This window comes from Streptomyces radiopugnans (genome assembly GCF_900110735.1).
GTDB lineage: Bacteria > Actinomycetota > Actinomycetes > Streptomycetales > Streptomycetaceae > Streptomyces > Streptomyces radiopugnans.
The window spans coordinates 56204-113114 of the sequence record NZ_FOET01000009.1 but is presented as its reverse complement, the minus strand read 5'-3'; the positions used below and the strand labels follow the sequence as shown (position 1 = coordinate 113114).

At 72.5% G+C, this 56911-nt stretch carries 52 protein-coding genes, 3 tRNA genes and 1 pseudogene (2 of these 56 cut by a window edge); 14 read left to right on the top strand and 42 right to left on the bottom strand.

Going from position 1 to position 56911, the window contains the following annotated elements:
* The 6 genes from BMY40_RS17290 to BMY40_RS17265 all read right to left on the bottom strand — a co-directional run.
* A protein-coding gene (locus BMY40_RS17290; RefSeq protein WP_281250788.1) for a UDP-N-acetylmuramate dehydrogenase crosses the window boundary here: on the bottom strand, positions 1-997 show its 5' portion. 137 nt of this gene lie to the left of the window's left edge; only the first 997 of its 1134 coding nucleotides appear in the window; it begins with the start codon at positions 995-997; the stop codon falls past the left edge of the window.
* Positions 998-1005: 8 nt separating this feature from the next.
* Positions 1006-1440: a MaoC family dehydratase gene (locus BMY40_RS17285; RefSeq protein ID WP_093660540.1), complete on the bottom strand. Its 435-nt coding sequence runs from the start codon at positions 1438-1440 to the stop codon at positions 1006-1008.
* A 5-nt stretch (positions 1441-1445) separates the two neighbouring features.
* The gene (locus BMY40_RS17280; RefSeq protein ID WP_093660538.1) at positions 1446-1928 is read right to left on the bottom strand and encodes a MaoC family dehydratase N-terminal domain-containing protein; all 483 of its coding nucleotides are present in this window, start codon (positions 1926-1928) and stop codon (positions 1446-1448) included.
* A 148-nt stretch (positions 1929-2076) separates the two neighbouring features.
* Complete coding sequence (gene rpmG / locus BMY40_RS17275) at positions 2077-2241, bottom strand: 50S ribosomal protein L33 (RefSeq protein WP_003948671.1); 165 nt, start codon at positions 2239-2241, stop codon at positions 2077-2079.
* An 85-nt stretch (positions 2242-2326) separates the two neighbouring features.
* Positions 2327-2402 (bottom strand) — tRNA-Met (locus tag BMY40_RS17270).
* A 47-nt stretch (positions 2403-2449) separates the two neighbouring features.
* Positions 2450-2522 (bottom strand) — tRNA-Thr (locus BMY40_RS17265).
* A gap of 223 nt (positions 2523-2745) precedes the next feature.
* On the opposite strand from BMY40_RS17265, the gene BMY40_RS17260 reads away from it, so the two are divergent.
* Both BMY40_RS17260 and BMY40_RS17255 read left to right on the top strand, forming a co-directional pair.
* Positions 2746-4152, top strand: coding sequence for an amidohydrolase family protein (locus BMY40_RS17260; RefSeq protein ID WP_245770149.1), 1407 nt, complete (start codon positions 2746-2748; stop codon positions 4150-4152).
* A 72-nt stretch (positions 4153-4224) separates the two neighbouring features.
* Entirely contained in the window at positions 4225-4905 is a 681-nt protein-coding gene (locus BMY40_RS17255; RefSeq protein WP_093660536.1) for an NAD(P)H-binding protein, read from the top strand.
* Between the two features lie 519 nt (positions 4906-5424).
* On the opposite strand, the gene BMY40_RS17250 is transcribed toward BMY40_RS17255, so the two are convergent.
* From BMY40_RS17250 to BMY40_RS17225, 6 genes and pseudogenes are all read right to left on the bottom strand, one after another.
* Positions 5425-6942: a sensor histidine kinase gene (locus tag BMY40_RS17250; RefSeq protein ID WP_218158306.1), complete on the bottom strand. Its 1518-nt coding sequence runs from the start codon at positions 6940-6942 to the stop codon at positions 5425-5427.
* Positions 6939-7676, bottom strand: a complete 738-nt coding sequence (locus tag BMY40_RS17245) for a response regulator transcription factor (protein WP_093660534.1) — start codon at positions 7674-7676, stop codon at positions 6939-6941. Before BMY40_RS17245 ends, BMY40_RS17250 begins: the two co-directional genes overlap by 4 nt.
* A gap of 163 nt (positions 7677-7839) precedes the next feature.
* A complete protein-coding gene (locus tag BMY40_RS17240; protein ID WP_093660532.1) occupies positions 7840-8508 on the bottom strand; it encodes an ABC transporter ATP-binding protein in 669 nt (222 codons plus the stop codon).
* Between the two features lie 36 nt (positions 8509-8544).
* Entirely contained in the window at positions 8545-10005 is a 1461-nt protein-coding gene (locus BMY40_RS17235; RefSeq protein WP_093660530.1) for an ABC transporter permease, read from the bottom strand.
* Positions 10006-10117: 112 nt separating this feature from the next.
* Positions 10118-10754, bottom strand: a pseudogene (locus BMY40_RS17230) (IS5 family transposase); the annotation flags it as partial.
* Between the two features lie 222 nt (positions 10755-10976).
* A tRNA-Tyr gene (locus BMY40_RS17225) sits at positions 10977-11058 on the bottom strand.
* Between the two features lie 180 nt (positions 11059-11238).
* Here BMY40_RS17225 and BMY40_RS17220 point away from each other — a divergent pair.
* From BMY40_RS17220 to BMY40_RS17210, 3 genes are all read left to right on the top strand, one after another.
* A complete protein-coding gene (locus BMY40_RS17220) occupies positions 11239-11727 on the top strand; it encodes a YajQ family cyclic di-GMP-binding protein (protein ID WP_093660526.1) in 489 nt (162 codons plus the stop codon).
* A 177-nt stretch (positions 11728-11904) separates the two neighbouring features.
* Positions 11905-12297, top strand: a complete 393-nt coding sequence (locus BMY40_RS17215; protein ID WP_093660524.1) for a hypothetical protein — start codon at positions 11905-11907, stop codon at positions 12295-12297.
* Positions 12298-12408: 111 nt separating this feature from the next.
* Positions 12409-13374, top strand: a complete 966-nt coding sequence (locus tag BMY40_RS17210; RefSeq protein ID WP_093660522.1) for a restriction endonuclease — start codon at positions 12409-12411, stop codon at positions 13372-13374.
* A 16-nt stretch (positions 13375-13390) separates the two neighbouring features.
* On the opposite strand, the gene BMY40_RS17205 is transcribed toward BMY40_RS17210, so the two are convergent.
* From BMY40_RS17205 to BMY40_RS17150, 12 genes are all read right to left on the bottom strand, one after another.
* Positions 13391-13804 (bottom strand): YccF domain-containing protein, encoded by a 414-nt coding sequence (locus BMY40_RS17205; RefSeq protein WP_093660520.1) that lies wholly within the window; start codon positions 13802-13804, stop codon positions 13391-13393.
* Positions 13801-14664 (bottom strand): zinc metalloprotease HtpX, encoded by an 864-nt coding sequence (gene htpX, locus BMY40_RS17200; protein ID WP_093660518.1) that lies wholly within the window; start codon positions 14662-14664, stop codon positions 13801-13803. Before htpX ends, BMY40_RS17205 begins: the two co-directional genes overlap by 4 nt.
* A 144-nt stretch (positions 14665-14808) precedes the next feature.
* The gene (locus tag BMY40_RS17195) at positions 14809-16344 is read right to left on the bottom strand and encodes an NADH-quinone oxidoreductase subunit N (protein WP_093660516.1); all 1536 of its coding nucleotides are present in this window, start codon (positions 16342-16344) and stop codon (positions 14809-14811) included.
* Positions 16341-17933 carry a complex I subunit 4 family protein gene (locus BMY40_RS17190; RefSeq protein ID WP_425443135.1) on the bottom strand — a complete coding sequence of 531 codons (1593 nt, stop codon included), beginning with the start codon at positions 17931-17933 and terminating at the stop codon, positions 16341-16343. The genes BMY40_RS17195 and BMY40_RS17190 overlap by 4 nt, the downstream gene beginning before the upstream one ends.
* 27 nt (positions 17934-17960) lie before the next feature.
* Positions 17961-20039, bottom strand: a complete 2079-nt coding sequence (locus BMY40_RS17185) for an NADH-quinone oxidoreductase subunit 5 family protein (RefSeq protein ID WP_093660512.1) — start codon at positions 20037-20039, stop codon at positions 17961-17963.
* On the bottom strand, positions 20036-20473 hold the full coding sequence (gene nuoK, locus BMY40_RS17180) for an NADH-quinone oxidoreductase subunit NuoK (RefSeq protein ID WP_245770148.1): 438 nt from the start codon (positions 20471-20473) through the stop codon (positions 20036-20038). The genes BMY40_RS17185 and nuoK (BMY40_RS17180) overlap by 4 nt, the downstream gene beginning before the upstream one ends.
* Entirely contained in the window at positions 20473-21123 is a 651-nt protein-coding gene (locus BMY40_RS17175; RefSeq protein WP_093660510.1) for an NADH-quinone oxidoreductase subunit J family protein, read from the bottom strand. The genes nuoK (BMY40_RS17180) and BMY40_RS17175 overlap by 1 nt, the downstream gene beginning before the upstream one ends.
* A complete protein-coding gene (locus tag BMY40_RS17170; protein ID WP_093660508.1) occupies positions 21120-21758 on the bottom strand; it encodes a NuoI/complex I 23 kDa subunit family protein in 639 nt (212 codons plus the stop codon). Before BMY40_RS17170 ends, BMY40_RS17175 begins: the two co-directional genes overlap by 4 nt.
* Entirely contained in the window at positions 21758-22720 is a 963-nt protein-coding gene (locus BMY40_RS17165; protein ID WP_093660506.1) for a complex I subunit 1/NuoH family protein, read from the bottom strand. The genes BMY40_RS17170 and BMY40_RS17165 overlap by 1 nt, the downstream gene beginning before the upstream one ends.
* Positions 22717-23811 (bottom strand): NADH-quinone oxidoreductase subunit C, encoded by a 1095-nt coding sequence (locus BMY40_RS17160; protein ID WP_093660504.1) that lies wholly within the window; start codon positions 23809-23811, stop codon positions 22717-22719. The genes BMY40_RS17165 and BMY40_RS17160 overlap by 4 nt, the downstream gene beginning before the upstream one ends.
* Positions 23808-24512, bottom strand: coding sequence for a NuoB/complex I 20 kDa subunit family protein (nuoB, locus tag BMY40_RS17155; protein ID WP_093660502.1), 705 nt, complete (start codon positions 24510-24512; stop codon positions 23808-23810). Before nuoB ends, BMY40_RS17160 begins: the two co-directional genes overlap by 4 nt.
* Positions 24503-24874 (bottom strand): NADH-quinone oxidoreductase subunit A, encoded by a 372-nt coding sequence (locus BMY40_RS17150; protein WP_093660500.1) that lies wholly within the window; start codon positions 24872-24874, stop codon positions 24503-24505. Before BMY40_RS17150 ends, nuoB begins: the two co-directional genes overlap by 10 nt.
* A 210-nt stretch (positions 24875-25084) precedes the next feature.
* Here BMY40_RS17150 and BMY40_RS17145 point away from each other — a divergent pair, with 210 nt between their 5' ends.
* The 6 genes from BMY40_RS17145 (at position 25085) to BMY40_RS17120 (ending at position 33304) form a co-directional block, all read left to right on the top strand.
* A complete protein-coding gene (locus BMY40_RS17145) occupies positions 25085-26425 on the top strand; it encodes a sensor histidine kinase (RefSeq protein ID WP_093660498.1) in 1341 nt (446 codons plus the stop codon).
* Between the two features lie 95 nt (positions 26426-26520).
* Complete coding sequence (locus BMY40_RS17140) at positions 26521-27192, top strand: response regulator transcription factor (RefSeq protein WP_093660725.1); 672 nt, start codon at positions 26521-26523, stop codon at positions 27190-27192.
* Between the two features lie 228 nt (positions 27193-27420).
* Positions 27421-29331 (top strand): 2-oxoacid:acceptor oxidoreductase subunit alpha, encoded by a 1911-nt coding sequence (locus BMY40_RS17135; RefSeq protein WP_093660496.1) that lies wholly within the window; start codon positions 27421-27423, stop codon positions 29329-29331.
* Entirely contained in the window at positions 29324-30430 is a 1107-nt protein-coding gene (locus BMY40_RS17130) for a 2-oxoacid:ferredoxin oxidoreductase subunit beta (protein WP_093660494.1), read from the top strand. The genes BMY40_RS17135 and BMY40_RS17130 overlap by 8 nt, the downstream gene beginning before the upstream one ends.
* 285 nt (positions 30431-30715) lie before the next feature.
* Positions 30716-31711, top strand: a complete 996-nt coding sequence (gene rarD, locus BMY40_RS17125; RefSeq protein ID WP_425443134.1) for an EamA family transporter RarD — start codon at positions 30716-30718, stop codon at positions 31709-31711.
* 231 nt (positions 31712-31942) lie between these two features.
* Positions 31943-33304: a M28 family metallopeptidase gene (locus BMY40_RS17120; RefSeq protein WP_093660490.1), complete on the top strand. Its 1362-nt coding sequence runs from the start codon at positions 31943-31945 to the stop codon at positions 33302-33304.
* A gap of 16 nt (positions 33305-33320) precedes the next feature.
* Here the strand turns inward: BMY40_RS17120 and BMY40_RS17115 are convergent, their stop codons facing one another.
* The gene (locus BMY40_RS17115) at positions 33321-33977 is read right to left on the bottom strand and encodes a CGNR zinc finger domain-containing protein (RefSeq protein WP_245770147.1); all 657 of its coding nucleotides are present in this window, start codon (positions 33975-33977) and stop codon (positions 33321-33323) included.
* Positions 33978-34035: 58 nt separating this feature from the next.
* On the opposite strand from BMY40_RS17115, the gene BMY40_RS17110 reads away from it, so the two are divergent.
* A complete protein-coding gene (locus BMY40_RS17110) occupies positions 34036-34548 on the top strand; it encodes a VOC family protein (protein ID WP_177214042.1) in 513 nt (170 codons plus the stop codon).
* Between the two features lie 44 nt (positions 34549-34592).
* Here the strand turns inward: BMY40_RS17110 and BMY40_RS17105 are convergent, their stop codons facing one another.
* The 4 genes from BMY40_RS17105 to BMY40_RS17090 all read right to left on the bottom strand — a co-directional run bounded on the left by BMY40_RS17105 (position 34593) and on the right by BMY40_RS17090 (position 39196).
* On the bottom strand, positions 34593-35609 hold the full coding sequence (locus tag BMY40_RS17105) for an ABC transporter permease (protein ID WP_093660488.1): 1017 nt from the start codon (positions 35607-35609) through the stop codon (positions 34593-34595).
* On the bottom strand, positions 35596-36555 hold the full coding sequence (locus BMY40_RS17100) for an ABC transporter ATP-binding protein (protein WP_093660486.1): 960 nt from the start codon (positions 36553-36555) through the stop codon (positions 35596-35598). Before BMY40_RS17100 ends, BMY40_RS17105 begins: the two co-directional genes overlap by 14 nt.
* 100 nt (positions 36556-36655) lie before the next feature.
* Entirely contained in the window at positions 36656-37909 is a 1254-nt protein-coding gene (locus BMY40_RS17095; RefSeq protein WP_093660484.1) for a LolA family protein, read from the bottom strand.
* Positions 37910-38185: 276 nt separating this feature from the next.
* Positions 38186-39196, bottom strand: coding sequence for a polyprenyl synthetase family protein (locus BMY40_RS17090; protein ID WP_093660482.1), 1011 nt, complete (start codon positions 39194-39196; stop codon positions 38186-38188).
* Positions 39197-39473: 277 nt separating this feature from the next.
* Between BMY40_RS17090 and fahA the strand changes: the two genes are divergently transcribed.
* Both fahA and BMY40_RS17080 read left to right on the top strand, forming a co-directional pair.
* A complete protein-coding gene (gene fahA / locus BMY40_RS17085; RefSeq protein WP_093660480.1) occupies positions 39474-40706 on the top strand; it encodes a fumarylacetoacetase in 1233 nt (410 codons plus the stop codon).
* A gap of 206 nt (positions 40707-40912) precedes the next feature.
* On the top strand, positions 40913-41404 hold the full coding sequence (locus tag BMY40_RS17080; RefSeq protein WP_143071786.1) for a hypothetical protein: 492 nt from the start codon (positions 40913-40915) through the stop codon (positions 41402-41404).
* A gap of 109 nt (positions 41405-41513) precedes the next feature.
* On the opposite strand, the gene nuoN is transcribed toward BMY40_RS17080, so the two are convergent.
* The 13 genes in view from nuoN to BMY40_RS17015 are tightly spaced (at most 35 nt apart) and all read right to left on the bottom strand, a layout consistent with a single transcriptional unit that may run on beyond the window.
* A complete protein-coding gene (nuoN, locus tag BMY40_RS17075) occupies positions 41514-43109 on the bottom strand; it encodes an NADH-quinone oxidoreductase subunit NuoN (protein ID WP_093660719.1) in 1596 nt (531 codons plus the stop codon).
* A gap of 35 nt (positions 43110-43144) precedes the next feature.
* Positions 43145-44740: an NADH-quinone oxidoreductase subunit M gene (locus BMY40_RS17070; RefSeq protein ID WP_093660476.1), complete on the bottom strand. Its 1596-nt coding sequence runs from the start codon at positions 44738-44740 to the stop codon at positions 43145-43147.
* A 4-nt stretch (positions 44741-44744) separates the two neighbouring features.
* Complete coding sequence (nuoL, locus tag BMY40_RS17065; protein WP_093660474.1) at positions 44745-46691, bottom strand: NADH-quinone oxidoreductase subunit L; 1947 nt, start codon at positions 46689-46691, stop codon at positions 44745-44747.
* 13 nt (positions 46692-46704) lie between these two features.
* A complete protein-coding gene (gene nuoK / locus BMY40_RS17060; RefSeq protein ID WP_093660472.1) occupies positions 46705-47004 on the bottom strand; it encodes an NADH-quinone oxidoreductase subunit NuoK in 300 nt (99 codons plus the stop codon).
* Entirely contained in the window at positions 47001-47948 is a 948-nt protein-coding gene (locus tag BMY40_RS17055) for an NADH-quinone oxidoreductase subunit J (protein WP_177214041.1), read from the bottom strand. The genes nuoK (BMY40_RS17060) and BMY40_RS17055 overlap by 4 nt, the downstream gene beginning before the upstream one ends.
* Positions 47945-48571, bottom strand: a complete 627-nt coding sequence (gene nuoI, locus BMY40_RS17050; RefSeq protein WP_093660470.1) for an NADH-quinone oxidoreductase subunit NuoI — start codon at positions 48569-48571, stop codon at positions 47945-47947. The genes BMY40_RS17055 and nuoI overlap by 4 nt, the downstream gene beginning before the upstream one ends.
* The gene (gene nuoH, locus BMY40_RS17045; protein ID WP_093660468.1) at positions 48564-49970 is read right to left on the bottom strand and encodes an NADH-quinone oxidoreductase subunit NuoH; all 1407 of its coding nucleotides are present in this window, start codon (positions 49968-49970) and stop codon (positions 48564-48566) included. Before nuoH ends, nuoI begins: the two co-directional genes overlap by 8 nt.
* Positions 49970-52504 (bottom strand): NADH-quinone oxidoreductase subunit G, encoded by a 2535-nt coding sequence (locus BMY40_RS17040; protein WP_093660466.1) that lies wholly within the window; start codon positions 52502-52504, stop codon positions 49970-49972. The genes nuoH and BMY40_RS17040 overlap by 1 nt, the downstream gene beginning before the upstream one ends.
* Entirely contained in the window at positions 52501-53841 is a 1341-nt protein-coding gene (nuoF, locus tag BMY40_RS17035) for an NADH-quinone oxidoreductase subunit NuoF (RefSeq protein ID WP_093660464.1), read from the bottom strand. The genes BMY40_RS17040 and nuoF overlap by 4 nt, the downstream gene beginning before the upstream one ends.
* The gene (gene nuoE, locus BMY40_RS17030; RefSeq protein WP_093660462.1) at positions 53841-54677 is read right to left on the bottom strand and encodes an NADH-quinone oxidoreductase subunit NuoE; all 837 of its coding nucleotides are present in this window, start codon (positions 54675-54677) and stop codon (positions 53841-53843) included. The genes nuoF and nuoE overlap by 1 nt, the downstream gene beginning before the upstream one ends.
* 17 nt (positions 54678-54694) lie before the next feature.
* The gene (locus BMY40_RS17025) at positions 54695-56053 is read right to left on the bottom strand and encodes an NADH-quinone oxidoreductase subunit D (RefSeq protein WP_093660460.1); all 1359 of its coding nucleotides are present in this window, start codon (positions 56051-56053) and stop codon (positions 54695-54697) included.
* The gene (locus BMY40_RS17020) at positions 56053-56778 is read right to left on the bottom strand and encodes an NADH-quinone oxidoreductase subunit C (RefSeq protein ID WP_093660458.1); all 726 of its coding nucleotides are present in this window, start codon (positions 56776-56778) and stop codon (positions 56053-56055) included. Before BMY40_RS17020 ends, BMY40_RS17025 begins: the two co-directional genes overlap by 1 nt.
* Positions 56775-56911, bottom strand: the end of a protein-coding gene (locus BMY40_RS17015; protein WP_093660456.1) for a NuoB/complex I 20 kDa subunit family protein. Its footprint extends 418 nt past the window's final position; only the last 137 of its 555 coding nucleotides appear in the window; the start codon falls outside the window, past its right edge — the gene reads right to left on this strand; the stop codon is at positions 56775-56777. The genes BMY40_RS17020 and BMY40_RS17015 overlap by 4 nt, the downstream gene beginning before the upstream one ends.

The following is a 56911-nucleotide window of genomic DNA, read 5'->3' as shown; positions in this document are numbered from 1 at the left end:
TGTGCTTGGTGGAGATCCGGGCCGGGCCGTCGCCGTAGCCCCTGGTGAAGCCGGCCCTGTCGATCAGCCAGGCGGCGGAGGTCTTCACCAGGCCGTCCCCGGCCGGATAGGCGGGCGGGGCGGCGTCCGGTCCCAGCCGTTCGGCGACGCGGGCGAGGAAGGCGGCGTGCTCGGCCTCGGTGAGGACGGGGTTGGTGAAGAAGGAGCCGGCCGACCAGGTGTCGTGGTCCTCCGGGTCGAGCACCATGCCCTTGCCCGCGCGCAGCTTCAGAACAGTCTCCCGGGCGCGCTCCACCGGCACCCGCTCGCCGGTCTCAACGCCCAGTGCCCGGGCGGTCTCGGCGTAGCGCAGGGGCGCCGAGAGGCCGCCGGCGTCCTCCAGTTCGAAGCGGACGCGCAGCACGACGAAGCGGGTGGGGTCGGCCTTGAAGCGGCTGTGGCGGTAGGAGAAGCCGCATTCGGCGGCGGGGACGGTGACGGTCCGGCCGGAGCGGCGGTCGTAGGCGACGACCTCGGTGATCGTGGAGGAGACCTCCTGGCCGTACGCGCCGACGTTCTGGATGGGGGTGGCGCCCGCCGATCCGGGAATGCCGGCCATGCACTCGACGCCCGCGAGCCCTGCCTCGACGGTGCGGGCGACGGCCTCGGACCAGTTCTCGCCCGCCGCCAGTTCCAGGCTGGTGCCCTCCAGGCGGAAACCGGTGGTGGCGATGCGCAGGGCGGTGCCGGCGAATCCCTCGTCGGCGATGACGAGGTTGCTGCCGCCGCCGACGACCAGCAGCGGGGTGCCGTCGGCGTCGGCGGCCCGTACCGCCTCGGTCACCTCCTCGTCGGTGGTGGCCGTGACCAGGCGGGTCGCGGGGCCGCCAAGGCGGAAGGTGGTCAGCGGGGCGAGGGGCGCGTCGTGGAGTTCCTGCACGCGCTCAAGAGTACGAGAGCGGCCGTACGCGCGGCCGTACGGCCGCTCCTCCCCGGCGTGTGCCCGCGGCGACGGCACGGCGGTGCTCAGGCGAGCCGGACCACCGCGCGGGACATGCCCAGCACCTTCTGCCCGGCACTGGTGACCGTGAGATCCACACGGACGGTGCGGGCCTCGTCGTCGAGCTTGGCGGCGACCTTGCCCGAGACCTCGATCACGGCGCCCTTGTCGTCGTCGGGGACGACGACGGGCCTGGTGAAGCGCACGCCGTACTCCACGAGCGCGCCGGGGTCGCCGGTCCAGTCGGTCACCACGCGGGCGGCCTCGGCCATGGTGAACATGCCGTGCGCGATGACGTCGGGGAGACCGACCTCACGTGCGAACCGCTCGTTCCAGTGAATCGGGTTGAAGTCGCCGGAGGCGCCCGCGTACCGCACGAGCGTGTCGCGGGTCACGGGGAAACTCCGCGCGGGCACCTCTGCGCCGACCTCTACGTCCGCGTACGCGATCCTCGCCGTCATCCGTCTCACTCCCCCTGCTTTCCGGCAGCGTCCCCGGCCGTGTCCTCGGCCGCGCGGGCCACCAGCTTGGTCCAGGCGGTCACCACGTGCTCGCCCGCCTCGTCGTGCACCTCACCGCGGATGTCCAGGACGTCGTTGCCCGCCAGGGACTTGACCGCCTCGATGGTGGAGGTCACCGTGAGCCGGTCGCCGGCGCGCACCGGCCGCGTGTAGGCGAACCTCTGGTCGCCGTGCACCACCCGGCTGTAGTCCAGCCCCAGCTTCGGGTCCGCGACGACCTGCCCGGCCGCCTTGAAGGTGATGGCGAAGACGAAGGTGGGCGGGGCGATCACGTCGGGATGGCCGAGCTCCCCGGCCGCCTCCGGGTCGGTGTACGCGGGGTGGGTGTCACCGATGGCCTCGGCGAACTCGCGGATCTTCTCCCGGCCGACCTCGTACGGCGCGGTGGGCGGATAGCTCCGCCCCACGAAGGACTGGTCGAGCGCCATGGCCCGGTACCTCCATACGGCTTGCTGGTGGTTGCTGATCGGACGGCTCGGACGGGCGCAAAGCCGTGAGGCCGCCCCCGCGAACGGGGACGGCCTCACGGCTTTGCGTGTCTGTGCGCGTGCGCGGCGGCCTGGCCGGTCGCGGCGTTTATCGCGTCTCGCGGTGCGCGGTGTGCGCGTTGCAGCGCGGGCAGTGCTTCTTCATCTCAAGACGGTCCGGGTTGTTGCGCCGGTTCTTCTTGGTGATGTAGTTCCGCTCCTTGCACTCCACGCAGGCCAGCGTGATCTTCGGGCGGACGTCGGTGGCAGCCACGTGAGTGCTCCTTGACGGCTGGGACGGGTTCAACGCAGAAAGAGTAGCCGATCGGAGGACCGACCCCGCAATCGGCTACTGGGTTTGGTAGCGGTGACCGGACTCGAACCGGTGACACAACGATTATGAGCCGTTTGCTCTACCGACTGAGCTACACCGCCGCGATGCGGGAACCCCCCGCCTCTCGACGGGGAGCATCACACATCAGAGCCCCAATACGGAATCGAACCGTAGACCTTCTCCTTACCATGGAGACGCTCTGCCGACTGAGCTATTGGGGCGAGCGATGAAGACATTACACGCTCCGGGCGCCGAACGTGAAATCCGTATCGGCCGCACCTCCGTACGGCGGTGCCGTCCGGGGGCTCCTGCCCTCCTTCCGGCGTAGCGGAGCGGCCACCGGTACGACTATTGGGCCCCCACGTGATGGCGGCACGCCCCGGGCCCGCCATGGTCCTAGGCTTCGGTGCACCCCAGCGATCATGAGCGAAACGCGGGAGCCCCATGCCCGACAGCCAGCCGCAGGAACCGGCGCAGCCCGATCGCGACGCACCCCCTCCCCCGGGTCCTCCCGGCGGCCCCTACGGCACCGCCCCGGGCGCCGCTCCGGAGGGCGCCCCGCCGCCGGCCTCGCTCGTACTGTGCGGCGCCCGGCTCGCCGACGGCCGCACCGTGGACGTGCGGATCGGCGGCGGGCGGATCGAGGCGGTCGGGACCGCCGGCAGCCTCTCCTCCCCCGCACCTCCGTGGGCCACCCGGATCGACCTCGACGGCTATCTGCTGCTGCCCGCGCCCGCCGAGCCCCACGCCCACTACGACACCGCGCTGACGGCGGACGGCGACGCGCACGGCGCCCCCGGCGTCTCCGGCGCGTCCCCGTACGGCCCCTGGGACCCGTACGACCCCGGGCGCGTCCAGCGGCGCGCCGCCGAGGCCGCGCTGCTCCAGCTCGGCCACGGCGCGACCGCGGTGCGCACCCACGTGCGCGTCGGCGACGTCGCCGGGCTGCGCGCCCTGCGGGCCGTGCTGCGGGCCCGGCGCGCCCTGCACGGGCTGACCGACCTCACCGCCGTCGCCGTACCCCGGCTGCTGACCGGCGCGGCGGGGGCGGACGGCCTGGCGATGCTGCGCGAGGCGGTGGGCATGGGGGCCACGGCGGTGGGCGGCTGCCCGGACCTCGACCCCGATCCGGCCGGTTACACGGAGGCCGTGCTGGAGGTGGCGGCGGAGCACGGCTGCGCGGTGGACCTGCACACCGACGGCTCCGACCCGGTCCGGCTGTCCCGCCTCGCCTCGGTGGCCGGCGGGCTGCGGCCCAGGGTGGCCGTCGGACCGTGCGACGGCCTGGCCCGGCTGCCGCGGGAGACCGCGGCCCGCGCCGCCGAGGCCCTCGCGGCGGCCGGGATCACGGTGGTCTGCCTGCCGCAGGGCGGCTGCGGCCTGCCGCCGCGGGCGGACTGCGGCCCCCGCACCGCGCCGGTGCGGCTGCTGCGGGCGGCGGGAGTGCGGGTCGCCGCGGGCAGCGGCGCCCTGCGCGACACGGCCAACCCGGTGGGCCGCGGCGACCCGCTGGAGGCCGCCTACCTGCTGGCCTCGCACGGCCAGGCCGGACCGGAGGAGGCCTACGAGGCGGTGAGCGCGCGGGCGCGGGAGGCCATGGGGCTGCCACGGGTGCGGATCGAGGCCGGCTTCCCGGCGGAGCTGCTGGCCGTGCGCGGCCGCACGCTGGCCGGAGCGCTCTCGCTGGCGTACAGCCGCCTGGTCGTCCACCGCGGCCGGGTGGTGGCCCGCACCAGCGCGGTGCGCGAGTACTGCGACGCCACGGACCCGGGCGGCCCCGCGGACACGGCGGCCCCGGAACCGGGCGGCCCCGCCGCCGAACTGGGACTCCCCCGCCAGTCGCAGCGCTGACGGCGGTGTACACAGCGGCGTACACGGCGGCGTACACGGCGGGGGGCGGGTCCGGCGGCGTACGGTCGGGGTATGCGCACAGTCATCGCTGGAGGACACGGTCAGATCGCACTGCGGCTGGAGCGCCTGCTCGCCGCGCGCGGTGAGGAGGTCGCAGGGCTCATCCGGCGGCCCGAACACGCGGACGACCTGCGCTCGGCGGGAGCCGAGCCGATCGTCTGCGACCTGGAGTCGTCGTCCGCGGAGGAGGTCGCCCGGCACCTGCGGGACGCCGACGCCGCGGTCTTCGCGGCGGGCGCGGGCCCGGGCAGCGGCACGGCCCGCAAGGAGACGGTGGACCGCGCGGCCGCGGTCCTCCTCGCGGACGCCGCCGAACTCGCCGGAGTACGCCGCTTCCTGGTCGTCTCCGCGATGGGCGCGGACGACGAGCCGCCCGCCGACATGGAACCCGTCTTCGCCGCATACCTGCGCGCCAAGGGCGCCGCGGACGACGACATCCGCCGGCGCGTCAACCTGGACTGGACGATCCTGCGCCCCGGCCGCCTCACCAACCACCCCGGCACCGGGCGGGTGCGGCTGGAGCCGCGCACGGGCCGCGGCGAGATCTCCCGCGACGACGTGGCCGCCGTCCTCCTCGCCCTCCTGGACGATCCGCGCGCGGCGCGGGTGACGCTGGAGCTGGTCTCCGGGGATGTCCCGATCGACCAGGCGGTCGCGGAGCTGGGCTCGGAGGCGACGGAGGTGCCGGACTAGCCGCCGCGCCGGACGGAACGGCGAACGGCCCCCGACCAGTGGGCTGGTCGGGGGCCGTCTCCCTCGTGTGGCGGCGCTAGGATTCGAACCTGGGAAGGCTGAGCCGGCAGATTTACAGCCTCCCTTTGGTTGGCCGGACATAGCCACCTTGATCAGCGAAGGCACGAGCAGCAACAAGTCGTAGTGGGCCAGTCGTCCACACCTCGTCCATACGACAGCTCCGCCACCGCGCCTAGGCGGTTTCGTTTGGATCATCGGGTGGCCCAGAGGAAGGCGTCTGGCTGCGGCGTCCTGCCAGGTAGACGGTCGTGGTCTTCTCGTAGCGGGTGGCGGTGCCGCGCCACTGCTTATGACGGTTGATGCGCCAGCTTCGGGCGCGCGGCCGAGTTGCTGAGCGGGAGCGGGTGGCGAGCGAGCGGACCGTGGCCGCCGTGCGGGAGCCGTTGCGGGCCTGCTCAGCGGGACTTCAGCTCGGGCCGAAGCGTTCTGCCGGTCGGCCGGACTGCCAAGGGAGCGCGATCAGCTCGGTGCGGGGAGTGGCAGGACGAGGCGGAAAGTGACACCGCGGCCTTGGCCCGGGTCGAGTTCGAGTCGGCCTCCGTGGCCTTCGGCGATGGCCGTGGCGATGGCCAGGCCCAGTCCGGAGCCGCCTCGCGCCCGGGTGCGCGCGGGGTCCGCCCGGTAGAAGCGCTCGAACACGCGCTCCGCGTCGGCGGCCGTCAGCCCCGGGCCGTCGTCCTCGACCTCGATGACGGCGACCCGGGTTCCGGCTGGGAAGGGCGGCGCCATGCTGACGCGTCCCGGCGCGTTGGTGCCACCGGTACGGGCGCCGGCCCGGCCCGCCCCCACGCGGACGTGGATGCGGGTGCCGGGTGGGGTGTGGGTGTGGGCGTTCGACACCAGGTTCTCGACGATCTGCCGGAGGCGGTGGGGGTCTCCCACGACTTCCACCACATCCAGTTCCCCTTCCCCTTCCCCGGCGTCGGCGGGGCGGTCGGGCAGGGGGGACAGGCTCACGGGGTGGCCTGGCCGCTGCAGGGCTGCCGAGCTCACCGCGTCTGCCGCCAGGGACAGCAGGTCCACGTTTTCCTGCTGGTAGTCGGGGTGCCGGTCCAGTCTGGCGAGCAGTTGGAGGTCGTCGACGAGCAGGCTCATCCGCTCGGCGTTCTGCGCGATGTGCCGGTCGGCTTCCTGCCGCTCCCTCGCGGTGCGGCGGTCGGAGCGCAGCGCGAGCTGGGCGAACCCCTGGATGGCGGTCAGCGGGGTACGCAGTTCGTGCCCGGCGTCGGCGACGAACCGGCGCAGCCGCCCCTCCGACGCCTCACGCTCTTGCAGGGCCTGCTGCAGTCGGTCGAGCATGGTGTTCAGTACGGCGCCGAGCCGTCCGATCTCGGTCCGCGGATCGGTGTCCGGCAGCCGCAGGTCGAGCTGCCCGGCCGTGATGGCCTCGGCGGCGCGCTCCATCCGGGTCAGCGGCAGCAGACTCAGCCGGACCACCTCACGGCCCAGCACCCACAGGGCTACCACGGTGATGATGAGCAGCAGGCCGTTCAGCCAGAGGATCTTCGACGTCGCCCCGTCCACGGTGTCGAGCGGCAGCGCGACGACGACGGTCAGATCGCGTGGTCCGGCCCGGCGCAGGACGCGCCAGTTCCCGTCCCCGGCGTCGGCCGCCACCGAGGCCGGGCTGCCTTCCGTCGGCAGGAGACGGTCGATGCTGTCGGGGAGCCGGGGGCCCGGCCTGTCGTCCGAGCCGAGTGCCTGGGGCAGGCGGTTGCCGCGGGCGTCGTAGAAGTAGACGCGGAAGTCCGACGGCAGCGCCCCGGGTTCCGGCTTGCCGGGACGGCGCATGTCGAGGAAGGCGGAGGCAGGCATGGGCCGGAAGTCGGCGAGCCGCTGGTCGACCCCGTCGAGGAGCCAGGACCGCAGGACGACGAAGCCGATCAGCTCGGCGGCCAGCACGGCCAGGGTGGCCAGCACGGTGACCCCGAGGACGAGACGCCGGCGCAGTGAGCGGGGCGCGCGGAGGCCGGTCAACGGTCCGCTGCCCCGTGGCTGGCGCGCGGCAGCCGCAGGCTGTAGCCCACGCCCCGGACGGTGTGGATGAGCGGCGGGTCGAAGCAGTCGATCTTCTTCCGCAGGTACTTGATGTAGGTCTCGACCACGCGGGTGTCGCCCGCGAAGTCGTACTGCCACACGTGGTCGAGGATCTGTGCTTTGCTCAGTACCCGGCCGGCGTTGTCCAGGAGGTACGACAGCAGCTTGAACTCGGTCGGGGAGAGCTGTACGTACTGCCCGGCCCGGTGCACCTCGTGTGCCGTCTCGTCGAGCTCGAGGTCGGCGTAGCGCACGACGGTGTCCGGCAGCAGGGCGTCGGGACCGAGTGTCCGCCGCAGGATGGCCTGGATGCGGAGCAGCACTTCCTCGATGTTGAAGGGCTTGGTGACGTAGTCGTCGGCGCCGATGCTCAGCCCTTTGATGCGGTCGTCCACACCGGTGCGGGCGGTGAGGAGCAGAACGGGCACAAGGTTGCCGGCCGCGCGCAGCCGGCGGGTCACCTCGTAGCCGTCGAGGTCGGGCAGCATGATGTCCAGCAGGATCAGGTCGGGCTGCTGGCGCGCGGCCTCGGCCAGCGCGGAGACTCCCGTGTCGGTGCTCCTCACCCGGTAACCGGTGAGACTCAGCGTCGACTCGAGCAGTGTGCGGATGCTGGGCTCGTCCTCGACGACGAGAAGCCGGTGCTGCCGCTTCTCTTCGGTCCGCTCGGTCATGTCGGCACTACGATCCGTTCTCTCACCGGGCCCCGGCACTCGCCGTCCCGTCCTGGAGGCGTCCCCGCACCGGGTCTGGTGCGCCGTCGGCGTGTGAGACGCGCCGGGCCCGGTGCGGGGCAAAGCGGGGTCGGCCAGAGGTGTCGTGGCACTTCGCGTGAGGTCAGGACGACGACAGGGTGCCCTTGCGGAGCGTGACCGCCCGGGGGGCCTGCTTGGCTAGGTGGGAGTCGTGCGTGACCATGACGAAGGTGAGTCCGTCCTCCTTGCAGCGGATCTGCAGGACGTCCATGATCTCGTCGCGGGTGGACTCGTCGAGGTTACCCGTCGGCTCGTCCGCGAGTAGTACTTGCGGCTTCTTGACCAGTGCTCGGGCGATGGCCACCCGCTGCTGCTGGCCGCCGGACAGCTCGCTCGGCACGTGGCCCCGCCGCTCTCCCAGCCCGACCGAGGAGAGGGCCTCGGCGGCCAGTTCGCGTCGCTCCTTCGGCTTGATGCCCAGTGGTACGAGGGCCGTTTCGACGTTCTCCTGGGCGGTGAGGGTGGGGATGAGGTTGAAGCTCTGGAAGACGAAGCCGATCTTCTCGCTGCGCAGGCGGGTCAGACGGGCCTCGGGCAGCTTCGCCAGGTCGACACCGTCGAGCAGCACACTGCCGGAGGTCGGCCGGTCGAGGCCGCCGAGCATTTGGAGGAGGGTCGACTTGCCGCCGCCGGTGGGACCCTTGATGACCAGGTAGTCGCCGGTGGCGATGGTGAGGTCCACTCCGGCGAGCGCGTCGACGACGCCCTTGCCGCGGGTGTAGCGCCGGGTGACGCCGGTGAGTTCGTACATGGTGTGGTTGCTCCTGCGGAGAGGGACGAGGACCGGTCAGGCGACGCGGGAGAGGGCGTCGGCGGGGCGGAGCCGGGAGGCACGCCACCCGCCGAAGGCCCCGGCGACGAGGCCGCCCGCGACAGCGAGGCCGACGGCCAGGGTGATCACGGAGAGGCTGACCGGCGCGGTGAGGACCACATCCAGCGTCCGTGCGGCGGTTTCGCGTGCGGCGCCGCCGGGGCCGCCACCGGGGCCGCCCATGCCGCCACCTCCACCGGGGCCGCTCATGCCGCCACCGGAAGCGCCCAGCTCCGCGGAGAGCGACGGCCCGAACGCGGTGACCGCCCACGCACCGGCCAGGCCCAGCCCGATGCCCAGCGCACCACCGACCAGGCCCGTCACGACGGCCTCGCCGACGACCTGCCCGGTGACCCGGCGCGAGCGCCAGCCCAGTGCCTTGAGGGTGCCGAACTCCCGGACGCGCCGGGCGACGGCGGACGAGGTGAGCAGGCCGGCGACCAGGAACGCCGCGGCCAGGACCACCACGGACAGCCAGCGGCCGACCGTCTCGGCGAGGCCGGACGCGGTGGACAGCGACCCGGAGACGGTGTCCGCCAGGTCCTCGGAGGTGGTCACGGTGGCGTCCGGAACGGCCTTGAGCACCGCGGATTCCACCGCACCGAGCTGCTGCGCGTCGTCGGCCTGCACGTAGACGGTGGTGATCTTGTCCTTGGCGTCGGCCAGGGTCTGCGCCTGGGCGAGCGGCAGGTAGACGTTGGCGGCGGCGTCCCCGCTGGTCGCCGTGGCCACGCCGATGATCTCGAACTTGGTGTCGCTCACCGTGACCGTGTCACCGGTCGCGAGCTTCTTCTCCTTGGCGTAGGCGTTGTCCACCACGGCCACCTTCGCCGATGTCTCGGACGTCTCGAAGCCGCGTCCGTCGGTGATCTCCGAGGAGGACAGCGGGCCCATCGCCGGATGCGTGACGTCGGTGCCGTACACGGTGAAGCTGTCGATGGAGAAGTCGGCGCCGCCGCCCGTTACCTCACCGTCCGGGCCGCCGCCCCGTCCACCGCCCGGCCGCTGCTGGAACTGGCCGCGGCTGAACTCGCCGTCGACTTTCACCACGTTGAGGCTGAGCCCGCCCACGGCGTTCGCCACACCATCCGCCTCCGCCACGGCGGAGACGGTGGCGGCGTCCAAGGTCTGCAAGCCCTGCACCATGACCCGGTCACTGCTCTGCCGCTCACCGTCCTCCCCGTCACCACGCGCGTCGAAGCGGAACCGCGGCCGCTCGCCACCGGTCTCCGACGGCGGCTCCGGAGCCTTGGTGACGGTCATGTCGGTACCGAGCCCGTAGAGGGATTCCAGGACCTGGTCCTGGGCCTTCCCCATGCCGGTCGAGACAGCGTTGACCACGATGACAAGAGCAATACCGAGAGCCAGCCCCGAGGCGACGACCAGCGCCGACTTCCTCCGGCGGCGCAGCTCGCGGCGCAGATAGGTGAAGAACATGCGCCGCAAGCTAGGCGAGTGGCCTGGCAGCACCGTGAGCGTTGTGTGAGAGAACGCTGAGAGTCTCACCGGGACGGATACTGCTCTTGGCCGGCGGCGAGGGTCATTTGGATCATCGGGCGGACCGGAGGAAGATGCCTGCGACGTGGAGTCCGGCCAGGTAAATGATCGCGGTCTTCTCGTAGCGGGTGGCGATGCCGCGCCACCGCTTGAGGCGGTTGATACACCGCTCGACGGTGTTGCGCTGCTTGTACGCCTCCCGGTCGAAGGCAGGCGGCCTGCCACTGGCTCTTCCGCGCCGCATCCGGTTGGCCCGTTGGACGGCCCGTTCCGGGATCGCCGCGCGGATACCGCGTCTGCGCAGGTGGATGCGGACCTCGCGCGAGGAGTACGCCTTGTCGACCAGGACCACCTCCGGCCTGGCGCGGGGCCGTCCACGGCGGCGAGGCACGCGCAGGCTGGCCATCACCTCGGTGAAGGCGGGTGCGTCGCCGGCCTGTCCGGCGGTGAGGACGAACGCCAGGGGCCGACACCGGCCGTCGGCCGCAGGATGGATCTTCGTGGTCAGTCCGCCGCGGGAGCGGCCTATGGCGTGGTCGTCCGGCTCACCGCCAGGGCCCCTCTTTGCGGGCCCCGGACGCGTGCTGGTGAGCACGCACGATCGTGGAGTCCACCGAGACCGTCCAGGCCAGGTACTCGTCCACGTCGGCCTGGGCCACCAGCGCGGTGAACACCCGCTCCCATACGCCGAGTTCCTCAGCGACGGGGACGAGGCCGCCAATGCCAAGATCTCCGCCCGACTGGAGCAGCGCGGCTGAAGGGTGCGGACGGCCGTCCACGGCCCGTCCACACAGGTCGAGACAGGGCGTTCAAACGCGAGACAGGACGAGACAGCGCGCTGATCACGCGGGCGCATGAGAAACGGCCCGTGGCCTGCTGAAACAGCAGGCCACGGGCCGTTTTCATCCGTGTGGCGGCGCTAGGATTCGAACCTAGGAAGGCTGAGCCGGCAGATTTACAGTCTGCTCCCTTTGGCCACTCGGGCACACCGCCTGGGATTGCCGCCTCGGGGGCGTTCGCTCCCTGGCAACGCGCACAACCATACCCGATGGTGGGGGGTGGTCCGCCACCTGGTTGTCCGGCGGTGGATCACCGCCGCGGATGACTAGGCTGACGGCGCGGGCCGAGCCGGGCCGCACCCTGACGGATCTACGCACGAGGAGCCAATCCACGATGGCCGACTCCAGTTTCGACATCGTCTCGAAGGTCGAGCGGCAGGAGGTCGACAACGCCCTCAACCAGGCCGCCAAGGAGATCTCCCAGCGCTTCGACTTCAAGGGCGTGGGAGCCTCCATCGCCTGGTCGGGCGAGAAGATCGAGATGCGGGCCAACTCCGAGGAGCGGGTCAAGGCCATCCTCGACATCTTCCAGACCAAGCTGGTCAAGCGGGGCATCTCCCTGAAGTCCCTGGACGCCGGGGAGCCCCAGGTGTCCGGCAAGGAGTACAAGCTCTTCGCGTCGATCCAGGAGGGCATCTCCCAGGACAACGCCAAGAAGGTCGCGAAGATCATCCGCGATGAGGGCCCCAAGGGCGTCAAGGCCCAGGTGCAGGGCGACGAACTGCGCGTCAGCCACAAGAGCCGTGACGCCCTGCAGGAGGTCATCTCCCTTCTCAAGGGCAAGGACTTCGACTTCGCGATCCAGTTCACCAACTACCGCTGAGCACCGGGCCGGCGGTGGGCGCCGGCCGCTGGGCGAGGACGGACGGGCACCCGCCGGGCGGCGGGTGCCCGTCCGTGTTCCTCCGGGGCGGTGGGTAGGGCGTCCGGGGGATTGGCGGCACCGCACGGCGGGCACCCGGAGACGGGAACTTCCACGCGTACGGGCCCAGGAGGACGTATGGGAAAGAAGGCCGTGCGGGCCGCTCTGCCGGCCGCGTTGCTGTTCGGTGCGCTCTCGCTCTCGGGTTGCGGGGACGGCGGCACCGGGGAGGAGATCTCCGGGACCCTGGCCCGCAACAGCGCGGCCGAATCCGGCGAACTCGCCTTCGACCAGGCCGGGCACGAGATCGACGGCGACCTCACGTGCACCGACGAGGGCACCGGGGAGAACCTGCGGGTCACCTGCGAGGGCACCACCGTGGACGGCGGGGAGGCCCGGATGGTGGCCGACGCCGGCAGCGACCCCCGGATCGAGACGGAGGGCGGCGTCACGTTCGAGGGCTTCACGATCGTCGGCACGGTGGACGGCGAGCAGGTCTTCCGGGAGAACTGCATCGGCGTCGGCTGCTGACCTCCGTGCAGCGGGTCGCTCCCGGCGGCCTGTTGAAACCGGCGGGGCGGGGCAGACGGCAGTAGCGAGCAGTGATGTTCCACGCCGAACCGCCAGGGGGGATCCGCACCGATGGCCGTATCCGCGCGCCGGACGCGTACGCCGGACCGCAAGCCCGTCTTCGACCTGCGGGTGACGGCCCTGGCCTTCGTACTGGCCGCCGTCGTCCTGCTGGGTGTGTGGTTCGCCGGACGCGTGGCGCTGGACGCGGCCCGGCGGCATCCGGTCGCGGCGGTGGCCGTCTGCCTGATCGCCGTGCCGGCCGCCGTGGCCGGTCTGCGCGGCGGACGCCGCTTCCGGGCGTCCAGGGCCGCGCGGCGGGCCGCCACGGTCCTGACCGAGGCCGCCGAGACCGCGCTGGACACGCTGGAGGAGGAGGTCCCGGGCGGGCCGGGGAGCGGGGACCGCGCGGGGCGCCCTCCGGAGCCCGCGGAGCCCGCGGAGTACGCGGAAGCGGTGGAGTACGCGGAAGCGGTGGAGTACGCGGAGCCTGGGGAGTACGCGGAAGCGGGCGGAGGCCCGGGGGCGGCGGTCCGCCCCGGCCGGCCCGACTACGACGCCATGGAGGCGGAGGAGTTCGAGCAGGCGGTCGCGGCCCTGTGCGAGCGGGACGGCTGCCGGGAGGTGGAGGTCGTCGGCGGCGCGGGCGACCTCGGCGCCGACGTCGTCGCCACCGCCCCGGACGGGCGGCGCGTGGTCATCCAGTGCAAGCGCTACAGCGACACCAACAAGGTCGGCTCGCAGGACGTGCAGCGCTTCGGCGGCACCTGCTACACCGTCCACGAGGCCCAGGTGGCGGCCGTGGTCACCACCGGCGACTTCACCGCGCCCGCCGCGGAGTACGCGGAGCAGTGCGGGATCCTGTGCTTCGACCGGCACGCGCTGGCCGCCTGGAGCGACGGCACCGGACCGGCTCCCTGGGAGGCGGTCCGGGAGGGCGCGGACGAGCCGCCGGCCGGGACCGGCCGGCACGGCGGCCCGTGCGACGGCGTGTACGACCAGGACGGCCTGTACGGCGAGGGGGCCGCCCGGCCCTGAGGCCGGACGGGACCGCTTAGCGGGAGGCCGGGTTCCAGCGGTACGACGGGTACGCGGCGTCGCTGCGGACGATCTCGCGGCCCAGCGGCATCAGCGAGACCGGCACCATCTTGAAGTGGGCGATGCCGAACGGGATGCCGATGACCGTCAGGCAGAAGCCGATGCCGGCGGCTATGTGCCCCAGGGTGAGCCAGATCCCGGCGAAGACCAGCCAGACGACGTTGCCCGCGGCGGAGGCCGCGCCCGCGCCGGGCCGCTGGACGACGGTGTACCCGAAGGGCCACAGGGCGTAGACGGCGATCCGGAAGCAGGCGATGCCCCACGGGATCGTGACGACCAGCAGGAAGCAGACCAGGCCGGCGATCGCGTACCCCAGGGCCAGCCAGAGGCCGGAGAAGACCAGCCACAGGATGTTGAGCAGCGTCCTCACAGGCGCCTCCCGGCCATGCGCTCGAGCCGGGCGATGCGCTCTGCCATCGGGGGGTGGGTGGAGAACATCCTGGACAGGCCGTCTCCGGGGCGGAAGGGATTGGCGATCATCATGTGGCTCGCGGTCTCCAGCCGGGGCTCGGGGGGCAGGGGCAGCTGTTTGGTGCCGGCCTCCAGCTTGGCCAGGGCCGAGGCCAGGGCCAGCGGGTCGCCGGTGAGCTGGGAGCCGGAGGCGTCCGCCTCGTACTCCCGGGAGCGGCTGACCGCGAGCCGGATCAGGGACGCGGCGAGCGGGCCGAGCAGCATGATCAGCAGCAGCCCGACCAGGCCCGGTCCCTCGTCGTCGTCCGAGCGCCCGATCGGGATGAGCCAGGCGAAGTTGACCAGGAACATCACCACCGAGGCCAGCGCGCCCGCGACGGAGGCGATGAGGATGTCGCGGTTGTAGACGTGGCTCAGCTCGTGTCCGAGGACGGCGCGCAGCTCGCGCTCGTCCAGGATGCGCAGGATGCCGTCGGTGCAGCAGACGGCGGCGTTGCGCGGGTTGCGGCCGGTGGCGAAGGCGTTGGGCGCCTGGGTCGGCGAGATGTACAGACGGGGCATGGGCTGACGGGCTGCCGTGGACAGTTCGCGGACCGTCCGGTACAGGCCCGGGGCCTCGAACTCGCTGACCGGGCGGGCTCTCATGGCTCGCAGGGCGAGCTTGTCGCTGTTCCAGTAGGCGTAGGCGTTGGTGCCGAGCGCCAGGACGACCGCGACGAGCAGCCCGGTGCGGCCGAAGAAACCGCCGATGACGATGATGAGTGCGGACAGTCCCCCGAGTAGCAGGGCGGTCTTCAGCCCGTTGTGCCGGCGGTGCACGGTGCGCCCTCCAGGTGGTGCGGCAGGGGGGATCCCCCGTGTGGCCCTTCGTTGTGGCGGTGCCTCCGTCCGAAGGCGGATTCGTGGACCCTTCCGATGAGGTCAACGCCACGTGAAGGCGCCGGGTTCCCGGGCCGCCCCGGTCTAAAGCAGCACGTCGGCGGCGAAGCGCAGGGCGAGCTGGGGAGCACCCGAAAGGCCGACGGCGATCAGCCCGGTCAGGGCGATCGCGGCCGTGAGCGGCGCGGCGACGCGTACGGGGGCGGGTGCGGGCGCGGTGGCGGGTGCGGGCGCGGGGGCCCGGAAGAGCTGCGCCGTCCACGCCAGGTAGTAGTACAGGGCGATCACGACGTTCACCGCCATCACCGCCGCCAGCCAGCCCAGTCCCGCGTCCACGGCCGTGGAGAAGACCGCGACCTTGGCGAACAGGCCGATGATCCCCGGCGGCAGCCCGGCCAGGCAGAGCAGGAAGAAGGCGAGGGCGAGGGCGGTCGGGGGGTGGGCGGCGTACAGGCCGCGGTAGTCGGTGATCCGGTTGGCGGCGGCGGTCCGGCCGACGTGGGCGGCCACGGCGAAGGCGCCGAGGTTCACGGCGGCGTACATCAGGGCGTACGCGACGGTCGCGCCGACGGCCCGCCCCGGCTCGTCGGCGTACGCCGCCGCGGCGATCGGCACCAGCAGGTAGCCCGCCTGGCCGACGGAGGACCACGCCAGCAGCCGCACCGCGCTGTGCGCGCGTTCCGGGCGCTGGCGCAGGGCGGCGACGTTGCCGCCGGTCATGGTGAGGGCGGCCAGGACGGCGAGCGCCGGACCCCAGACGTGGCCGTAGGAGGGGAAGGCCTGGACGGTCACCAGGATCAGCCCGGAGAAGCCGACCGCCTTGCCGATCACCGACAGGTAGGCGGCCACCGGCAGGGGGGCGCCCGCGTAGGTGTCGGGCACCCAGGAGTGGAAGGGGACGGCGGCGGTCTTGAACGCGAAGCCGACGAGGGTGAGGGCGACTCCGGTGGCGGCCAGGGTGTCCAGCCCCGGGGCGGTATCGCGCAGTTCCTCGGCGACCCGGTCCAGGTGCAGGGAGCCGGTCGCGGCGTAGACGAAGCTGACGCCCATCAGGCTGACGGCGGTGGCGGTGACCGAGGAGAGGAAGAACTTCAGGGCCGCCTCGGAGGAGCGCCCGTCCGCGCGGCGCAGTCCGACCAGGGCGAAGGAGGGCAGGGAGGCGACCTCCAGCGCCACGATCAGGGTCGCCAGGTCGCGGGCGGCGGGCAGCAGCGCGGCGCCGGCGGCGGAGGCCAGCAGCAGGAACCAGTACTCGCCGCGCGGCAGCGCCTCGTCCCGTACGGCCGTCATCGACAGCAGGGCGGCGACCAGGGCGGCGCCCAGCACCAGGAACTGGACGGCCAGGGTGAACGGGTCGGCGACGTAGGAGCACACCGCCGGATCGGCGGTGAGGCAGAAGGTGGTGCGGTCACCGTTCCGCAGGGGCAGCAGGCTGAGCGCGGCGAGCGCGAGGACGGCGACGGTGACCGGGCCGAGCAGCGGCTTGCGGCGCTCGGGCAGGAACAGGTCGGCGACCAGGACGGCCAGTGCCCCCAGTGCGGCGAGGGTGGGCGGGGCGATGGTGAGCCAGTCGACGGACTGGACGACCGACCGGACGGGGTCCTGGGCGAGCGCGTTCATCGGCTGACTCCCGGCAGGAGGTTCTGCACGGCCGGACCGGTGAGCCCCAGGAGGATCGCGGGCCACAGTCCGGCCAGGACGGTGAGGACGACGAGCGGGATCCAGGCGGCGAACTCGTGGCCGCGTACGTCCGGCAGGGCCGTGCCCGGGGCGGGGGCGGCGCCGGGGGCGTGCGGCGTCCCCATGCAGACCCGGCGCACGACCACCAGCAGATAGGCGGCGGTCAGCAGGGTGCCGAGGGCCGCGAGGGCCATGAAGACCAGGTACGCGGGCCGGCTGAGCCCGTCGGCGGGGTGGTACGCCCCGAGCAGTGCGAGCATCTCGCCCCAGAAGCCGGCCAGTCCGGGCAGGCCGAGGGAGGCGACGGCGCCGAAGGCGAGCAGCCCGCCGAGCCGGGGGGCGCGCCCGTACAGCGCCGCGCCCCCGCCGCGCTCCCCGCCGCCGAGCGCGAGCCGGTCCAGGTCGGTGGTGCCGGTGCGGTCCTTGACCGCGCCGACGAGGAAGAACAGCAGGCCGGTGATGAGGCCGTGGGCGATGTTGGCGAACAGCGCGCCGTTGACGCCGGTGCGGGTGAGGGTGGCGACGCCCAGCAGCACGAAGCCCATGTGGCCCACCGAGGAGTAGGCGATGAGCCGCTTGAGGTCGCCTCCCGCACCGGACCGGGACAGGGCGAGGCAGGCCAGCGATCCGTAGATGATGCCGGTGACCGCGAAGGCGGCCAGGTACGGCGCGAGGGTGTGGATGCCGTCGGGGACGACCGGCAGGACGATCCGGACGAAGCCGTAGGTGCCCATCTTCAGCAGGACGCCCGCCAGCAGCACCGAGCCGACGGTAGGGGCGGCGGTGTGGGCGTCGGGGAGCCAGCTGTGCAGCGGCCACATCGGCGTCTTGACGGCCAGGCCGATGCCGATGGCGAGGGCGGCGAGGAGCTGGGTGGTGTGGGTCAGTCCCCGGCCGCCGTCCTCGGCGAGCGCCGTCATGTCGAACGTCGGGCCGCCCTCGGCGCCCAGTCCGACCAGCAGCAGGCCCAGCAGCATCACCACGGAGCCGAGCAGGGTGTAGAGGACGAACCTCCACGCGGCCCGCTCCCGTCCCGCGCCGCCCCAGCGGGCGATGAGGAAGTACATCGGGATCAGGACCGTCTCGAAGGCCAGGAAGAACAGCATCAGGTCCAGCACGGCGAAGGTCGCCAGGGTGCCGGCCTCCAGCAGGAGCACGAGCGCGACGAACGCCTGCGGACGCGGGCCCTCGGGAGGCCGGTGGTAGCTGTACAGGGCGCACAGGAAGGTCAGCAGCGCCGTCAGGACGAGCAGCGGCAGCGAGACGCCGTCGGTGCCGAGGTGGATGCGGACGCCCAGCGCCGGAATCCAGCCGATGTCGGTCTCGGCCTGCATGGTGCCGGGCCGGTCGTGGTCGAAGCCGAGTGCGAGCACCGCGGTGGCGGCCAGTACGGCGCCGGTGACGGTGACGCCGTGGCGCAGCACGGCCTGCTCCGGGCTGCGCCCCCGCAGCCCGGGCGGGGCCGGCAGCAGGGCGGCGCCCGCGCCGAGCAGGGGCAGGACGACGACGGCCGCCAGGAGCAGCCGCATCGCGGTGTCGTTCAGGGGGATCACTGGTCACGCTCCGGCGGCGACGAGGGCGGCGGCCACGGCCAGGACGAGGGAGCCGGCGAGCAGGAGACCGAGATAGGTCTGCACGTTGCCGGTCTGGGCGCGGCGCACGGCCGCGCCCAGCAGCCGGGCGGTGCCGCCGGCGCCGCGCACGTAGGTGTCGACGACCTCGCGGTCGAGGAACCGCACCAGCCGTGCCGCGGCCAGGACCGGGCGTACGGCGACGGCCGCGTAGAGGGCGTCGAGGTGGAAGCCGCGGGCGGCGTGGCGGTGCAGCGGGCCGAGGAGGAGCCGGCCGGGGTCGGCCGGGTCGACGGCGGCGGCGATGTCGCCGTAGACCGCCCGGTGGGTGGCGATGGCCTCGGCCTCGGAGACCGCCGGCTCGGCCTCCGGGTGGGCGGCGACGGCTCCGAGCGGGGCACGGGCGGCGGCGGTGGCGGTGCTGTGCCGCCAGGCCGCGTACATCACCACGATGCCGGCGGCGGCCAGGCCGGTTCCCAGCACGGAGGTGGTGAGGGTGGGGGCGAGGGTGCGGCCGTCGAACCAGTCGGGCAGGGCGCCGTGGAGCAGCCCGACGGCGATGGTCGGCCCGGCCAGCGCCCACAGCACCGCGTTCATGACCGCCGGCTGCCTGGCGTGGCCGGGCGCGGTGTTCCCGCCGGGCTCGGCGCTCTCCCCGGACGCGGTGCTCTCCCCGGGCGCGGCGAAGCCGCGGCCGTGGAAGGCCAGCAGCCACAGCCTGGTGGCGTACGCGGCGGTGAGCGCGGCGGTCAGCAGCCCGGCGAGCAGGACCGTCCAGCCCACGGCGGGCGGGACCGTGTGGGCGGCCCCGCCGGCGGGGTCGAGGGCGGCGTGCTCGGCGGCGGCGAGGACGGCCTCCTTGGAGAAGAAGCCGGCGAAGGGGGGCACGGCGGCCAGCGCCAGCAGGGCGACGGTCATCGTCCAGTAGGCGTCCGGCGCCCGCCCGGCCAGACCGCCGGTGCGGGACATCGCGGCCAGGGAGTTGGTGCCGGCCGCGTGGATGAGCACACCCGCCGCGAGGAAGAGCAGCGCCTTGAACACGCCGTGGGAGATGAGGTGGAAGACGGCCGCGCCGCGGTCGGCGACCGCCAGGGCGCCGGTCATGTAGCCGAGCTGGCCGACGGTGGAGTAGGCCAGGACCCGCTTGATGTCGTCCTGGGCGAGGGCGGCGAGCGCCGAGCCGACCATGGTGACCGCCGCCATCGCGGCCAGGACGGCGAGCGCGGCGGCGGAGGAGGTGAAGACGGGCAGCAGCCGCGCGACGAAGTAGACGCCGGCCGCGACCATGGTGGCGGCGTGGATCAGCGCGGAGACCGGCGTCGGGCCCGCCATCGCGTCCGGCAGCCAGGTGTGCAGCGGGAACTGGGCGGACTTGCCCGCGACGCCCGCGAGCAGCAGCAGCGCGATGACGGTGGGGTGCTCCAGCTCGAAGCCGGACAGCGGAGAGGTCAGCCGGGTCACGATGGTGCTGATCCGGAAGGTGCCGGCCTCGGAGGCCAGCGCCAGGATGCCGATGATGAACGGCACGTCGCCGAGTTTGGTGACGAGGAACGCCTTGAGGGAGGCGGAGCGCGCGGCGGCCGTCTCCCAGTAGTGGCCGACCAGGAAGTACGAGCAGATGCCCATGACCTCCCAGCCGACCAGCAGCACGATCAGGTCGTCGCTGTAGACGACCAGCAGCATCGCGGCCGTGAAGAGGGAGACCAGCGCGGCGTAGGAGGGGTAGCGCGGGTCGTCGCGGAGGTAGCCGGTGGAGTAGATCTGCACACAGGAGGCGACGGCGGCGACCAGGACGGCCACGAGGACGGCGAAGCCGTCGAGGTGGAAGGCGAGTTCGACGGGGAGGGCGTCGTTGCCGGTGGGGGTCAGCCGGGTCGCGCCGGTCAGTGCGCCTTCCCCGCCCTGGCGTACGGCGACGGCCGTGGCGAGGGCGGCCGAGGTGAGGGTGGGCAGGACGGCCAGGGGGCGGACGTAGGCGGGGGCGCGGCGGCCGAGGAGGAGTCCGGCGAGGGCGCCGAGGAAGGGCAGCAGCGGGACGAGGACGGCGAGGGTCGTGGTGCTCACGCGGTGGCCTCTCCCCTGGTCAGGCGCGTGTCGGTGGGTCTTCCGGCGGGGTCGCCCGCAGGGCTGCCGACGGGATTGTCGGTGGCGTCTGCCACAGTGGCTTCGTCACTGTCGGTAGCGGTCCGGTCGGTTTCGGCGAGGTCGCGGAGCCGGTCGATGTGGGAGGTGCCCCGGTTGCGGTGGACGAGCAGCACGATGGCGAGGCCGATGCCGATCTCGGCGGCGGCGATGGTGATGGTGAAGAGGGTGAGGGCCTGGCCCGCGTGGAGGGTGTCGCGGAGCCAGACGTCGAAGGCGACGAGGTTGAGGTTGACGGCGTTGAGCATCAGCTCGACCGACATCAGGACGAGGATCGCGTTGCGCCGGGCGAGGACGCCGTACAGACCGGTGCAGAAGAGGAGGACCGCCAGGACGGCGGGGTAGGCGAGATGCATCAGCGCTCTCCCCCGCCCGCGGCCCGGGTTCCGCTCCCGGTGCCGCCGTCGCCGTCGCCGTCGCCGCCGGTCCCGTTCCGTCCGTTCTCGCGGCGGGAGAGGACGATCGCGCCGACGAGGGCCGCGAGCAGCAGGACGGAGAGGGCCTCGAAGGGGAGCACCCAGTGCTGGAAGAGGATCCTGCCGGTGACGTCGGTGGTGCCCTGCGGTGCGCCGTCCTCCAGGTCGATCCAGGTGGTGCGGAAGGCGTCCACCACGACGGTGACCAGGACGGCCGCGGCGGTGACGGCGACCGCGAGGGCGACGGGGCGGTTGCCGGAGTCGGCGTCCGGCGAGCGGCCGATGGGCGCCCTGGTGAGCATCAGTCCGAACAGGAGGAGGACGACGACGGCTCCGACGTAGATCAGGACCTGCACCCAGGCGATGAACTCGGCGGACAGCAGCAGGTACTCGACGGCGATCCCGCCGAGTGCCACCACCAGCCACAGGGCGGCGTGCACCAGTTGCCGGGTGGTGACGGCGGTGATCGCGGCGCCGAGGGTGAGGAGGCCGACGAGCAGGAAGAGGATCTCGACGCCGGTGGGCGACAGGAAGCCGGGGGTGCCGGAGACGGCCGCGGCGGAGGCGGCGAGGTTCGCGGTGGCGCTCACGCGTCACCGTCCCGCTGCGGTGTCCCCGGCTGCCCGGCTTCGTGCTGCCCGGTCCCGTGCCGACCGGCCTCTTGCTGCCCGGCCTCTTGCTGCCCGGCCTCGCGGCTGCGGGCTCCGGCGGCGAGCTGCTTCTCGGCGGCCTTGCGGGCGGCGGCGATCTCCTTGGGCTCCTCCGCGGCCGGGTCGAGCGGCGGCGGGGCGGGCACGGTCCACATCCACTCGCGCAGCCGGTCCCGCTCGTGGACGAGATCGCGGATGTCCGTCTCGGCGTACTCGAACTCCGGCGACCAGAAGAGCGCGTCGAAGGGACAGACCTCGATGCAGATGCCGCAGTACATGCACAGGGAGAAGTCGATGGCGAAGCGGTCCAGGACGTTGCGGCTGCGCTCGCGCCCTCCCGGAGCGGCGGGCGGCACCGTCTCCTTGTGGGAGTCGATGTAGATGCACCAGTCGGGACACTCACGGGCGCACAGCATGCACACCGTGCAGTTCTCCTCGAACAGCCCGATCACCCCGCGGCTGCGGGCGGGCAGCTCGGGCCGGACGTCCGGGTAGTGCGCGGTGACCGAGCGCCGGGTCATGGTGCGGAGGGTGACGGCCAGGCCCTTGGCCAGGCCGCTGCCGGGAACGGCCATTACTGGATCACCACCTTGACGACGCCGGTGAGCGCGATCTGGAAGAGGGCCAGGGGGACGAGCACGGTCCAGGCGAGCCTCTGGAGCTGGTCCTCGCGCAGCCGGGGGTAGCTCACCCGCAGCCAGATGACGACGAAGGCGAGGACGGAGGTCTTCAGGAGCGTCCACAGCCAGCCGAGGTCGGCGGCGAACGGCCCGTGCCAGCCGCCCAGGAACAGCACCGTGGTCAGGGCGCACAGCACGACGATGCCCGCGTACTCGGCGAGCAGGAAGAGTGCGAAGCGCAGGCCCGTGTACTCGGTGTACGCACCGAAGATGATCTCGGAGTCGGCGATGGGGGCGTCGAAGGGCGGGCGCTGGAGCTCGGCGAGCCCGGCGGTGAAGAAGACCAGGGCGCCGATGATCTGCCACGGCACCCACCACCACTCGAACGCCTCCAGGATGCCGGGCAGCGAGAGCGTCCCGGCGGCCATGGCGACGGAGGCGGCGGCCAGCAGCAGCGGCAGCTCGTACGCCATGAGCTGGGCGGCGGTGCGCAGACCCCCCAGGAGGGAGAACTTGTTGGCCGAGGCCCAGCCGCCCATCAGGGAGCCGAGCACACCGACGCCCATCACGGCGAGCACGAAGAAGATCCCCGCGTCGATCGCCTGGCCGACCATGCCGTCCGGGCCGACCGGGATGGCGATCAGCACGAGGAGGTAGGGGATCAGGGCGACGGCCGGCGCGAGCTGGAAGACGCGGCGGTCGGCGTCGGCCGGTACGACGTCCTCCTTCTGCGCGAACTTCACGCCGTCGGCGACGAGCTGGGCCCAGCCGTGGAAGCCTCCCGCGTACATCGGGCCGACGCGGCCCTGCATGTGGGCCATCACCTTGTGCTCGGCCTGACCCACCACCAGGGGCAGGACGAGGAAGGCGAGCAGGACGGCAAGCAGCCGCCAGGCGACGTCGAGCACGTCCATCAGGCACCGCCTCCCGTCGTTCCGTCCCCGGTACCGCTGTCACCGGCACCCTCATCACCGCTGCCGGTGCCGCCGCTGCCGGTGCCGCCGGTGCCGGGCTCCCGCGAGGCCTCGCGATCCGGTTCCGGGGCGTCGCCCTCGGGGGCGTTCGCCGCCGAGGCGCCGCCGCCCTCGCCGAGCGGGACCTCCGTCCGCTCGTCCGTCGCGTGGACGCGGCGGGCGGCCTCGGCCGAGGTCTCGCCGGAAGGCTCCACCGGCTTGAGCCAGGGTGCGTCCGTACTGCGCCGCCCCGGCTCCGCGGCGGCCCGCTGACTGGCCGAGCCTTCGCTCGCGCTCCGGGAGCGGCGCGGCGCGGCGGCCTCCGGGGAGGCCGCTCCGGCGGCGCGCTGGCTCGCGGAGCCGGCGCTCGCGCTGCGGGTGCGCCGCGGGGGCCGCTCCCCCGCGGCGCCCGCCGCCCGGCCGCGTGCCGGGCGGGCGGCGGGGGGCGCGGGGAGCTGCCCCTTGAGCGGGCCCCACTCGTTCGGGTCGGGCACACCGGGCGGCAGTGTCTGCCGCCGCCTCGGGCCGCCCTCCGCGGGCTCGCCGGGCTCCTTGGCTCCGGGCCACGCCTTGGCGACACGGGCCGCCAGCACGAAGTCCTTGCGCAGCGGATGCCCCTCGAAACCGTCGGGCAGCAGCAGCGGGGCCGGGTTCGGGTGGCCGGTGAAGGAGACGCCGAACATCTCGTGCGTCTCCCGCTCGTGCCAGGCGGCCCCGGCGTACACACCGGTGGCGGTGGGCAGTTCTGGACTCCCGTGCGGCACGGTCGTCCGCAGCAGCAGCCGCCGGACCGGTGTGCCCAGCGCGGCCAGGTGCGCGCAGATGCGGAAGCCCTCGCCCGGCTCGTCCACGGCGCTCAGCCAGTCGAAGAACGTGCAGCCCAGCTCGTCGCGCGCGGTGGTCAGCGCCTCGGTCCAGCGGACGGCCGGCACGTCGGCGGTCAGCAGCCCGTACGCCTCGGCCGCGCTCGCGCCCTCGCCGAAGATCTCCTCGGCGGGCCGGGGCAGCCATCCGGCGGCGGACGGCCGCGGGTCCGGTGGGTTCTGCCCGGTCATGCGCGCTCCTCCCCCGGTGCCGGGCCCGGAGGCGGGGGCGGTGCGACCAGGCCGCTGGTCAGGGCCGCTGCCGAGGGGCCCGGCTGCGCGGCAGGACCGGCCGGGGCGGACGGCCCTGCCGGCGCGGACCCGGAGGCGTTCCCGTAGCGCTCGGCCGTCGACTCGCCGGCGATCTTCTCCTGGAGCTTGAGGATGCCCTGGAGCAGCGCCTCGGGCCGGGGCGGGCAACCGGGCACGTAGACGTCGACCGGGATGATCTGGTCCACGCCCTTGGTGACGGAGTACGAGTCCCAGTAGGGGCCGCCGCAGTTGGAGCAGGCGCCGAAGGAGATCACGTACTTCGGCTCGGGCATCTGCTCGTACAGCCGCCTGATCGCCGGGGCCATCTTGTCGGTGACCGTGCCCGAGACGACCATCAGGTCGGCCTGGCGCGGCCCCGGCGCGAAGGGGATGACGCCGAGGCGGATGAAGTCGTGGCGGGACATCGACGCGGCGATGAACTCGATCGCGCAGCAGGCCAGCCCGAAGTTGAAGACCCACAGGCTGTAGCGGCGGCCCCAGTTGAGGACCACCTTCATCGGCTCGGGGGCGAGCCGGGCCAGTCCGCCCAGGCGGCGGGGCTCCGGCAGGACGGCGGAGACGGGGGTGCCGGGGGTGTCAGGAGTGTCGGGGGTCCGGGGGATCCGGGGGTTCACGTCCATGCCAGAACGCCCTTCTTCCAGGCGTAGAGCAGTCCCACGGCCAGGAAGCCGAGGAAGACGAACATCTCCACCAGTGTCACTCCGCCGAAACCGGGCTCGGCGAAGACCGTCGCCCAGGGGAAGAGGAAGATCGAGTCGACGGCGAAGACGACGTAGAGGAAGGCGTACACGTAGTAGCGGATCTGGGTGTGCGCCCAGCCCTCGCCGACGGGGTCCACCCCGCACTCGTAGGTCAGCAGCTTCTCCGGCGTCGGCACCACGGGCCGCAACAGCCGCCCGGCGCCGAAGGCCGCCGCCACGAAGAGCACCCCGACGACCGCGACCAGCCCGACGACCGCGTAGCCGTGGAAGTAGTCCGGCACGTCCGCCCCTCGCTGTGTGGTGTTCGCATCGGTTACGACGCTCCGTTCGGAAGGGGAGTCTAGGCCCTGGGCCCGCGCACGGAAGCGGGCCTCCGCCACACCCGCGCCCGGCCTCGGCCGCGTCCCCGCCCGGTGGTGGGGTTAACCCCACCGCGCACCGCCCACGAACCCCATGGCGGCGCGCCCCCGGCGCCCGGCAGTCTTGTGCCCATGACCGCGAGCCCCCCGACCTCCGGCCGCGCCGCGCCCGACGGCCCGCACGCCCCGTACGCCCCTGTCGCCGCGGAGGCGGCGGACGCCCCGGAGACATCGGTCACACCGGGTGTGCCGGGCCCCCCTCACGTCCGGCAGGCCGCCGAGGCCGCACGGACCGGCGGGGCCGCCGAAGCCCCCCGGACCGGCGAGGACGACCGGCTGCCCCCGCCGCGGGCCCCGCTCGGCGCGCGGACCTGGAAGGAGATCGCGCACCTGCTGCTCAACCTGCCGATGGACATAGCGGGCTTCCTCTACGTCTCCGTGTGGGTCTACTGCGGCCTGCTGCTGTCGGTCACGGTCGTGGGGCTTCCGGTGCTGGCTCTGGGCCTGGTGGGCTGCCGTCTGTTCGGCAGGGCGGAACGGGCCCGCGCGCGGCTGCTGCTCGGGGTGCGGGTCGAGGAGCCGACGCCGATCCGGCACCGGGTGCACGGCGGTTTCTTCCCCTGGCTGTGGACGAGCCTGAAGGACCCGGTCGGCTGGCGGCACGCGCTCTACTCCTTCGTCCGCCTGCCCTGGGGCATCGCCACCTTCACCGTCTGCCTCGCCTCGCTCTTCGTCGCCTGGCCCGCCCTGCCGTGGCTGGCGCGCGGGCTGACCCATGTGGACCGGGTGATGGTGCGCTCGCTGCTGTCGCCCTCGGACGAGCTGGAGCGGCGCATCGCGGAGCTGGAGTCGGGCCGGCGGGCAGTGGCCGACACCGCCTCCGCCGATCTGCGCCGTATCGAGCGCGACCTCCACGACGGGGCGCAGGCCCGCCTGGTCTCCCTGGCCATGGGCCTCGGGCTGGCCAGGGAGAAGCTGCTGGAGGACCCGCAGGCCGCCGCCAGAATGGTCGACGAGGCCCACGGCGAGGTGAAACTCGCCCTCGCCGAGCTCCGCGACCTCGCCCGCGGCATCCACCCCGCCATCCTCACCGATCGCGGCCTGGACCCCGCGCTGTCCGACGTCGCCGCCCGCTGCACCGTCCCCGTGACCGTCTCCGTGGACCTCCCCGCCCGCCCCGCGCCCGCCATCGAGGGCATCGCCTACTTCACCGTCTCCGAACTCCTCCAGAACGTCGGCAAGCACAGCGGCGCCACCGGGGCCTCGGTCGACGTGTGGCGCTCCGGCGACCGCCTCCTCGTCCGGGTCGCCGACGACGGCCGCGGCGGGGCCCGCGCCGATCGCGGCACCGGTCTGGCCGGCCTCACCGAGCGCCTGGGCTCCGTCGACGGCCTCCTCCTGGTGGACTCCCCCGACGGCGGGCCCACCACCGTCACCGCCGAGCTGCCCTGGCGCGATCCGGCGGGCGGCTGACCCCGGTTTTCCACAGCCCCCGCGCCGCCGGGTCCCGGTCCTGGGATGCTGTGCACAGGACTCGGACGACGGGGGAGCGAGGAACCGTGGGGGACGTGGAGGACAGGGTGCGGGTGGTCATCGCCGAGGACTCGGTACTGCTCCGGGAGGGTCTGACGCGCCTGCTGGACGACCGCGGCCACGAGGTCGTCGCGGGTGTCGGCGACGGCGAGGCGCTGGTGAAGGTCGTCGGCGAGCTGGCCGACGCGGGCGAGCCGCCGGACGTGGTTGTGGCGGACGTGCGGATGCCGCCGTCGCACACCGACGAGGGGCTGCGGGCGGCCGTCCGGCTGCGCACCCGCCATCCGGGCCTGGCGGTTCTGGTGCTGTCGCAGTACGTGGAGGAGCAGTACGCCACCGAGCTGCTGGCGGGCTCGGGCCGGGGTGTGGGCTATCTGCTCAAGGACCGGGTCGCCGACGTCCGCGAGTTCGCGGACGCGGTGGTCCGGGTGGCCCGCGGCGGCACGGCGCTCGACCCGGAGGTGGTCGCGCAGCTGCTGGGCCGCAGCCGCAGGCAGGACGTGCTGGCGGGGCTCACACCGCGCGAGCGCGAGGTGCTGGGGCTGATGGCCGAGGGCCGCACGAACTCCGCGATCGCCCGGCAGCTCGTGGTCAGCGACGGAGCGGTGGAGAAGCACGTCGGCAACATCTTCCTCAAGCTGGGCCTGGCGCCGGGCGGCGAGGACCACCGCCGGGTGCTGGCCGTGCTGACGTATCTGAAGTCGTAGTCCGGCGGCGGTCCCGGCCCGGTGGGCGGCGCGGCCGGGGAGGAAACCGCCGGCGGGAGGCACAGCCGCGCCGGGGCTCCAGAGGGGCTCCAGGACACCGCCGGAATATGCGCACGCCCCTGAGTGTCGTCTCATCCGAACGTCCAGCATGTGACCGACCGCAGGAAGGTCACCCTTACCCACGTACGATGGCTGACGAGCCGCCGCCTCAAGGGAGGTCCCAGTCCAGTGACCAGCCAGGTCAGTAGCCCAGCCGATCAGCAGCGCTCGCCCGGCTCACCGGCCAAGGAGGTCCGGCGACTGGAGCGGGTCATCATCCGTTTCGCCGGCGACTCCGGTGACGGTATGCAGCTGACCGGTGACCGGTTCACCTCGGAGACGGCGTCGTTCGGCAACGACCTCTCCACGCTGCCCAACTTCCCGGCCGAGATCCGGGCGCCCGCCGGGACGCTGCCGGGGGTGTCGTCCTTCCAGCTCCACTTCGCCGACCACGACATCCTCACCCCCGGTGACGCGCCCGACGTGCTGGTGGCGATGAACCCGGCCGCGCTGAAGGCGAACATCGGCGACCTGCCGCGGGGCGCGGAGATCATCGTCAACACCGACGAGTTCACCAAGCGCGCGATGGCCAAGGTCGGCTACGCCGCCAGCCCGCTGGAGGACGGTTCGCTGGAGGCGTACCGCGTCCACCCGGTGCCGTTGACGACGCTGACGATCGAGGCGCTGAAGGACTCCGGTCTGGCCCGCCGGGACGCCGAGCGGGCGAAGAACATGTTCGCGCTGGGCCTGCTGAGCTGGATGTACCACCGGCCCACCGAGGGCACCGAATCCTTCCTGCGCAGGAAGTTCGCCAAGAAGCCGCAGGTGGCCGAGGCGAACGTGACCGCCTTCCGGGCGGGGTGGAACTTCGGTGAGACCACCGAGGACTTCGCCGTCTCCTACGAGGTCGCCCCGGCCTCGGCCGCCTTTCCGCCGGGCACCTACCGCAACATCTCCGGCAACCTGGCGCTGTCTTACGGACTGATCGCCGCGTCTCAGCAGGCGGACCTTCCGCTGTACCTGGGCTCGTACCCGATCACCCCGGCCTCGGACATCCTCCACGAGCTGAGCCGCCACAAGAACTTCGGCGTGCGCACCTTCCAGGCCGAGGACGAGATCGCGGGCATCGGCGCCGCGCTGGGCGCCGCCTTCGGCGGTGCGCTGGCCGTGACCACCACCTCCGGCCCCGGCGTCGCGCTGAAGTCCGAGACGATCGGGCTCGCGGTCTCCCTGGAGCTGCCGCTGCTGATCGTGGACATCCAGCGCGGCGGCCCCTCCACGGGTCTGCCGACCAAGACCGAGCAGGCCGACCTGCTCCAGGCGATGTACGGGCGCAACGGCGAGGCCCCGGTGCCGATCGTCGCCCCGGCCACCCCCGGCGACTGCTTCACCGCGGCGCTGGACGCGGCCAGGATCGCGCTGACGTACCGCACCCCGGTCTTCCTGCTGAGCGACGGCTACCTGGCCAACGGCTCCGAGCCGTGGCGGATCCCGGAGCCCGACGAGCTGCCCGACCTGCGGGTGCAGTTCGCGGCCGGGCCGAACCACACCACCGAGGACGGCACCGAGGTCTTCTGGCCGTACAAGCGCGACCCGCAGACCCTGGCCCGTCCCTGGGCCGTCCCGGGCACTCCGGGCCTGGAGCACCGCATCGGCGGCATCGAGAAGCAGGACGGCACGGGCAACATCTCCTACGACCCGGCCAACCACGACTTCATGGTCCGCACCCGCCAGGCCAAGGTCGACGGCATCGAGGTACCGGACGCCGTCGTCGACGACCCCACCGGCGACGCGAGGGTGCTGGTGCTGGGCTGGGGCTCGACATACGGGCCGATCACCGCCGCGGTGCGCCGCCTGCGCGCCGCCGGCGAGAAGGTCGCCCAGACCCACCTACGTCACATCAACCCCTTCCCGGGGAATCTCGGCGAGGTGCTGAAGCGCTACGACAAGGTGATCGTCCCCGAGATGAACCTCGGGCAGCTGGCCACCCTGCTGCGGGCGAAGTACCTGGTCGACGCCCAGTCGTTCACGCAGGTCCGCGGCCTGCCGTTCAAGGCCGAGCAACTCGCCACCGTTCTGAAGGAGGCCATCGATGGCTGAGACCACGACGGAGGCGCCCACCTTCGAGGCGCTCTCCCTGGTCCCCAAGGCCGACGGCAAGCAGACGATGAAGGACTTCAAGTCCGACCAGGAGGTCCGCTGGTGCCCCGGCTGCGGTGACTACGCCGTTCTGGCCGCCGTCCAGGGCTTCATGCCGGAGCTCGGGCTGGCGAAGGAGAACATCGTCTTCGTCTCCGGCATCGGCTGCTCCTCCCGCTTCCCGTACTACATGAACACCTACGGGATGCACTCCATCCACGGCCGCGCCCCGGCCATCGCCACCGGGCTGGCATCCTCCCGGCCGGATCTGTCGGTCTGGGTGGTCACCGGTGACGGCGACGCGCTGTCCATCGGCGGCAACCACCTCATCCACGCGCTCCGCCGGAACGTGAACCTGAAGATCCTGCTGTTCAACAACCGGATCTACGGACTCACCAAGGGCCAGTACTCCCCCACCTCCGAGGTGGGCAAGATCACCAAGTCGACGCCGATGGGCTCGCTGGACGCGCCCTTCAACCCGGTGTCGCTGGCGATCGGCGCGGAGGCCTCCTTCGTGGCCCGCACCGTCGACTCCGACCGCAAGCACCTGACGAGCGTTCTGCGGGCGGCCGCCGACCACCCGGGCACCGCCCTGGTGGAGATCTACCAGAACTGCAACATCTTCAACGACGGCGCCTTCGAGGCGCTGAAGGACAAGGAGCAGGCGCTGGAGGCCGTGATCCGGCTGGAGCACGGACAGCCGATCCGCTTCGGCGCGCCGTTCGGGGCGGAGCGGGGAGGCGACGGCCTGGGCTCCAAGGGCGTGGTCCGCGACCAGGCCACCGGAGACCTGAAGGTGATCGACGTCACGGTGGAGGGCACCGACGGTGTCCTGGTCCACGACGCCCACGCCGCCTCCCCGACGACCGCCTTCGCCCTCTCCCGGCTCGCCGACGCCGACACCCTGCACCACACCCCCATCGGCGTCCTGCGCGACGTACGCCGCCCGGTCTACGACAGCCTGATGGCCGAGCAGCTGGAGAAGGCCGTCGTGCAGAACGGCAAGGGCGACCTCGGCGCGCTCCTGTCCGGCAACGACACCTGGACGGTCGTGGGCTGACGGCACATCCGCCCGCGTGAGGGGCCGGTCCCGCCTGGCGGGACCGGCCCCTCGGCCGTCCCGGCGGCGCGGGGTCCGGCCGGAGTGCGCCGAGTGTGCGGGACGGAGCACGGTACGTAAGCACCGTATGCCGGAACGGGAATGACAGCAGGGGCGTACGGCGCTACCGTCTTGAGGTCGGCCAGACAGGCCGGTCCGGTCGGACCGGCCGCCCCCGGAGGAGGAACGTTGGAGTCGCAGGGCGAGCAGCGCACGGGATTGTTGTTCGGCTTCGCCGCCTACGGGATGTGGGGTCTGCTCCCCCTGTACTGGGCGCTGCTGGAGCCCGCCGGCGCCACCGAGGTCCTGGCCCACCGGATGGTGTGGTCGCTGCCCACCGCGCTGGTCATCCTGGCCGCACTGCGCCGCTGGGCGTGGGTGCGCCCGCTGCTGCGCGATCCCCGCAGGCTCGGGCTGATAGTCCTGGCGGCCGGGTTGATCTCGGTGAACTGGGGCCTGTTCATCTGGGCCGTGGGGACCGGGAAGGTCATCGAGGCGTCGCTCGGCTACTTCATCAACCCGCTGATATCCATCGCCTTCGGCGTCCTGCTGCTGCGCGAGCGGCTGCGGCCCGCCCAGTGGGTGGCCGTCGGCATCGGGGCGCTGGCGGTGGGGGTGATGACCGTCGCGTACGGCCGGCTTCCCTGGCTCTCGCTCGTCCTGGCCGTCACCTTCGCGCTCTACGGCCTGATCAAGAAGGGCGTCCGGCTGGACGGGGTGGCGAGCTTCGGGGCCGAGACGGCCGTGCAGTTCCTGCCCGCGGCCGCCTTCCTGGTCTTCCTGGGCTCGCGGGGCGAGGCCACCTTCGCCAGCGAGGGCGTCGGGCACACGCTGCTGCTCTCCCTCGCCGGACTGGCGACCGCGCTGCCGCTGATCTTCTTCGGCGGGGCGGCCGTACGGCTGCCGCTGTCCACGATCGGCCTGCTGCAGTACCTGGCACCCGCCTCGATGTTCCTGCTGGGCCTGCTGGCCTTCGACGAGGAGATGCCGCCCGAGCGCTGGGCCGGCTTCCTGCTCGTCTGGGCCGCGCTGTGCCTGCTCACCTGGGACGCCCTGCGCACCGCGCGCCGCTCGCGGGCACGGCTGCGGGCGGCGGCCGCCGCGGCGGCGGCGTCCGCACGGGCGTCGCGGACGGGCGACGGGAAGGCCGGGGACTCGGGGCCCGGGGAGACCGGGGAACCCGGCCGCCGGACGGACCGCCCGGCGGTGGCCGGTACGCCGTCGGACGCCGCGAAGGGCTGATTCCGGGAGACCTGCCGCGGTCGGCTCCGGCCGTTCCCCCTCCGGAGAACCCTCACGGGAGACCCTGAAGGGGGAACGGCCGGAATCAGCCATTCCGCGGCACGCCGCCGAGCGGCCGCACGTCAGTGCACAATCGTCCGTTATCCGGACACTTATGTCCGGATTCCGCCCTTGACGACGCACCGGCACCACATCAGCATCATGCTCACGTCAACCCCCACAGGAGGCATGATGCCCACTCGCGCTGGACGACGGCTCCCCCGAAGATCCCCCCTCCACCGCGCCGTCCTCGGGGCCGGACTCGCCGGTGCGCTCGCCGCCGGGCTGCTCACCGCGACGACCGCGCCGGCCGCGGCCGGCGCCACCTCGGCCGGTGCCGCCTCGGCCGCGGCGGCACCGGACATCCCGCTCAGCAACGTCAAGGCGCACCTCTCGCAGTTCCAGGCGATCGCGAACGCCAACGGCGGCAACCGCGCCCACGGCCGCCCCGGCTACCGGGCCTCGATCGACTACGTCAAGGGCAAGCTGGACGCCGCCGGCTACACCACCACCCTCCAGCAGTTCACCTACAACGGGACCACCGGCTACAACCTGATCGCCGACTGGCCCGGCGGCGACAGCGGCGCCGTCCTCATGTCCGGGGCGCACCTGGACTCGGTCAGCAGCGGTGCCGGCATCAACGACAACGGCTCCGGCTCCGCCGCCGTCCTGGAGACCGCCCTGGCCGTGGCCCGTGCCGGGTACCGGCCCGACAAGCACCTGCGGTTCGCCTGGTGGGGAGCCGAGGAACTGGGGCTGGTGGGCTCGAAGCACTACGTCAACAGCCTCCCCGCCACGGAGCGGTCGAAGATCGACGGCTACCTCAACTTCGACATGATCGGCTCGCCGAACGCCGGTTACTTCGTCTACGACGACGACCCGGCCATCGAGAAGGTCTTCAAGGACTGGTTCGCCGCCAAGGGCGTCCCGACCGAGATCGAGACGGAGGGCGACGGACGGTCCGACCACGCCCCGTTCAAGAGCGCGGGCGTCCCCGTCGGCGGGCTGTTCACCGGTGCCGGACGCGTCAAGACCAGCGCCCAGGCGCAGAAGTGGGGCGGCACCGCGGGGCAGGCCTTCGACCGCTGCTACCACTCCTCCTGCGACACCACCTCCAACATCAACGACACCGCCCTGGACCGCAACAGCGACGCCGCCGCCCACGCCGTGTGGACGCTGAGCTCGGGCACCGCCACCCCGCCGCCGCCGGACGGCGACGTCTTCGAGAACACGGACGACCACCAGATCCCCGACCCGGGCACGGTGGAGTCCCCGATCTCCGTCACCGGCCTCTCCGGCAACGCCCCGGGCGACCTCGAGGTCGGCGTCGACATCAAGCACACCTACCGCGGCGACCTCGTCATCGACCTGGTGGCCCCGGACGGGAGCACCTACCGGCTGAAGAACAGCTCCTGGGACTCGGGCGACGACGTGACCACCACCTACACCGTCAACGCCTCCTCCGAGACGGCCAACGGCACCTGGAAGCTGCGCGTCCAGGACGTCTACCGCACCGACTCCGGCCACATCGACAGCTGGCGGCTCGCCTTCTGACCCGTCCGGCCCCCCTTCACCTCCCGGGCTCCCCGGACTCCGAGTCCGGGGAGCCCGCGGCCGCTCCCCCCTCCTCGCGACGGGCTCGCAGCGCCCGGACCTTGTGACGGTTGCCGCAGCGCTCCATCGAGCACCAGCGGCGGCGGCCGGGACGCGAGGTGTCCACGAAGACCAGACGGCAGTCGTCCGACGCGCACTCCCGTACCCGGTGGGCGTACGGGCCGCCGAACAGGTCGACGGCGTCGCGCGCGACGGTCGAGAGCAGATGCGCTCCGGTCGCGCCCGGCCCCCACTCCCTGGCCCAGCCCCGCCCGCCGTCCTGCCGCAAACGCACCGGCAGCGGCGGGTGGGACGCGGCCTCGTTGACCGCCGCCACGTCCTGCGGGCGCGGTGCGCGGCCGTGTGCCCGGTCGACCGCCATACGCCACAGCGCGGCGCGCAGCTCCCTGGCCGCGGCCAGCTCCGCCTCCGTCACCTCGATCGAGGGCGCGGGGCGCAGCCGGGAACGGGCGGCCCAGACCACGAGGTTCGCCGGCTCGTGCAGCACCTCGTGGCGCGCGTATCTCCCGGGGCCGCCCGTCGGCAGCAGTTCGAGGCACAGGGATCCCGGATCGAAGCGGTAGGGCACCCCTTCGGGTGAGTGCAGCACCAGACCCGTTGCGGACTCCGTCACGTAACCAATATAACTGGTTACAGGTCAGAGGGAAGTCCGGCGGACGGGAGACGGGGCGATGACGGAGACATCGGGCAGTGCGGTCACAGCGGACGAGACGGGCGCAGCGGGCGGGGCCCGGGAGGTGCTGGGCTGGAAGCTGGTGATCGACTGCGCGGACCCGCACCGGCAGGCCGACTTCTGGGCCGCGGCCCTGGGTTACCGGGTGGAGGACAACAGCACCCTGATCGAGCGCCTGCTCGGAATCGGCGCCGTGGGCGAGGACATCCTGGTCGAGCACCATGGCCGCCGTGCCTGGCGCGACCTGGCGGCGGCACGCCATCCGGAGGACCCGGCCGACCCCGACAGCGGTGCGGGGCTGGGGCGGCGTCTGCTCTTCCAGCGCGTCCCGGAGCCGAAGACGGTCAAGAACCGCCTGCACATCGACGTCCATTCGGGCCCCGGGCGGCGCGAGGAGACCGTCGCCCGGCTGGAGGGCCTGGGCGCGACGGTCATACGGCAGGTGCGGGAGCCGGGCGGTGAGTGGACGGTGATGGCCGATCCCGAGGGCAACGAGTTCTGCGTGGCGTGAGTCTGCGTGGCGTGAGGGGATCCGGCCGCCGGCCGGGGCACCACTCAGACCGTGATGTCCCGGGCGGTGAAGCGGGCCCACGCGGCGGAGCCGAAGACGGCCGCGTACAGCCCCTGGAGACGGAGGTTGTCGAGCAGGTCGTCCCAGTAGACGGGGTCGCGCAGAAGGTCGGCGAAGGACATCCAGTGATGGGGGAAGAGGTAGGGGTGGATCGCGTCCAGCTGCGGGATCGCACCGAGGATCTGCACGGTGATCAACAGGCCGACGGTGGTGGCCATGGCGGCGATACCGCTGTTGGTCAGGGTCGAGACGAACAGACCCAGCGCCGCCAGACCGACCAGTGAGACGGCGACGGCGACCGCTATGGCCACCGCTCGCAGCATCCCGTCGGCGAGGGAGACCGTGGTCCCGGACAGCAGGGTCACCTCGCCCAGGGGGAAGAGCAGGGCTCCGGTGGCCAGCGCGGAGACCGCCACGGTCAGGGTCGCCGCCAGGCAGAAGACCAGGATGGCGGTGAACTTGGCGAGCAGCAGCCGTGTGCGGCCGGCCGGGGCGACCAGCAGATAGCGCAGGGTTCCCGCGCTCGCCTCGCCCGCGACCGAGTCACCCGCGACGACCCCGACCGCCATGGGGAGGAAGAAGGGGAGGGTGGCGGCGAGTGCGGTGAAGACCAGGAACAGTCCGTTGTTGGTCACCTGGCCGATGAACGGGGGTCCCTCACCGCCACCGCCACCTCCGCCTGCCGAGCCGCCGTCCCCGGTCTCGATCCTCACGGCGATCCCGACCAGCAGCGGGACGGCCGCCAGCACGGCGAGCAACGCCAGGGTGCGCCAGCGGCGGAAGGTGACGCCCAGCTCGCTGCGGAACAGGCCCAGTGTCCACAGCGGACCGGGGCGGCGCCGGGCCCCGTCCAGCCCTCGGTCCCGGTCCGGCGCCGGTTCACCGCGCGCCGCTTCGCGCTCCGGACGCCCATGAAGCCCTGGAAGCCCTGGGCGGTCAGGGTGCTCCCGGTGCCCCGCACGTCCCGCCTGCTCGTCCTGCGGCAGTTCAGCCCGCGACATCGAAGCCCTCCCCGGTCAGTGCCACGAAGGCGTCCTCCAGGGAGGCGCGCTCGGTGCCGAAGGCCCTCACCCGGACCCCGGCCCGCACCAGGGCGGCGTTGACCTCGGCCGGGTCGGGCGGGTCGGCGGGGGGAAGCTCACCGGTGACGCGGTCGCCGATGACGGTCGGATCGGTCACGCCGTACTCCTTCAGGACCCGTGCGGCGTCCGCGGTGTCCGGGGTGGTGACCGCCAGACGGCCCCGGGCTCCGGCCGCCAGTTCGGCCACCGGCCCCTGCGTCAGCAGCCGCCCCTGGGCCATGACCGCCGCATGCGTACAGACCTGTTCGATCTCGTCCAGCAGATGTGAGGAGAGGAAGACCGTGGTGCCGTCGCCGGCGAGTTCCCGCACGAGGGAGCGGATCTCGCGCATCCCCTGGGGGTCCAGCCCGTTGGTCGGCTCGTCCAGCACCAGCAGCTCACGCGGCCGCAGCAGCGCCGCCGCCAGACCGAGGCGCTGCTTCATGCCCAGCGAGTACGCCCGTGCCTTCTTCCGGGCGGCGGCCGTGAGCCCCACCCGCTCCAGCGCCTCTCCCACCCGGGCGGCACGGGTGCGGGGATCGGCGGTCGGGTCGGCAGCGTCCAGGCGCAGCAGGTTGTCGCGGCCGGAGAGGAAGCCGTACGGCGCCGGGCCCTCGATCAGCGCGCCCACCCGCGGCAGCACCCGCCGGGCCGCGTCAGGCATCGGCTCGCCCAGCAGCCGCGCGCTGCCGCCGCTGGGCCCGATCAGCCCGAGCAGCATCCGGATCGTGGTCGTCTTGCCCGATCCGTTGGGCCCCAGGAAGCCGAAGACGCTGCCGCGCGGCACCGCCAGGTCGAGGCCGTCCACGGCGAGCTGTCCACCGCGGTACCGCTTGGTGAGCCCGCGGGCCTCGACGACCGCGTCCGAAGCGGGCGATGACTGCATGGTGCTTCCCCGGGTCGAGTGGAGGGCGCGGTGGGGCGGTGCCGCACCGGTCCCGCCGCGCCACCTCGCCGGTGGGCCGCGGGACCGGGCGGCAGGCGCGCTACCTGCCCGCGTCGGCGGAGCCGGCCGCCTTGACCAGGCCCTCGCGGGTGACGGCTCCGACGTACACGGTGCCGTCGTCGGTGATCAGGGCGTTGACGAGGCGGGTGCCGAAGAACCGGCCGGTGCCGAAGTCGCCCTTGACCTCCTCGGTGAGACCGTCGAGCAGCCTCCGCGCCTCGGGTGCCGCCTCCCGCCCGGCGTCCGTACCGGGCACCGGGCCCCCGCCGGGCAGTTCGATCCGGGCGACCGAGCCCCAGCCCTCACCGATGACCTCCAGGCCGGACGGCAGCCCCCCGGCACCGTCCGGGCCCTTGCCCCGGCCTCCCTTGCCGTGGTCTCCCCTGCCTTCCTTGTGCGGCGACTCGCCGGAGCCGTTCGGTGCGCCGTCGAGCCTCTCCTCGGTGACCTTCGCGCCCTTCGGCGGCTTGAATTCGAAGGTGCCGGCGTCCGGCTTGGCGAAGTCCACCTCGGTGAAACCCACGTCGACGGCGGCCTTTCCGCCGCCCTTGGGGGTGAGTGTGAACTTCAGCGGCACACCGCTGTCCGCGTCCACCGCGATCCGCACCGACCCGACCGTGCTCTCCGGCTGCTTCGGCTCGATCAGCAGCTGGTAGGCGTTCTGCCCGGCGACCTTCGCCGTACCGTCGACGGTGACCGAGGTGGTGGCGTCGACGGCCTTGAGCACCTCCTGGGCGGCCTTCTGCGGGGTTGCCTTCTCCAGCCCTCCGGGGGTCTCGCCCCGGCCGGCGCCCCGCTCGGCCTCCCGCGGGAGAACGGTGTGGTGGACGGTGCCGGTGGCGCTGTCGTACGCCCACACATCGCCGCCGTTGCGGATGAGGCTGTACTCCGCGGCCTTCTCCACGATCGAGAGGCGCTGTCTGTCCGGCCCGTCCACCGCCACGCGCAGGGTGTGGGAGCCGGAGGCCAGCTCGGCGAGCCTTCCGCGCGGGTCGGCGTTCCCGGCGCCGTCCCCGTCGCCCTCCTCCTTGCCGCCGCCGTGGCCGCCCGAGCCCATGCCGGGCAGGGCGGGAAGACCGAGATCGGTGGTGATCCTCACCGTCCCGGACAGCTGCTGGGTGTCCGAGGCCGCGATCTTCGCGACCAGCTCCTCGGCGCTGATCTCCGGCAGATCCGGGCTGCCGCCGGAACTGGCCAGCGCCGGTACGAGGCCGACGGCAGCCACCGCCGCTCCGGCCACGGTGGCCGGCACCGCGTAACGCAACGCCTTCTTCATCGGTCGGGTCCGTGCCATGTGTGCCCTTACCTCCGTGATCGGCGGCGGTCGGTCCGTACGTCGCACTCGTCAACCCCTGGCCGCCATTCTCACCCATTCCGGTGCGGGGTGACGGTGTCAATCCCACCAAATTGCTCCGGACAGGGCGTCAGACGACAGGGTCAAGCCGATCTACTCCCGAGGTATGACACCACCGGCGCCACCTCGTCCCACCGGCAGCGCGTACGGCCCGCAGCACCCTCCCCGAGGCGTACGGACCCGGCCGGGCCGGGGAAAACGGAACCTCCGTCGCGGTCAGCCCGCGCGGTGGACCACCGAGTCGCACAGATAGGAGAGGGCCTCCTTGGCCGCGCAGTCCGGCAGGGGTGCCAGGGCGTTGCGGGCCTCGTCCGCATAGCGGATCGTGTCGCGCCGCGCCTCCTCCAGCGCCGGATGGGCGCGCAGCCCCGCCAGTGCCTCCGCGTGCCGGGCGTCATCGGTCAGATCGCCGTCCAGCAGCGCGCACAGGGCCAGGTCCTCCGGCGAACCGCCGCGTGCCGCGCGGGCGCGCAGGCGCAGGACCGGCAGCGTCACGATGCCCTCCCGCAGATCCGTGCCGGGTGTCTTGCCGGACTCGTGGGAGTCGCTGGCGATGTCGAGCACGTCGTCGGCCAGCTGGAAGGCGGTGCCGATCCGCTCCCCGTACTGGGTGAGGATGTCGACGACGTTCTCGTCCGCGCCCGACATCATCGCGCCGAAGCGTCCGGCCACCGCGATCAGCGAGCCGGTCTTGCCCGCGATCACGTCGAGGTAGTGGGCGATCGGGTCGTCGCCCTCCTGCGGTCCCGCCGTCTCCAGGATCTGCCCGGTCACCAGCCGCTCGAACGCCTCGGCCTGGATCCGGACCGCCTCCGGGCCCAGGTCGGCCAGGATGTGGGAGGCCCGGGCGAAGAGGAAGTCGCCGGTGAGGACGGCCACGGAGTTGTCCCATCGGGCGTTGGCGCTGGGCACCCCGCGCCGCACGTTCGCCTCGTCCATCACGTCGTCGTGGTAGAGCGTCGCCAGGTGCGTCAGCTCCACGACCACCGCCGAGGGGACCACCCCGGGGGCGTGGGGATCACCGAACTGCGCCGCCAGCATCACCAGCAGCGGGCGGAAGCGCTTCCCGCCGGCCCGCACCAGGTGCTGTGCGGCTTCCGTTATGAAGGGCACGCCGCTCTTGGTGGCCTCGATGAGGCCCTCCTCGACAGCCGCCAACCCCGCCTGGACATCGGTTTCCAGCGCGTGGTCCCGCACGCTCAGCCCGAAGGGCCCGACGACGGTCACGAGGGGTACTCCTGTCTGCGTACGATCAGCGAACGATCACGCGGCTCGTCGCGGCCTTCGCGGTGTGTCGCCGTACCGCCGGGCCGCTGTCACCATCATCATCCCTGGCAGCGTAGCCGGTTCCGAGACGATCACAGCCGCCGCGTTGTCTCTGTGACGGAGGCCGCATCCCGGCCCTCCACGGGCCCGCAGCGGGTCGCTTCTGCCGCGGATCACCACCGCGTAGCCTGTTCGCGGCCCTGACCGGCGACGACCTCGAAGGCGAGGCACCTCACCCATGTCCGACGCGACCCCGCTCGAACTGCCCGGAGACCACCTCTTCGGCCCGGACAACCTGCCCTACTGCGTCTTCACCACCGAGGACGACCCCGATCTGCCCCGGATCGGCGTGCGCTACGGCGACTACGTCCTGGACGCGGGCTCCGCGGCCGGCGCCCACGGCTCGCCCCACACCGGCCTGCTCCAGAAGCCGAACCTCAATCCCCTGATGGCGGCGGGCCGCCCGGTCTGGCAGGCGGTGCGCGCCGAACTGCGCTCCTGGCTGACCTCCCCCGAGTACGCCGGCACCGTCACGCACAGCCTGATCCGGCTCGAGGACATCACCCTCCACCTCCCCTTCGAGGTGGCCGACTACGTCGACTTCTACGCCAGCGAGCACCACGCCACCAACGTCGGGCGGATCTTCCGTCCCGGCGGCGAACCGCTCACCCCCAACTGGAAGCACCTGCCGATCGGCTACCACGGCCGCTCGGGCACCGTCGTGGTCTCCGGCACCCCCGTCGTCCGTCCGCAGGGGCAGCGCAAGGCCCCCGACGAGGCCTCCCCCTCCTTCGGCCCGTCCCGCCGCCTGGACATCGAGGCGGAGGTCGGCTTCGTCGTCGGCACCCCCTCCCGGCTGGGCGAACCGGTGCCGCAGGCGGCCTTCCGGGAGCACGTCTTCGGCGTCTGCCTGGTCAACGACTGGTCGGCACGCGACATCCAGGCCTGGGAGTACGTACCGCTGGGCCCGTTCCTGGGGAAGTCCTTCGCGACATCCGTCTCGGCCTGGGTCACCCCGCTGGACGCCCTCGACGCCGCCCGCACCGAGCCGCCGCAGCGCACCCACCCGCTGCTGGAGTACCTGGAGGACTCCGCGGGCGGGGAGCCCGGCGGACTGGATCTGCGGATCTCCGTCTCCCTCAACGGCCACACCATCGCCGAGCCGCCGTTCTCCGCGATGTACTGGACGGCCGCCCAGCAGCTCGCCCACATGACCGTGAACGGTGCCTCGCTGCGCACCGGAGACCTCTTCGCCTCCGGCACCGTCAGCGGCCCGGAGGTGCACCAGCGCGGCTGCCTGCTGGAACTGACCTGGTCCGGCCGCGACCCGGTCGAGCTCCCCGACGGCAAGCGGACGTTCCTGGAGGACGGCGACGAGGTCGTCATCACCGCCTGGGCACCGGGCCCGAACGGCTCCCGCATCGGCCTGGGCGAGGTGTCCGGCCGCATCCACCCGGCCGCCGACCGGTAGCCCTGGTGACGCGGTAGCGCGTCGGCCGGAGTCGGCCGGTGCCCGCCTTCCGGCGGCCGCGGCTGCGGCGCGGTGACCGGACCGGCCGCCGCCGGAGGTCCACGAGCCGGTCCGGGATCCGTTCCGGACCGGCGCGCCCGCCGGCCCCACCTGCTAGCTTGGCCTGTCCTTGCAATACGCAGTGAACACGCATGGAGGGGGACCACGTGCGCACGTCAGCACGGTACGCGGGAGCGGCCGCCGTCCTGGCCGCAGCCCTGCTGGTGAGCGGCTGCGGAAGCGACGGCGGCTCCGGGGAGACCGAGCCGAAGCCGAGCTCCGAGCAGACCGCCGAGCCCACCGGCGACCCCGGTGACGAGGCGGCGACCGGCGGGGTGAACGGCACCTGGAGCGCCGAGGGCGGTGGCAAGGCGATGGTGCTGAGCGTCAGCGGCGACCAGGCGGCGCTGCTGGGCGAGACCACCTGCACGGGCACGGCGGACACCGACGCCGATCCGGTCACCTTCGCCCTCAAGTGCACCGACGGCAGCACCGACCGCACCAAGGGGACGGTCAAGAGCTTGAAGGGCGAGAGCCTCACCGTCGCCTGGGAGTCGGGCACCACCGACACCTTCACCAAGGTCGAGGTCCCCGAGGTCTCCACCGAGATCCCCGAGATCGGCGACCTGCCCAGCGACCTGAAGCTCCCCACGGAGTGAGCCCGCCTGCGGAGCACGGCTCCGCGGGGCCCGCAGCGGGGCGCCCCCGGCGCACGTACGACGGCCGCCCGGCACGGATGCCGGGCGGCCGTCGTACGTGCGCGCGTCCTCAGCGGACGAACACCCCCGCCTGGGAGGCGAGGTCCAGGAAGTACTGCGGGGCCACGCCAAGCACCAGGGTGACCGCCACGCCGACGGCGATCGCCGTGGTGGTCAGCGGGCTCGGCACCGCGACCGACGGCCCCTCCACCTTCGGCTCGCTGAAGAACATCAGGACGATGACGCGGATGTAGAAGAACGCCGCGATGGCCGAGGCGATCACACCCACGACCACCAGCGCCCCCGCGCCGCCCTCCGCCGCCGCCTTGAACACCGCGAACTTGCCCGCGAACCCGGAGGTCATCGGAATGCCCGCGAAGGCCAGCAGGAAGATCGCGAAGACCGCCGCCACCAGCGGTGAACGGCGCCCCAGCCCCGCCCACTTGGACAGGTGCGTGGCCTCGCCGCCCGCGTCCCGCACCAGCGTCACCACGGCGAAGGCGCCGAGCGTGACGAAGGAGTAGGCCGCCAGGTAGAACAGCACCGACGAGATGCCGGAGGGCGTCGCCGCGATCACACCGGCGAGGATGAAGCCCGCGTGCGCGATCGAGGAGTACGCCAGCAGCCGCTTGACGTCGGTCTGGGTGATGGCGATGACCGCGCCGACCAGCATCGACACGATCGCGACGCCCCACATCACCGGCCGCCAGTCCCAGGTGAGCCCCGGCAGCACGACGTACAGCAGCCGCAGCAGGGCGCCGAAGGCGGCGACCTTGGTGGCGGCGGCCATGAAGCCGGTCACGGGGGTCGGGGCGCCCTGGTAGACGTCCGGCGTCCACATGTGGAACGGCACGGCGCCGACCTTGAACAGCAGGCCCATCACCAGCAGTGCGCCGCCGACGAGCAGCAGTACGTCGTTGCCCGTCGTCCCGGCGAGCGCCTCGGTCGTGCCGCGGTTGGTGTCCGCGACGACCGAGGCGATCTCCGCGTACTTCACACTGCCCGCGTAGCCGTACATCAGGGCGATGCCGAAGAGCAGGAAGGCGGAGGAGAAGGCGCCCAGCAGGAAGTACTTGAGCGCGGCCTCCTGCGACATCAGCCGCTTGCGGCGGGCCAGCGCGCACAGCACGTACAGCGGCAGCGAGAAGACCTCCAGCGCGATGAAGAGCGTCAGCAGGTCGTTGGCGGCCGGGAAGACGAGCATGCCGCCGACCGCGAAGAGCAGCAGCGGGTATACCTCGGTGGTGGTGAACCCGGCCCGCACCGCCGCCTTCTCGCCCTCGCCGCCGGGCACGGCCGCGCCCTCGGCGGCGAAGGAGTCCACGTGCCTGCCGTGCGCCCGCGGGTCGAGCCTGCGCTCGGCGAAGGTGAGCACCGCGACCAGCGAGACCAGCAGGATCACGCCCTGCAGGAAGAGTGCCGGCCCGTCGACGGCGAGGGCGCCCATGGCGACCAGCCCCGCCTCGGTGGTGGCCCTCCCGGTGGCGGCCAGCCCGACGACGGCCGCGAAGGCCGACGCCAGGGCCAGGCCCGCCAGCAGCGCCTGGGCGGCGTACCGCGCCCGGCGCGGCAGGAAGGCCTCGAACAGGACGCCGACGACGGCGGCGCCGATGACGATCAGCACCGGGGCGAGCTGCCCGTACTCGATGTCGGGCGCGGGGACCATCTCCTGCGCCCGCAGGGTGAGTTCCGTGGTGGTGCTCACTTGGCGGCCTCCACCTCAGGATCGGGGTCGGTCTTCTGCACGTCCGAGAGGGTGTGCTCGACCGCCGGGTTGACGATGTCCGTCAGCGGCTTGGGGAAGACGCCGAGGAAGACCAGCAGGACGATCAGCGGTGCCACCACCGCCAGTTCGCGCTTCCTCAGGTCGGGCATGCGCTCGACCTCGGGCCTGACCGGTCCGGTCATGGTGCGCTGGTAGAGCACCAGCACGTACAGCGCGGCCAGGACGATGCCGAACGTGGCGACGATCCCGGCGGCCGGGTAGCGGGTGAACGTGCCCACCAGCACCAGGAACTCGCTGACGAACGGCGCGAGCCCCGGCAGCGACAGGGTGGCGAGCCCGCCGATCAGGAAGGTGCCGGCCAGCACCGGGGCGACCTTCTGCACCCCGCCGTAGTCGGCGATGAGCCGGGAGCCGCGGCGCGAGATCAGGAAGCCGGCGACCAGCATCAGGGCCGCGGTGGAGATCCCGTGGTTGACCATGTAGAGCGTCGCGCCACCCTGGCCCTGGCTGGTCATCGCGAAGATGCCCAGGATGATGAAGCCGAAGTGGGAGATCGACGCGTAGGCGATCAGCCGCTTGATGTCGCGCTGCCCGATGGCGAGCAGGGCGCCGTAGATGATGCTGACCAGCGCCAGCACCAGCACCACCGGGGTGGCCCAGGCGCTGGCCTCGGGGAAGAGCCCGAGGCAGAAGCGGAGCATCGCGAAGGTGCCGACCTTGTCCACGACGGCGGTGATGAGGACCGCGACCGGCGCGGTGGACTCGCCCATGGCGTTGGGCAGCCAGGTGTGCAGCGGCCACAGCGGCGCCTTCACCGCGAAGGCGAGGAAGAAGCCGAGGAACAGCAGCCGCTCGGTGTTCTGCGCCATCGCCAGCTCGCCGGACTGGCGGGCCTCGACGATCGCCTGGAGGGAGAAGGTGCCCTCGCCCAGCTGGTCGGCGGTGACGGCGTACAGGCCGATGACCGCGGCCAGCATGATCAGGCCGCCGGCGAGGTTGTAGAGCAGGAACTTCACGGCGGCGTAGGAGCGCTGCTTGGCCGCCTCGTCCTCGTCGCGGGCGCCCGCCCGGTCCCCGAAGCCTCCGATGAGGAAGTACATCGGGATGAGCATGGCCTCGAAGAAGACGTAGAAGAGGAAGACGTCCGTGGCCGCGAAGGAGATGATCACCATCGCCTCGACGGCCAGGATCAGCGCGAAGAAGCCCTGGGTGGGCCGCCAGCGCCGGTCGGGCGTCCGGCCTTCGAGGGGATCGGCGTCGTGCCAGCCCGCCAGGACGACGAACGGCACGAGCAGGGCGGTCAGGGCGATCAGGGCGACCCCGATGCCGTCCACGCCCAGTTCGTAGCGGACGCCGAAGTCGGCGATCCACGCGTGGGACTCGGTGAGCTGGTAGCGGTCGCCGCCGGGGTCGAAGCGGAAGGCCACGACCGCGGCGAGGACCAGGGTGGCCAGGGAGACGGCCAGCGCCAGCCACTTGGCGGCGGTGCGCCGGGCGGCGGGTACGGCGGCGGTGGCGACCGCGCCGATCGCGGGCAGCGCGGCCACCGCCGTCAGCAGGGGAAATGACATGGGATCAGACCGCCCTCATCAGCAGGGTCGCGGCGACCAGGATCGCCGCTCCGCCGAACATCGAGACCGCGTAACTGCGGGCGTAACCGTTCTGGATCCGCCGCGACCGGCCGGACAGGCCGCCGACCGCCGCGGCGGTGCCGTTGACGGCGCCGTCGACGACCTTGTGGTCGAGGTAGACCAGTCCGCGGGTGAGGTACTCGCCGGGCTTGACCAGTACCACGTGGTTGAAGTCGTCCTGGAGCAGGTCGCGGCGGGCGGCCCGGGTGAGCAGCGAGCCGCGCGGGGCCACGGCGGGCACGGGCTTGCGCCCGTACTGCAGCCAGGCGGCGCCGACACCGATGAGCAGGGCGACGACCGTGGCCGAGGTGACGGTGAGCGCGCTGACCGGCGGGTGGCCGTGCTCGAAGGGGACGACCGGCTCCAGCCAGTGGACGAACGCCTCGCCCCAGCTGAACAGACCGCCGGCGAAGACCGATCCGAAGGCCAGGACGATCATCGGGATCGTCATGGACCTCGGGGACTCGTGCGGGTGCGGCACCTCGTACTCGCCCCTGGTCTCGGCGGCCGGCTCCACGCTCGGCTCCTTCGGCGAGGGGGTGGGGGCGTTGCGCCATCGCTCCTCGCCGAAGAACGTCATCAGCATCACGCGCGTCATGTAGAACGCGGTGATGGCCGCGCCCAGCAGGGCCGCGCCGCCCAGGATCCAGCCCTCGGTGCCGCCCTTGGCGAAGGCCGCCTCGATGATCTTGTCCTTGGAGAAGAAGCCGGACAGGCCGGGGAAGCCGATGATCGCCAGATAGCCGAGCCCGAAGGTGGCGAAGGTGATCGGCATGTACTTGCGCAGACCGCCGTAGCGGCGCATGTCCACCTCGTCGTTCATGCCGTGCATCACCGAGCCGGCGCCGAGGAAGAGCCCGGCCTTGAAGAAGCCGTGGGTGACCAGGTGCATGATCGCGAAGGCGTAGCCGATCGGTCCGAGGCCCGCGGCCAGCACCATGTAGCCGATCTGCGACATCGTCGAGCCCGCCAGGGCCTTCTTGATGTCGTCCTTGGCGCAACCGACGATCGCACCGAACAGCAGCGTGACCGCGCCGACGGTGACCACCGCGGTCTGCGCGGCGGGTGCGGCGTCGAAGATCGCGCCGGAGCGGACGATCAGGTAGACGCCGGCGGTGACCATCGTCGCGGCGTGGATGAGGGCGGAGACCGGGGTCGGGCCCTCCATCGCGTCGCCCAGCCAGGACTGGAGCGGCACCTGGGCGGACTTGCCGCAGGCCGCCAGCAGCAGCATCAGCCCGATGGCCGTCGCCGTGCCCTCGCTCGTCTCGCCCACCGACTCAAGCACCGGGGAGAAGGCGAAGGTGCCGAACGTGGTGAACATGATCATGATGGCGATGGACAGGCCGATGTCGCCGACGCGGTTGACGATGAACGCCTTCTTCGCCGCCGTCGCCGCGCTGGGCTTGTGCTGCCAGAAGCCGATCAGCAGGTACGAGGCGAGGCCCACGCCCTCCCAGCCGGCGTACAGCAGCAGGTAGTTGTCGGCGAGGACGAGCAGGAGCATCGCCGCGAGGAACAGGTTGAGGTAGCCGAAGAAGCGGCGCCGCCGCTCGTCGTGCTCCATGTAGCCGATCGAGTAGACGTGGATGAGCGTGCCCACGCCGGTGATCAGCAGGACGAAGGTCATCGACAACTGGTCGAGCCGGAAGGCGACGTCGGCCTGGAAGCCGCCGACCGGGATCCAGCTGAAGACGTGCTGGCTCAGGGTGCGGTCCTCGGCCTCGCGGCCGAGCATGTCGGCGAAGAGCACCGCGCCGAGGACGAAGGACGCGGCGGCCAGCGCCGTGCCGATCCAGTGGCCGGTGCGGTCCAGCCTCCGGCCGCCGCACAGCAGCACCGCCGCGCCGAGCAGTGGCGCCGCGACGAGCAGTCCGATCAAAGTCTCCACTGTTCGCTACCCCTTACAGCTTCATCAGACTGGCGTCGTCGACCGAGGCCGAGTGGCGGGAGCGGAAGATCGTCACGATGATCGCCAGTCCGACCACGACCTCGGCGGCGGCGACGACCATCGTGAAGAACGCGATGATCTGGCCGTCGAGGTTGCCGTGCAGCCGGGAGAAGGCGACGAGCGCGAGGTTGGCCGCGTTCAGCATCAGCTCGACGCTCATGAACACGACGATCGCGTTGCGCCGCAGCAGTACCCCGCTGGCCCCGATGGTGAACAGCAGCGCGGCCAGATAGAGGTAGTTGACCGGGTTCACTTGGCGGCCTCCCTGTCACGGTCTCCGTCGCGGTCCCCGTCCCGGTCCACGGCCGGGGAGTCGTCCGAGACGTCCTTGCGTACGTCCGCCGCGTCGCGCACCTCCCGGCCGCCGCCTCCGCCCGGGCCGCCGCGGGCGGTGCTCTCGCCCCGGCCCAGGTACTCCCCGGTGCGCCGCTCCAGCGCCGCCAGGTCGGCCAGGGCCTTGCGGGAGACGTCCCGGACCTGGCCGCGGGAGCGCAGCGTGTCGCTGACGGTGAGTTCGGAGGGAGTGCCGTCCGGCAGCAGGCCGGGGATGTCCACGGCGTTGTGCCGGGCGTACACGCCGGGCGCGGGCAGCGGCGGAAGGTGCTTGCCCTCGCGGACCCGCTTCTCGGCCAGTTCGCGCTGGGTGTCGCGGCGCTCGGTGCGCTCGCGGTGGGTGAGCACCATGGCGGCGACGGCCGCGGTGACCAGGAGCGCGCCGGTGATCTCGAAGGCGAACACGTAGTCGGTGAAGATCGACCGGGCCAGGCCCTGGACGTTGCCGCCCGCGTTGGCCTCGGCCAGGCCGGTGAAGGTGCCGACGGAGGCGTTGCCGATGCCGCCGACCAGCAGGATGCCGAAGCCGAGTCCGCACAGGGCCGCCATCCAGCGCTGGCCCTTGATCGTCTCCTTCAGCGAGTCGGCGGCGGTGACACCAACGAGCATCAGCACGAACAGGAAGAGCATCATGACCGCGCCGGTGTAGACGACGATCTGCACGATGCCCAGGAAGTAGGCGCCGTTGGCCAGGTAGAACACGGCCAGGACGATCATCGTCCCGGCCAGGCAGAGCGCCGAGTGCACCGACCGCTTCATCAGCACGGTCCCGAGTGCGCCCAGCACCGCGACGGTGCCCAGGATCCAGAACTGCACCGCCTCGCCGGTGGAGGTGGTGGATGCGGCCAGCAGGGTGCCGTTCACTTCTCGCTCACCGCCTCGGAGGCCGGCTCGTCGGGGCCGAAGGTGTCGGCGGCGGCCTGCGGAGGCTCGTTCTTGGGGTTCTCGGAGTGGGCCTCCTGCCGGACCGTCCCCGGAGCGGCCTCGGTGACCAGCCCCCGGTAGTAGTCCTTCTCGGTCATGCCCGGGAAGATCGCGTGCGGGGTGTCGACCATGCCCTCCTCCAGCCCGGCGAGCAGCTCCTCCTTGGTGTAGATGAGCGACTCGCGGGTCCGGTCGGCCAGTTCGTACTCGTTGGTCATGGTCAGCGCCCGGGTCGGGCACGCCTCGACGCACAGGCCGCACAGGATGCAGCGCAGGTAGTTGATCTGGTAGACGCGCCCGTATCGCTCACCGGGCGAGTAGCGCTCCTCGTCGGTGTTGTCCGCGCCCTCCACGTAGATCGCGTCGGCCGGGCAGGCCCAGGCGCACAGCTCGCAGCCGACGCACTTCTCCAGCCCGTCCGGGTGCCGGTTGAGCTGGTGCCGGCCGTGGAAGCGCGGCGCGGTGGGCTTCTTCTCCTCGGGGTACTGCTCGGTGAGCCGCTTCTTGAACATGGCCTTGAAGGTCACGCCGAAGCCGGCCACCGGGTTCTCGAACTCAGGCATCGTCGGCCTCCCTGGCCTTGCCGGTCTCGCTGGACTCGCCGTCCGCCCCGGCCCCCACGCCCGCGGTCTCCCGCTCGCGGCGCGGCCGCCGACGCGGTACGGGCGGCAGGGTCTGTCCCGGCAGCGGCGGTACGGGGTAGCCGCCCGCCATCGGGTCGAAGGTCTCGGGTCCGGCCGCCTTCCCGGCCTCCTCCTTCTCCCCTGCGCGCTCGCCGCGTTCGCGGACGGCGTCGTAGACGAAGGACAGCAGGAGCAGCACCAGCGCCGCGCCGGCGACCCAGAGCACGATGTCGCCGAACTCGTAGCCCTCGTTGCGCAGCGCCCGCACGGTGGCCACCAGCATCAGCCAGGCCAGCGAGACGGGGATGAGGACCTTCCAGCCCAGCCTCATGAACTGGTCGTAGCGCACGCGCGGGAGCGTGCCGCGCAGCCAGACGAAGAGGAACAGCAGCAGGTTCACCTTGACGACGAACCACAGCAGCGGCCACCAGCCGTGGTTGGCGCCCTCCCAGTAGGTGCTGATGGGCGCCGGGGCGCGCCAGCCGCCCAGGAAGAGGGTGACCGCCAGGGCCGAGACGGTGACCATGTGGACGTACTCGGCGAGCATGAAGAACGCGAACTTGATCGACGAGTACTCGGTGTTGAAACCGCCGACCAGGTCGCCCTCGGACTCGGGCATGTCGAAGGGCGCGCGGTGCGCCTCGCCGACCATCGCCACCATGTAGATGAGGAACGACACCGGCAGCAGCAGCGCGAACCAGGTGTCGGCCTGCGCACCGACGATCGTCGAGGTGGACATCGAGCCGGAGTAGAGGAAGACCGCCGCGAAGCTCAGGCCCATGGCGACCTCGTAGGAGATCACCTGGGCCGTGGCGCGCACACCGCCCAGCAGCGGGTAGGTGGAGCCCGACGACCAGCCGGCCAGCACCGTGCCGTAGGCGGCGATGGAGGCGGTGGCCAGGATGTACAGGATCGCCACCGGCAGGTCGGTGAGCTGCATCGCGGTGCGGGTGCCGAAGATCGACACCTCGTTGCCGGGCGGGCCGAAGGGGATCACCGCGATGGCCATGAAGGCGGGGATCGCGCCGATGATGGGGGCCAGGATGTAGACGGCCTTGTCGGCCGCCTTGACGTTGACGTCCTCCTTCAGCATCAGCTTGACGCCGTCGGCCAGCGACTGGAGCATCCCCCAGGGGCCGTGCCGGTTGGGGCCGATGCGCAGCTGCATCCAGGCGACGACCTTGCGCTCCATCACGATGGAGATCAGCACGGTCACCATCAGGAACGCGAAGCAGAACACCGCCTTGAGGCCGATCAGCCACCAGGGATCGGTGCCGAACATCGACAGGTCCTCCTCGGCGAGGACCGTCGCCCCGGTGGCCAGGACGGACGGGCTCATCACGCCTCCACCCCCTTCGTCTCCTCCGGGCCCGCCGCGGCCGGGGCGGTCGCGGGGGCCGCCGACAGCTTCACGAGCCGGCCGGGCACGGTGCCCAGGTCGTCCAGGACGCCGGCTCCCGTGGAGTTCAGCGGCAGCCAGACCACGCGGTCGGGCATCTCGGTGACCTCCAGCGGCAGGGTGACCGTCCCGGCCGGGCCGGTGACGGTCAGCGCCTGGCCGCCCGCGACCCCGACCTCGGCGGCCGTGGCGGCCGACAGCCGGGCGACGGCGGCGTGCCGGGTGCCTGCGAGCGCCTCGTCGCCGTCCTGGAGTCGGCCCCGGTCGAGCAGCAGCCGGTGGCCGGCGAGCACGGCCTCGCCCGCGGTGGGCCGCGGGACCTGCCGGACGCCGGCCTCCGGCGCGTCGGCGCGGGGACCGTCCCAGACGCCCAGGCGCCGCATCTCGGCGCGGACGGTGCGTACGTCCGGCAGCCCGAGGTGGACGTCGAGGGCGTCGGCGAGCATGTGCAGCACGCGGTGGTCGGACTGGACGAGCCGGCGGGTCATCTGGTCGGGCTTGATGGCGGCCTCGAACGGCCGCGAGCGGCCCTCCCAGTTGAGGAAGGAGCCCGCCTTCTCCACGACCGCGGCGACGGGCAGGACCACGTCGGCCCGCTCGGTGACCTCCGAGGGCCGCTGCTCCAGGCTGACGACGAAGCCGACCTCGTCCAGTGCCCTGCGGGCCAGCGCCGGGTCGGGCAGGTCGGCGACCTCCACGCCTCCGACCAGCAGGGCCGCGAGCTCGCCGTTCGCGGCGGCCTCGACGATCCGGCCGGTGTCGCGGCCGAAGCGGGTCGGCAGGGCGGCCACGCCCCAGACGGCGGCCGTCTCCGCGCGGGCGCTCGGGTCGGTGGCGGGGCGTCCGCCGGGCAGCAGCGTCGGGAGCGCTCCGGCCTCGACCGCGCCCCGCTCGCCGGCCCGGCGCGGGATCCACACCAGGCGGGCGCCGGTGGCGGTGGCCGTCCGCAGGGCGGCGGTGAACCCGCCGGGCACGGCGGCCAGCCGCTCTCCGGCGATGATCACCGATCCCTCGGCGCGCAGCGCCTCGGCGGCCTTCTGCCCGGTCTCGTCGAGCCCGACGCCGCCGGCCAGCGCGTCCAGCCACTCGGTCTCGGTGTGGGGCGCGGCCGGCAGCAGCGTGCCGCCCGCCTTCCTCAGGCCCCGGGTGGCGTGGGTGGCCAGCGAGAAGACGCGCTGTCCGTGCTTGCGGTGGGCCTTGCGCAGCCGCAGGAAGACGCCGGGGGCCTCCTCCTCGGCCTCGAAGCCGACCAGCAGCACGGCCGGGGCCTTCTCCAGCGCGGAGTGGGTGACGCCGCTCCCGTCGGCGTCCAGTCCGCGTCCGGCGACGTGGGAGGCGAGGAAGTCGGCCTCCTCGGTGCTGTGGACGCGGGCGCGGAAGTCGATGTCGTTGGTGTCGAGGGCGACCCGGGCGAACTTGGCGTAGGCGTAGGCGTCCTCGGTCGTCAGCCGTCCGCCGGTGAGCACGCCGGTGCGGCCGCGGGCCGCGGCCAGCCCCCTGGCCGCGGCGTCCAGCGCCTCGGGCCAGCTCGCGGGCTCCAGCTCACCGGTGTCGGCGTTGCGCAGCAGCGGGTGGGTGAGCCGGTCGCGCTGCTGGGCGTAGCGGAAGGCGAAGCGGCCCTTGTCGCAGATCCACTCCTCGTTGACCTCCGGGTCGTCGGCGGCCAGCCGCCGCATGACCTTGCCGCGCCGGTGGTCGGTGCGGGTGGCACAGCCCGTGGAGCAGTGCTCGCACACGCTCGGCGAGGAGATCAGGTCGAAGGGGCGGGAGCGGAACCGGTAGGCGGCCGAGGTGAGCGCGCCGACCGGGCAGATCTGGATGGTGTTGCCGGAGAAGTAGGACTCGAAGGGCGGTCCCTCTCCGGTGCCGACCTGCTGCAGGGCGCCGCGTTCCAGCAGCTCGATCATCGGGTCGCCCGCGATCTGGTTGGAGAAGCGGGTGCAGCGTGCGCACAGCACGCAGCGCTCGCGGTCCAGCAGCACCTGGGTCGACAGCGGAACGGGCTTGGCGAAGGTGCGCTTGCGGCCCTCGAAGCGGCTGTCGGCCTGCCCGTGGGACATGGCCTGGTTCTGCAGCGGGCACTCGCCGCCCTTGTCGCAGACCGGGCAGTCCAGCGGGTGGTTGATGAGCAGCAGCTCCATCACGCCGCGCTGCGCCTTCTCGGCCACCGGGGAGGTCAGGTGCGTCCTGACGGCCATGCCGTCGGTGCAGGTGATCGTGCAGGAGGCCATGGGCTTGCGCTGGCCCTCGACCTCGACGATGCACTGGCGGCAGGCCCCGGCCGGGTCCAGCAGGGGGTGGTCGCAGAAGCGCGGGATCTCGATGCCGAGCAGTTCGGCGGCGCGGATGACCAGGGTGCCCTTGGGCACGCTGACCTCGATGCCGTCGATCGTCAGCGTCACCGCGTCCTCGGGAGCCTTGGGCGGCTCGGCCTCTCCGCCTCCGGAGGCCTTGGCGTCGGTGGTGACGGTCACGCGTTCACCTCCAGGTGTGCGGTCCTGTCGTCGGCCCACAGGGTCGACTTGGCCGGGTCGAAGGGGCAGCCCCGCCCGGTGACGTGCTGTTCGTACTCCTCGCGGAAGTACTTCAGGGAGGAGAAGATCGGGCTGGCGGCGCCGTCGCCGAGGGCGCAGAAGGACTTGCCGTTGATGTTGTCGGCGATGTCGGCGATCTTGTCGAGGTCGGACATCGACGCCTTGCCGGCCTCGATGTCGCGCATGAGCTGGACCAGCCAGTAGGTGCCCTCGCGGCAGGGGGTGCACTTGCCGCAGGACTCGTGGGCGTAGAACTCCGTCCAGCGGGTCACCGCGCGGACCACGCAGGTGGTCTCGTCGAAGCACTGGAGCGCCTTGGTGCCGAGCATCGACCCGGCGGCGCCGACGCCCTCGTAGTCCAGCGGGACGTCGAGGTGCTCGTCGGTCAGCAGCGGGGTCGAGGAGCCGCCCGGGGTCCAGAACTTCAGCCGGTGGCCGGGGCGCATGCCGCCGCTCATCTCCAGCAGCTGGCGCAGGGTGATGCCCAGCGGCGCCTCGTACTGGCCGGGTCCGGCGACGTGGCCGCTGAGGGAGTACAGCGTGAAGCCCGGGGACTTCTCGCTGCCCATCGTGCGGAACCACTCCTTGCCCCGGTTCATGATCGCGGGAACCGAGGCGATGGACTCGACGTTGTTGACGACGGTGGGGCACGCGTACAGGCCCGCGACGGCCGGGAAGGGGGGACGCAGCCTCGGCTGGCCGCGCCGGCCCTCCAGGGAGTCCAGCAGGGCGGTCTCCTCGCCGCAGATGTACGCGCCCGCGCCCGCGTGCACGGTGATGTCCACGTCCAGGCCCGAGCCGAGTACGTCCTTGCCGAGGTAGCCCGCCTCGTAGGCCTCGCGCACCGCGGCGTGCAGACGCCGCAGCACGGGGACGACCTCGCCGCGCAGGTAGATGAAGGCGTGGTTGGAGCGGATCGCGTGGCAGGCGATCACGATGCCCTCGATCAGCGAGTGCGGGTTGGCGAAGAGGAGGGGGATGTCCTTGCAGGTGCCCGGCTCGGACTCGTCGGCGTTGACCACCAGGTAGTGCGGCTTGCCGTCGCCCTGGGGGATGAACTGCCACTTCATGCCCGTGGGGAAGCCCGCTCCGCCCCGGCCGCGCAGACCGGACTCCTTGACGTAGGCGATGACGTCGTCCGGCTTCATCGCCAGGGCCTTGCGCAGGCCCTCGTAGCCCTCGTGCGCCCGGTAGGTCCGAAGCGTCCAGGACGTCGGGTCGTCCCAGAAGGCCGAGAGCACCGGGGCCAGCAGCTTCTCCGCTGATTCGGCGGTCATCACTTGCCCTCCTTCGCCACCGGACCGGCCGGGTTGTCGGGGTCGGAGGCGGCCGTCCTGCGCGGCGCGTCGTGGGAACTGGGGTGGGGGTCGGGCGCCTCGCCGGTCTCGGTGACGGGCTGCCCGGCCGAAGCGGGCGCCTCCCCGCCGCGCGGCGAGACCACCTTCGGCCCGCCCTTCTCGCCCTTGGCCAGCCTCAGTCCGGCCAGCGACGCCGGGCCCGCGCTGCCGCTCGCCTCGACGGCGCCGGGCCGCTCGTCGGGGAACCCGGCGAGGATGCGGGCGGTCTCCTTGAAGGTGCACAGCGGGGCGCCGCGGGTGGGCCGCACCTCGCGCCCGGCGCGCAGGTCGTCCACCAGCTTCCTGGCGCTCTCGGGCGTCTGGTTGTCGAAGAACTCCCAGTTGACCATCACCACGGGCGCGAAGTCGCAGGCCGCGTTGCACTCGATGTGCTCCAGCGTCACCTTGCCGTCTTCGGTGGTCTCGTCGTTGCCGACGCCGAGGTGCTCCTGGAGCGCCTCGAAGATGGCGTCGCCGCCCATCACCGCGCACAGGGTGTTGGTGCACACCCCCACCTGGTAGTCGCCCGAGGGCTTGCGCCGGTACATGGTGTAGAAGGTGGCCACCGCCGTGACCTCGGCCGTGGTCAGGTCGAGCATCTCGGCGCAGAACCGCAGCCCGGTGGGGGTGACGTACCCCTCCTCGGACTGCACCAGGTGCAGCATCGGCAGCAGTGCGGAGCGGCTGCCGGGGTAGCGGGCGATGATCTCCTTCGCGTCCGCCTCCAGCCGGGCGCGGACGTCGGCCGGGTAGTCGGGGGCGGGGAGCTGGGGCATCCCGAGCGATACGTCTGTCACCGGTCGACGCCTCCCATCACGGGGTCGATGGACGCGACGGCGACGATGACGTCGGCGACCTGGCCGCCCTCGCACATCGCCGCCATGGTCTGCAGGTTGGTGAAGGACGGGTCGCGGAAGTGGACCCGGAACGGGCGGGTGCCGCCGTCGCTGACCGCGTGCACGCCCAGCTCGCCCTTGGCGGACTCCACCGCTGCGTACGCCTGGCCCGGCGGCACCCGGAAGCCTTCCGTCACCAGCTTGAAGTGGTGGATGAGGGCCTCCATCGAGGTGCCCATGATGTTCCTGATGTGGTCCAGCGAGTTGCCGAGCCCGTCGGGGCCGAGCGCGAGCTGCGCGGGCCAGGCGATCTTCTTGTCGGCGACCATCACCGGGCCGGGCTCCAGCCGGTCCAGGCACTGCTCGACGATCCGCAGCGACTGGCGCATCTCCTCCAGCCGGATCAGGAAGCGGCCGTAGGAGTCGCAGGTGGTGTCGGTCGGGACGTCGAAGTCGTAGGTCTCGTAGCCGCAGTACGGCTGCGCCTTGCGCAGGTCGTGCGGGAGTCCGGTGGACCGCAGGATGGGGCCGGTGGCGCCGAGCGCCATGCAGCCGGCCAGGTCCAGGTAGCCGACGTCCTTCAGGCGTGCCTTGAAGACGGGGTTCCCGGTGCAGAGCTTGTCGTACTCCGGCAGGTTCCTGCGCATCTTCTTCACGAACTCGCGGACCTGGTCCACCGCGCCGGCCGGCAGGTCCTGGGCGAGGCCGCCGGGCCGGATGTAGGCGTGGTTCATCCGCAGGCCGGTGATGAGCTCGAAGAGGTCCAGGACCAGTTCGCGGTCCCGGAAGCCGTAGATCATCACCGTGGTGGCGCCCAGCTCCATGCCGCCGGTGGCGATGGCCACCAGGTGGGAGGAGATCCGGTTGAGCTCCATCATCATCACGCGGATGACGCTGGCGCGGTCCGGTACCTGGTCCTCGATGCCCAGCAGCTTCTCCACCGCCAGGCAGTACGCCGTCTCGTTGAAGAACGGCGTGAGGTAGTCCATGCGCGTCACGAAGGTCGTGCCCTGCGTCCAGTTGCGGTACTCGAGGTTCTTCTCGATGCCGGTGTGCAGGTAGCCGATGCCGCAGCGGGCCTCGGTGACCGTCTCGCCGTCGATCTCCAGGATGAGCCGGAGCACACCGTGCGTGGACGGGTGCTGCGGGCCCATGTTGACGATGATCTTCTCGTCGTCGCCCCTGGCGGCGGCGGTGGCGATCTCGTCCCAGTCGCCGCCGGTGACGGTGTAGACGGTGCCCTCGGTGGTCTCGCGGGCGCTCGCCTGTGACGCCGTGGGGTCCGTCGCGTGCGGGGTTGCGTGCGAGGTGCTCATCAGCTGTACGACCTCCGCTGGTCGGGAGCCGGGATCTGGGCGCCCTTGTACTCGACGGGGATGCCGCCGAGGGGGTAGTCCTTGCGCTGCGGGAAGCCCTGCCAGTCGTCGGGCATCATGATCCGCGTGAGCGCGGGATGGCCGTCGAAGACGATGCCGAAGAAGTCGTACGCCTCGCGCTCGTGCCAGTCGTTGGTCGGGTAGACCGAGACGATCGACGGGATGTGCGGATCGCCGTCGGGCACGCTGACCTCCAGCCGGATCAGCCGGTTGTGGGTGATCGAGCGCAGGTGGTAGACGGCGTGCAGTTCGCGTCCGGAGTCGCCGGGGAAGTGGACGCCGCTGACGCCGGTGCACATCTCGAAGCGCAGCGCGGGGTCGTCGCGCAGGACGCGGGCCGTGACCGGCAGGTGGTCGCGGGCGATGTGGAAGGTGATCTCGCCGCGGTCCACGACCGTCTTCTCGATCACCTCCTCCGGCACCAGGCCCTGCTCCTCGAGCGCGCCCTCCAGTTCGTCGGCCACCTCGTCGAACCAGCCGCCGTACGGCCGGCTCGCCGCGCCCGGCAGCCGGACGGTGCGAACCAGACCGCCGTAGCCGGAGGTGTCGCCGCCCTCCTTGGCGCCGAACATGCCGCGGCGGACGTCGATCACCTCGCCCGTCTCACCGCGCGGCGAGGGGACGGCGCCGTTGCCGCCGCCACCGTTGCTCTGCTCGTCGCTCATCGGAGCAGCCCCTTCATCTCGATCGTCGGAAGCGCCTTGAGCGCCGCCTCCTCCGCCTCGCGGGCGGCCTGCTCCCGGTTGACCCCGAGCTTCTCGCCCTGGATCTTCTGGTGGAGCTTGAGGATCGCGTCCA

Coding starts and splice junctions, on each gene's coding strand:
- BMY40_RS17285 (WP_093660540.1), bottom strand. CDS start 1,440: ATGACGGCGAGGATCGCGTACGCGGACGTAGAGGTCGGCGCAGAGGTG.
- BMY40_RS17280 (WP_093660538.1), bottom strand. CDS start 1,928: ATGGCGCTCGACCAGTCCTTCGTGGGGCGGAGCTATCCGCCCACCGCG.
- BMY40_RS17260 (WP_245770149.1), top strand. CDS start 2,746: ATGCCCGACAGCCAGCCGCAGGAACCGGCGCAGCCCGATCGCGACGCA.
- BMY40_RS17255 (WP_093660536.1), top strand. CDS start 4,225: ATGCGCACAGTCATCGCTGGAGGACACGGTCAGATCGCACTGCGGCTG.
- BMY40_RS17245 (WP_093660534.1), bottom strand. CDS start 7,676: ATGACCGAGCGGACCGAAGAGAAGCGGCAGCACCGGCTTCTCGTCGTC.
- BMY40_RS17240 (WP_093660532.1), bottom strand. CDS start 8,508: ATGTACGAACTCACCGGCGTCACCCGGCGCTACACCCGCGGCAAGGGC.
- BMY40_RS17235 (WP_093660530.1), bottom strand. CDS start 10,005: ATGTTCTTCACCTATCTGCGCCGCGAGCTGCGCCGCCGGAGGAAGTCG.
- BMY40_RS17220 (WP_093660526.1), top strand. CDS start 11,239: ATGGCCGACTCCAGTTTCGACATCGTCTCGAAGGTCGAGCGGCAGGAG.
- BMY40_RS17215 (WP_093660524.1), top strand. CDS start 11,905: ATGGGAAAGAAGGCCGTGCGGGCCGCTCTGCCGGCCGCGTTGCTGTTC.
- BMY40_RS17210 (WP_093660522.1), top strand. CDS start 12,409: ATGGCCGTATCCGCGCGCCGGACGCGTACGCCGGACCGCAAGCCCGTC.
- BMY40_RS17195 (WP_093660516.1), bottom strand. CDS start 16,344: ATGAACGCGCTCGCCCAGGACCCCGTCCGGTCGGTCGTCCAGTCCGTC.
- BMY40_RS17190 (WP_425443135.1), bottom strand. CDS start 17,933: ATGCGGCTGCTCCTGGCGGCCGTCGTCGTCCTGCCCCTGCTCGGCGCG.
- nuoK (WP_245770148.1), bottom strand. CDS start 20,473: ATGCATCTCGCCTACCCCGCCGTCCTGGCGGTCCTCCTCTTCTGCACC.
- BMY40_RS17170 (WP_093660508.1), bottom strand. CDS start 21,758: ATGGCCGTTCCCGGCAGCGGCCTGGCCAAGGGCCTGGCCGTCACCCTC.
- BMY40_RS17160 (WP_093660504.1), bottom strand. CDS start 23,811: ATGACCGGGCAGAACCCACCGGACCCGCGGCCGTCCGCCGCCGGATGG.
- nuoB (WP_093660502.1), bottom strand. CDS start 24,512: ATGGACGTGAACCCCCGGATCCCCCGGACCCCCGACACTCCTGACACC.
- BMY40_RS17145 (WP_093660498.1), top strand. CDS start 25,085: ATGACCGCGAGCCCCCCGACCTCCGGCCGCGCCGCGCCCGACGGCCCG.
- BMY40_RS17130 (WP_093660494.1), top strand. CDS start 29,324: ATGGCTGAGACCACGACGGAGGCGCCCACCTTCGAGGCGCTCTCCCTG.
- rarD (WP_425443134.1), top strand. CDS start 30,716: ATGTGGGGTCTGCTCCCCCTGTACTGGGCGCTGCTGGAGCCCGCCGGC.
- BMY40_RS17120 (WP_093660490.1), top strand. CDS start 31,943: ATGCCCACTCGCGCTGGACGACGGCTCCCCCGAAGATCCCCCCTCCAC.
- BMY40_RS17110 (WP_177214042.1), top strand. CDS start 34,036: ATGACGGAGACATCGGGCAGTGCGGTCACAGCGGACGAGACGGGCGCA.
- BMY40_RS17105 (WP_093660488.1), bottom strand. CDS start 35,609: ATGTCGCGGGCTGAACTGCCGCAGGACGAGCAGGCGGGACGTGCGGGG.
- BMY40_RS17100 (WP_093660486.1), bottom strand. CDS start 36,555: ATGCAGTCATCGCCCGCTTCGGACGCGGTCGTCGAGGCCCGCGGGCTC.
- BMY40_RS17095 (WP_093660484.1), bottom strand. CDS start 37,909: ATGGCACGGACCCGACCGATGAAGAAGGCGTTGCGTTACGCGGTGCCG.
- fahA (WP_093660480.1), top strand. CDS start 39,474: ATGTCCGACGCGACCCCGCTCGAACTGCCCGGAGACCACCTCTTCGGC.
- nuoN (WP_093660719.1), bottom strand. CDS start 43,109: ATGGTCCCCGCGCCCGACATCGAGTACGGGCAGCTCGCCCCGGTGCTG.
- BMY40_RS17070 (WP_093660476.1), bottom strand. CDS start 44,740: ATGTCATTTCCCCTGCTGACGGCGGTGGCCGCGCTGCCCGCGATCGGC.
- nuoI (WP_093660470.1), bottom strand. CDS start 48,571: ATGCCTGAGTTCGAGAACCCGGTGGCCGGCTTCGGCGTGACCTTCAAG.
- nuoH (WP_093660468.1), bottom strand. CDS start 49,970: ATGAGCCCGTCCGTCCTGGCCACCGGGGCGACGGTCCTCGCCGAGGAG.
- nuoF (WP_093660464.1), bottom strand. CDS start 53,841: ATGACCGCCGAATCAGCGGAGAAGCTGCTGGCCCCGGTGCTCTCGGCC.
- nuoE (WP_093660462.1), bottom strand. CDS start 54,677: ATGCCCCAGCTCCCCGCCCCCGACTACCCGGCCGACGTCCGCGCCCGG.
- BMY40_RS17025 (WP_093660460.1), bottom strand. CDS start 56,053: ATGAGCACCTCGCACGCAACCCCGCACGCGACGGACCCCACGGCGTCA.
- BMY40_RS17020 (WP_093660458.1), bottom strand. CDS start 56,778: ATGAGCGACGAGCAGAGCAACGGTGGCGGCGGCAACGGCGCCGTCCCC.